The sequence below is a fragment of the Akkermansia muciniphila genome, from assembly GCF_002884975.1.
Classification (GTDB): domain Bacteria; phylum Verrucomicrobiota; class Verrucomicrobiia; order Verrucomicrobiales; family Akkermansiaceae; genus Akkermansia; species Akkermansia muciniphila_C.
This window is the reverse complement of record NZ_PJKB01000001.1, coordinates 863,357-921,027: the sequence shown is the minus strand read 5'-3', so window position 1 is coordinate 921,027 and position 57,671 is coordinate 863,357. Positions and strand designations below refer to the sequence as shown.

The window sequence follows — 57,671 nt, the reverse complement described above, 5'->3', positions numbered from 1 at the left end:
GAACTCGGAAATAAGGCTGCCTTATTCCTCCCCTGTCTTTACGTCCGGCTCCTTCCTTCTGGAAAGCGACGGCACGGACCGCTCCGTTTCCCTGACGGAAATTTCCCTGTTTGAACAGGGCTTCCTGGGAGTGACCGGGGTCCTGAACAGCAACGGCACCGAACTGGTGGGAGACCTGGTCTTCAAGATTCCTTCCTACATGGTGAACGGGGTCCGCATCCCGTCCGGCGCCACGCAGGAAGGGCGTGACATCGTTCTTTCCGTAAAAATTTCCGGTTCCCCGTCATCCCCCCAGGACAGTTCCGGCCCCATGCTCCAGGAAGTGGAACCGCGTGCGGAACGTCCGGGAATGCAGGCCGCCCCCTCCCGCGGGATGGCCCACCCCGCTCCCTCAACTCCCTCTCCGTCCCGGATTACGGTGGACGGCTTCATGTGATATTGCCGAGGATTCATGTTCATACTTAAACCTATTGTCCGCAAAACGTCCGAGAAGCGTTCCCGCTGGTGGACCAAGCTGGCTGGCTTTGGCCTGTGGTCCGTGCTTCAGCCTCTTTGCATGAGCCTTAATATCCGTTCCATCAAGGAGGAGCACGACGATGTTTACACGACGCCCTTTCTTGTGGCCCTCTGGCATAACCGCACGACCGTGCCGGGCTATGCCTGGTCCCTGGCACAGAAGCCGCTCAAGATGTGCGTGCTGACCAGCGCCAGCAAGGACGGCGCCCTGGTGGAGTCCATCTGCAGGCACTTCGGACTGGATTCCGTGCGCGGTTCTTCCGGACGGCGCGGCGCCTTGGCCTATATAGAGATGATGCGGAAGCTTCAGAAAGGCGACGTCTGTTTCTGCCTTACTCCGGACGGCCCCCAGGGCCCCATTTATGAGGTGCACCACGGCATTATTAAAATGGCCTCCCAGTCCGGCCTGCCCATCGTCCCCGTGTGCATCGAATATGAAAGCTGCTGGAGGCTGAACAAGGCCTGGGACCGTTACGCCATTCCCAAGCCGTGTTCCAACGTGAACATTTTATGGAAAAAGCGCCTGTTCATTCCTCCGGACGTAACGGAGGAGCAGGTCGCGGAATATGCGCGCCTGCTGGGAGGGCTCATGCATCAGGGACTTCCGGATTTTCCACCACTTAAAGAATCATTATTATGCAAATCATCGACGGAAAACAAGTAGCCTCCCAGGTGCTGGAAGAGGTCGGAAGGGATATTGAGCGGCTCAGGGAACAGGGAATTACTCCCGGTCTGGCCGTGGTGCTGGTGGGGGAAGACCCCGCCTCCCAGGTGTACGTTAATTCCAAGGTGAAGAAATGCGCGGAACTGGGCATGAATTCCCGCAAGATCGTTCTGCCTTCCGACGCCTCCCAGGAAGAATTGCTGCAGGTGGTCCGTGACTTGAATGCGGACCCATCCATCCATGGCATTCTGGTGCAGAGCCCGCCTCCCCCCCATATTGACGAGGCGGCCGTGGTGCTGGAAATTGACCCCGCGAAGGACGTGGACGGCTTCCATCCGGAAAACGTCGCCAAGCTGGTGCTGGAGGATGAAACCGGTTTTGTGCCCTGTACCCCTCTGGGCTGCATCCGGCTGCTGCAAGCCGCGGGCATTGAAACGGCCGGAGCGAATGCCGTGGTCATTGGCCGCAGCATGATTGTAGGCAAGCCGATGGCCCATCTGCTGATGTCCAAGCAGGCGAACGCCACTGTGACCGTAGCCCATTCCCGCACCAAGAACCTGCCGGAGCTCTGCCGCTCTGCGGACATCATTGTGGCTGCCATAGGCAGGCCCGCTTTTGTGACGGCGGATTTTGTGAAGGACGGCGCCGTGGTGGTGGACGTGGGCATCAACCGCGTGGAAGACGCCGCTGCCAAGCGCGGCTACCGGATTGTGGGGGACGTGGCCTATGATGAAGTGGCACCCAAATGCCGGGCCATCACTCCCGTGCCCGGCGGCGTGGGACCGATGACCATCGCCATGCTGATGGCTAACACGGTCAAGGCCTGCCGCCAGCAGACGGGCGCCTGAGGAAGAACGGGTGACGTCCGTTTTTCTTGTCAAAAGCAGGAAAATAGGCCAGTATTCACTTACCATTATGTCAAGTAAATTACTCGAAGGCAAAGTTGGTGTCGTAGTCGGCGTGGCGAACAAGCGCAGTATCGCGTTCGCAATTGCCAAGGCATGGCATGAAGCGGGCGCAAAGCTCATCTTCAACTACCAGGGTGAACGCCTCAAGGACGGCGTGCTCAAACTGGTCCATGAAAACTTCGGCGAGGATGCCCCCGTCTACGATCTGGATGTCAGCGATGATGAGTCCATCAATGCATTCTTTGAAAATGTCCGGAAGCATACGGACAAGGTAGACTGCATGCTGCATTCCGTGGCTTTTGCCCCGAAGGAAGCCCTGGGCGGCAGTTTCCTGGAAACGGGACGCGACGCGTTCAAGATTTCCCTGGATATTTCCGCTTACTCCCTGGTGGCCCTTTCCCGCGCTGTGGAGCCCATGATGTCTGACAACGGCAGCATTCTGGCGATGTCCTACCTGGGTTCCGAAAAGGTGGTGCCGAACTACAACCTGATGGGCGTGTCCAAGGCCGCCCTGGAAGCCTGCACCCGTTATCTGGCGTATGACCTGGGCCGCGCCCGCGGCATCCGCGTCAACTGCATCAGCGCCGGCCCCATGCAGACGCTTGCGGCGCGCGGCGTTTCCGGTTTCAGCACCATGTTCAAGGTGTATGAGGAACACGCCCCCCTGGGCCGTTCCTGCACGGGCGAGGAACTGGGCGCCACCGGCGTATTCCTGGCCAGTGATGGCTCCGCCGCGATCACCGGACAGGTGATTTACGTGGACGGCGGCTATCAGATCATGGGCATGTAACGTTTTCCTTCCGGAAGATTTTCCGCTCCTTTCAGGCCGTACCGCTTGCGGTACGGCCTTTTTGCCCTGTATCCGTGGGTATGACAGGGATGCCCTGTTTCTTCTGTCAAAAAATCTTGCGTTGCGGGGTCTCATTTTTATAAATAAAAAAATGACAGCCTCCCATCGTTATCTGTTTAACGGAGAAACGTGCGGCAGCTTGGATGAAATGTTCCTCCGCTACGGGGACGCTTCTCATAACGCACATATTTCCCTTGATGGCAGGAATGGAATGCACATACAATCCGTTCCCGTGGGCAACGGATTGTATTATTGCGAAGTGGGGGATGCCACCCATGGATTTGTGTGCCCCCATGAAATGATGGTTGAGGAATTGAAGGCGCTGTTCCGCCGTTTTGATTCCGGGGAGGATTTTTCCTTTGTGGCGGAAGAGTGGAATGTATATGAACCCTCCCTGTCGCCCTTGCCGGCCATCATCAAATGGATTGCCGTGGCGGGGCTGATGGATATTGCCATTATCCTGGCCTTTACCGGATTTCCGGCGAGCCAGATTGACCGCCTTTCCTGCATTCTGAATACGTTTGCCAACTTTTTGCTAAGTTGAAGCGAAACAGGAAACAGCCGCCCGAATGAGGCCGTTTCAGGGTACGAGTACTTTCAGGGTGCCGTGGCGCGTGATCCGTACCGGCGCGTTTCCCGCGTAATCCCCGTCCAGTTCACAGGCGGCCTGCCCGGCAGAGGTAACGGTTCCCCCGGTCATCTGGATGTATTCAAAGTGGCCGTGCCTCCGGGAGTGGAAGCCGCCATGGACAGTGGCTACCAGGCATTCCCCGATGATGGAGGGAATGGAGCGCTGGAATACCACTGCGTCCAGGAGTCCGTCATCATTTCCCGCCTCCGCAAAGAAATTCAGCGGTCCGCCATACCTGCGCCCGTTGCCGAAGAGGATGGCGCCGCCTTCCAGCACCCGCCCGTCATCCGTGGACAGCGTCAGGCGCGGCTGCCGTTCCGTACAGGCCCTGGCTCCGGCAATCACGTAGGCGAAGGCTTTCCATTTCTTCTTCATCTCCCAGGTGGTCAGTTCCACGGCGCGTGCGTCCGCGCCGATGCCTGCCATTTGGAGAAAAGGGCGTCCGTTGAAGGCGAACAGGTCCACCTCCCTGGAACGCCCCGCGTTCAGAACGTGCAGGGCGTGGTCAAAGTCCTGCCGTATTCCTATTTCCCGGGAAAAGACGTTCATGGTTCCCGCAGGGAAGGGGGCCAGCGCCGTTCCTGTATTGCAAAGGGCTTCCGCGGCCACTCCCAGCGTGCCGTCTCCTCCCGCCACGGCAACGACGGCGGCTCCGGAAGCCGCCCGGGCAGTCAAATGGTGCAGCATGTCCGCCCGGCTTTCCGGTTCAATGAGGTCAAAAAGGTCCCGGCGCCTGTCCAGCCAGCGGCGGAAGCGTTCTGCCCTGGCGCTGCGCGCCGTGTTATTGAAAAAGAGGGGGATCCTCATCGGGCGTTTACGGAGAAATTCAAAATCTGCACCGGAGCTTCCGTATGGGCCACGGGTTCATTGCGTACCGTTCCGTCCGGCATCATGAATTCCAGAAAACCGCGGGAAACGGTTTCCGGCAGGCGTATCTCCAGGAATTTCCTCATATCGTCAGACGGTCCGGGGGTGGTTCCCTCCGCCAGGATTTTTCCTTCTTCCGACTTGAGGACCACGCGCAGGGGCAGACGGCGGGTTTTGGCGCCGCTTTTTTCCCTGATGTCCAGCATCAGTTTGCTGCCCGGCACATATTCCGGCTGGGCGGCCACCCAGTTGGACGCCAATTTCATGTAGCGGTCCGTGATCCTGACGGCGGGAACGGTCCGGCTTTCCGGAGGGAAGGTCAGGGCGCGCCGTTTTTCGTCGTAACGGGCTTCCCAGACCAGGGGGAAAAACTCTCCGGAGGGCTCTTTTTTCCAGGATGTGGCGTAAATGGCGTTTTCCGGCTTGCGGGGGTCCAGCATGCTGATGGCGGACATCACCCACGGGGTGTTGAAATCCTTCTCATTGTATTCCAGCATCTGCCATTCCCCGTCACACCAGGCTTCCACCCAGTTATGGTTGCCGCGCACGTGGTTCCAGGTGAGGACCCCGGCCATGCGGGCCGGAATGCCTACGGAACGTAGCGCGCAGACGAGCAGGATGCTCTGGCCCGTGCAGGAGACTTTGCCGGATTCCAGGGATTCCTTCACGCCCTGGTGGGGGATTCTCCTTTCCGTGGAGTAGCGGACATTCAGGGTATTCTGGATGCTGGAGGCGATGGTGAGGGCTGCCTCCCGGCCCGTTTTGCACGCGGAAACCAGCGGGGCGAACAGGTTGTGGAACTGCTCCCTCCATTCGTCCCGCGGTTCGTTGACCACGGCATACGGGAGCACGTCGTTCTCATAAAGCTCCCATGGCACCTTGCCGGCCCAGGGAAACTGGGCGCGGACCGCCAGCGCCAGCCGTACTTCCCGATCCAGCCGCTCTTCCGTGACCGTGTCCCTGTCCTGCGCGGGCATGTAGGCGCGCAGAAAATCCACCCCGTCCGGGATGGCGTCATGGGCGGCGCAGAGGGCGGCGGTCAGTCCCAGGAGAAGGGCGGAAGGCAGCAGGTTCATGAACGCTGGCATTCATACCTGAATTCCGGGCGGGAGACAAGCTTCCTCTTGCGTAAGCAGGGTATGGAAATGGGCAAACAGGTGCGTGTCTTCCGGCGGTGTGGGGGCGAAGGGCGTGTCGTTGTCCAGAATATCCTCGCAAAGGCGCATGAAATCATGGGAATTTTTGGCCCTCTTCATGTGGTGGTCAAAGGAATCCGGAAGGCCCCGGGCCGTGTAAACCAGGTATTTTTTCATGCGGTGGATGTGTTTTTCCTCCACGTAATGCTCCTGCATTTCCAGCGTGCGTTCGTAAAGGCGCCGGATGTAGTGCAGCAGGTCCCGGAAGGTAAGGGATACACCGGGTGCGCCCCGGAAGCGGGCGTGAAGCTGGGAGAATATCCAGGGATTGCGCAGGGCCGCGCGGCCTATCATCAGTCCTGCCGGGTGCGCCAGCCGCACCCAGGCGTCCGCCGTGGCGGCATCCACAATATTGCCGTTGGCGATTACGGGGCAGTCCAGGACTTCCACGGCCCATTTCACCCATTCCGGATGGACGGGGGAGCGGTAGCCTTCCCGCACGGTGCGGGCGTGGATGCACACCCTGTCCGGAGAGTGCGCGGCAATCACGGGGAGGATGCGTTCAAACTCATCCGGAGTCTCATACCCCAGGCGGCATTTGACCGTGAAAGCCCCGGCGGGCAGGGCGTCCCGGAGCGTCCCCAGGGCCGCGTCCATATCCTTCAGGGAGCGCAGCATGCCGCCCCCGGCGTTCCTTCTGCACACCAGGGGGGCGGGGCAGCCCATGTTCAGGTCCACCCCGGCGCAGGCGTGCTTCATCAGGTCCAGCGCGTCCCTTGCCAGGTACTCCGGTTCATGGCCCACGAGCTGTCCGTAAATGGGGCGCCCCGTGGGATTTTCATCAATGGAGCGCAGGATGTATGGCGACATCTTTTTATGGTGGGCCACCGTTCTGAAATATTCCGTGATGAAGTAATCAGGCAGGGAATTCAAGTCCTTCAACGTCTTGAGGAAAGCCAGATCCGTCACATCTTTCATGGGGGCCAGCGCCAGCAGCATGGGCCTGTGCATACCGTGAAAAGCCCCGGATGGCAAGCTGTGATTGTCTTGACGAAAGAAGGAAAGTGTGGAAGCTGTGAGCATGAATCAGGACTCAACCCGCAAAGCCAGAGTGAATGTGAGACGAGCCGAGGTAATGGAACAGGTGGAGAAGGAAATCCAGGAGCATTACCAGAGTGAATTGATTTCCCACATCCGGTCTGCGGGCAACGTGTACAACCTGGGCCATACGGAATTCTTCCTGGCCCGGGAGTTCGGGTTCTGCAACGGCGTGCGCCGCGCCATTGACATTGCGTATGCGGCGCGCAGGGTGTTCCCTGACCGGAATATCTACCTGATCGGGGATATTATCCACAATCCGGAAGTGAACCGCCAGCTGGAGGAGATGGGTATTCAAAAACTCCCCTGGAAGCAGCTTGATGCCTCCTATGACCGGATTGCCGCGGATGACGTGGTGATTATTCCGGCTTTCGGCGTTCCCACCTCCTTCATGGAGGCGCTGGAGGAGAAGGGCGTGCAGATTGTGGACACCACCTGCGGGGACGTGATGAAGGTCTGGAAAAGGGTGAAGAATTACGCCGCCATGGGGATTACCTCCATCATTCACGGCAAGGCCACCCATGAGGAAACCAGCGCCACGGCCTCCCGCGCCCTGGGAGAAAAGGGAAGAGGAAAGTATCTGGTGGTTTATGATCTGGAGGACGCCCGCATCCTGTGCGACTATATTCTGGGCCATGGAGACCGCGAGGCGTTCCTGAAGCGGTTTGAAGGCAGCTATTCCCCCGGCTTTGACCCGGACCGGGACCTGGAAGAAGTGGGCATCGCCAACCAGACCACCATGCTGAAGACGGAGACGCAGACGCTCCAGAGGATGGTGAAGGACGCCGTCGTCCAACGGGACGGGGACGATGACAATTTTTATGTGTTTGATACCATTTGCGGCGCCACCCAGGACCGCCAGGACGCCCTGTACGAGCTTCTGAAAAATCCGCTGGACGTGATGTTCGTGGTGGGCGGCTACAATAGTTCCAACACCACGCACCTGGTGGATATTGCCAGGGAGCATATACCCACATATTTCATTGAGTCTGCGGAATGCATCAAGTCCATCCAGTACGTGGATGCTTTTGACACGAAGACGCGGGAAGTGCGCCGCATGACCACGGAACCGGTGGTGCAGAATCTGGGTAAATCCCTGAAGGTGGGGATTACGGCGGGCGCTTCATGCCCGGCCAATCTGATTGAGGCCACCATCCTGCGCATTGCGGACCTGCGCAAATAACGGGGAACCATGCCGGGCGGCGGGGGCCGGAAAAGGGAACGCGCATGGCCTCCGTAAAAGCGGAGGCCGCTTTTAGCATCAAAACGGTTCGGCAGGTAAAACTGTGGAAAAAGGAGGGGGCGCCGGAAAGCGGCGGGAGCAGGGCTCTTCCTACTTTTCCAGGTCTTCCGGAGTGACGGAACGCTGTTCCCGGGAAGCGAGAAGCACGGCTTGCTCCACCACGTATTCCGCGTTGGCGTCAAAACGGTAGGCGTTGCAGTTGGGGCACACGGCAGTAGTCAGGGACACGATGGAGCCGCAGGCTTCGCAAACCTTGAAATCCCCGGGGCGGTCAATGATCAGTTTGGCTTTATCCAGGCGTGATTGCTGCATGGGAGGGGAAAATAAAACAAGCCGCTCAGCAGAACAGAGCGGCTTGCCATAAAGATCGTCAGAAAACCGAAGTAAAAACTTAGGCGATTTTTGCGATGGCCTTGGCGGCCTTGCTCTTGTAGTTGGAGGCGCGGTTGGCGGGAATGGTGCCCACCTTGGCAGCCTTGTCAACGGCGGAGGAGAACGTGTTGTAGGCAGCGGTGGCGGCTTCCTTGTCAGACGTTTCAACCGCAGTGGCAATCTTCTTGCGGAGGGTCTTCAGCTTGGAGGAGACGGCGCGGTTGCGGGCGGTGCGGGTTGCGGTCTGGCGGATGCGCTTGAGTGCGGATTTGGTATTGGCCATGTTCTAAAGAAGGTTCGGTTTCCGTTTCGAGGTGGCAAAAACATTAGAATAACAGGACAAAATGTCAAGCTCAGGATATAATTTTTAAGGCATTCCTCCTAAGTGCGGGCAGACTGCGGACTTTACCGCAAAAGGGGGATGTGGCATAAATGCCTCCGACATGAAGAAACGCGTGGATTTGCCTGAAAAAAAATATGAAGGGTATATCTTTGATCTGGACGGCACCCTGGTGGACAGCATGCCGCTCCATTACAAGGCCTGGCGGAAGGCCCTGGCCCGCGCGGGCGCTCCGGATTCCGTGTTCCGGGAAGATGAATTCTATTCCTGCGGCGGCAAGTCCGCCAATGATGTGGTAAGTTTTTTAAATGGCCGTTACGGCCTGGTGATGGATGCCGCGTCCACAGCCGCGGACAAGCGCCGCATTTATCTGGAAATGCTGGAGGAGGAAGGGATGGAACCTATCCGTGAAGTGGTGGAATTTGTCCGTTCCCTGGGGGATGCCCCCAAGGCGATCGCCACAGGCAGCGCCATTCCGGGCGCTTCCCGCACGCTGGCCGCAGCGGGGCTGTCCGGCCTTTTTGACGTGATTCTGACGCCGGAGGACGTGGAGAACGGCAAACCCGCGCCGGACATGTTCCTGAAGGCAGCGGAATTGCTGGGAGCCGCTCCCGGACGCTGTGTGGTTTTTGAAGACGCCGTGCCGGGCATCAAGGCCGCCGCCGCCGCCGGAATGGACTGCGTCCAGGTCCGGCGTGCCTCCCTGGCCTGACCTCCGTACGGAATTTCTGGACGGGGGCCGTTTTCGGGGCTTCCGGCCTTGGCGGGACATGCTCCCGTATTTCAATGAAAAGGCTTCACATTGCGCGCGGAATGCGCTAGAACCTGTTTTCCTATTGAACAAATAAAATATTATTTGCACATGAGTACAAACGACAAAACATCATCCGCCCCGACGAAAACCCGCATGACAGGAGCCGAAGTGCTCGTGGAATGCCTCGTGCGTGAAGGTGTAGACGTCGTCTTTGCCTATCCCGGCGGCGCCAGCATGCCGATTCACCAGGCCCTGAGCCACCAGCCCAAAATCCGGACCATCCTGCCCCGCCATGAACAGGGCGGCGCGTTCGGCGCGGAAGGCTACGGCCGCGTCACGGGCAAGGTGGGCGTCTGCATCTCCACATCCGGTCCCGGCGCCACCAACATGATCACTTCCATTGCGGATGCCTATCTGGATTCCACACCGCTGGTGGCGATCACGGCGCAGGTCATGCGCTCCCTGATCGGCCGCGGCGCCTTCCAGGAAACGGACGTGTTCGGCATGACCGCCCCCATCGTGAAGCACAGCTATCTGGTGACGGACCCGGAAGAACTGCCCCGCATTATCAAGGAAGCCTTTTACATCGCCTCCACAGGCCGTCCCGGCCCGGTGGTGATTGACATGCCCAAGGATGTGCAGGAAGCCGTGTTCTCCCCGGACTTTGACATGGAAATGGACCTGCCCGGCTATAATCCGGTGCTGCCCGTTCCCACGGAAAAGCTGGAAGAACTCCTTCCGCTGATTGAAAGCGCCAGCCGTCCCGTCATTTACGCCGGCGGCGGCATCATCTCTGCGGAAGCTTCCGCGGACCTGCTGGAATTTGCGGAACGCACCCAGATTCCCGTGGCAACCACCCTGATGGGCATCGGGGCCATGCCGGAAACCCATCCCCTCTCCCTGCGCTGGCTGGGCATGCACGGAGCCGTGTTTGCGAACAACGCCGTGAATGAAGCTGACCTGGTCATTGCCCTGGCCGCCCGGTTTGACGACCGCGTGACCGGAGCCGTGAACATGTTCTGTCCGGACTCCACCATCGTCCACATTGACATTGACGCCAGTGAAATCAACAAGAACAAGAAGGTGGCGCACCCCATCCGCGCGAATGTGAAGGACGCCCTCCAGGTTCTCAACGCCGCTCTGGCCGCGAAGGGCTGGGACCGCAAGTCCGCCGGATTCACCCGCACGCCGGAATGGTTCCGTACCATTGAAGACTGGAAGGCGCAGTACCCCTTCACTTATGAAGACCGCAAGGGATACATTTCCCCGCAGGCCGTCATTGAAGAACTCTACCGCCAGACCGCGGACAAGGACCCCGTCATCTGCACGGGCGTGGGCCAGCACCAGATGTTCGCCGCTCAATTCTTCAAATTTGACAAACCCCGGCGCCTGGCTACCTCCGGCGGCCTGGGAACCATGGGCTACGGCCTTCCCGCCGCCATGGGCGTGTGCCTGGCCTGTCCGGACAAGCTGGTGGTGAACATTGACGGGGACGGCTCCATGCTCATGAACATTCAGGAGCTGGCTACCATCCACGTGGAGCGCCTGCCCGTTAAATGCATTATTCTGAACAACCAGCATTTGGGCATGGTGGTGCAGTGGGAAGACCTGAAGTATGACTCCAACCGGGCCCAGACCTTCCTGGCGGACCCGCACGACAGCTATGATCCCACCCACAAGACGGAAGACGTCATCTATCCGAACTATCCGCTCATCTGCGCCGGATTCGGCGTCAAGTGCGAGCGCGTGCTCCGCATAGAAGAACTTCCGGCTGCCATCACCCGCATGATTGAATCTCCGGAAGCCTACGTGCTGGACGTGATGGTTCCCCATGACGTGCACGTGCTTCCGATCATTCTGGGCGGCATGAGCTACAAGGATGTGATTCTGGAACGCATTGCCGGTGACGGTTCCGCCAAAAAGGCGTCCGAACTGGGCAAGGAAATCCCGACTGCCCTGTAAGGGGGAAAGAGGGATTTCCGGTTATTCATCCATTGAGGGGAGCCGTCCGTAAGGGCGGCTCCTTTTTGATGTTGCAGGAAATGGCGCAGCGGGTGCTTTTCCTTATACGGGAAAAGGACGCCGGGACCTTCCGAGAGAAATGGTTTATGGGCGTGATTGTTGCCGGATTCACGATGCACGGCATCGTTTGAAGCTCCGGGGAAGATGTTGCTGGACGCGGCAGGGAGGAACGGCTAGCATGAATGAATCAAATTGGAAGCAAGCGGTACCGGACACGGAAAGACGGAATATCCGCCATCGGACCCTGTCTGATGCCGCCTTGCGCCAACCCAAAGCTCACAGGAAATTCCCGGGAGACCGGCGCTTGCTGTAAGTGCTTGGGAAATGCATATTGACAAAAGAACCACCCATTATTGAACCTGGCAGCATCCGGCATCCGAATTAGGTTGGCGCAAATCCCCTTTTGCACGCTTGATACTCAACCCGTATGCTTCCAGGCCGTCGCACCCTCACGGGTGCGTGGATTGAAACTTAAGGTAAAAGCCGTTGCTATATTTTCATATTTGTCGCACCCTCACGGGTGCGTGGATTGAAACCGTCCCCTCAATGTCACTTACAATGTTCCATTCAGTCGCACCCTCACGGGTGCGTGGATTGAAACCCATTGCTCCTTGGTTTCCCCGTGGGCGGCAAGCGTCGCACCCTCACGGGTGCGTGGATTGAAACATGCCGCCGTCCGTCGTCAAGGTCTGTATAATAGTCGCACCCTCACGGGTGCGTGGATTGAAACAGCCACTACGGTACGAAAGGGATGTTTTCCCCGTGTCGCACCCTCACGGGTGCGTGGATTGAAACAACTTGCGGGAAAACACCACGTCGGCATTGTCAAAGTCGCACCCTCACGGGTGCGTGGATTGAAACCGATGGTCTTGTCCACCTGCTTAATGGACCCGGTGTCGCACCCTCACGGGTGCGTGGATTGAAACCGGTAGCTTGACAGGGTGAAGAATGACGTTGTTGTCGCACCCTCACGGGTGCGTGGATTGAAACGGAAGAAGGAGACGGTCACTGCGAATATGCCGGAGTCGCACCCTCACGGGTGCGTGGATTGAAACATCCCCTGCCCCTGTGCAAATAAAGGATGAAGAACGTCGCACCCTCACGGGTGCGTGGATTGAAACAACTGTTTGATGTCATTCATTATGGATTCTTCAGGTCGCACCCTCACGGGTGCGTGGATTGAAACATGGTTATAAGGCCAACACTGACAAGCACGAAAGTCGCACCCTCACGGGTGCGTGGATTGAAACCTGGCTGCCATCAAGCGCGACGACTACCAGGCGGTCGCACCCTCACGGGTGCGTGGATTGAAACTGGACAATTTGAACCGGCAGTGGGAGTACTGGGGACCATGGATTTCTCCGGAAGTTTTTCCAGGTCGCACCCTCATGGGTGCGCAGGATGAAATTGAAGGTGTATACTTGACGATACTGAATAGAGAATCCTCTCTGTTCCAAAAAATGGATTTAACTGGTTATTTGTTGATTGTTTCTATTTAAGGAGAAGATTCTGTGGACCATATGGAGGTGTTTCCGTTAGCTTCATGATGAGGCGCGAACAGCCTGTTTTTAGAAAAGGAGAAGTTATTCGGAGAGTTTCCTGCGGCATGGGGCATTTTTCCGCGTTCACAGTTTGTGATGGATAAGGCGGGAGGAATCCAATATAGAGATAAAATGCACACAGACTGGTTGAATGATTTTCTGGAATGGGCGCCTATTCTGCTGATGATACTGGTAGCGGTTGTTTTTCTGGCTGCGCTGAAATGGAGAAGCGGGAGGCTGAAGAAGTCCATGGAGGAATGGAAGCGGAAGATGGTCCGGGAGGCGGAGGCAGGCCACCCCTCCGCCCAGTTCCAGCTGGGGCGCATTTACCAGAAGGGGGATGGCGTGGAGAAGGACCCGGACCGGGCGGAGGAGTGGTTTCACAAGGCGTTGCCCGGATTGAAACAGGAGGCGGAGGCGGGAGACAGGGACGCGGCTTTTTACCTTTACGATTGCTTTCATCAAGGACTGGGGGTGGAGAAGGATGATGCCGAGGCCCTGCACTGGCTGCAGCGCGCGGCGGCCGAGGGGAAACCGGATGCCATGTTTGCCCTGGCGCTGGAGTACCGGGAGGGAGGACTGGTGGAGAAGAATGAGGATTTGTTCATGCATTGGCTGAGGAAGGCGGCGCAGGGGGATGACAAGGATGCCCAGTACCTGCTGGGCGCCTGCTATGAACACGGCAACGGAGTTTCCCGGAATTTGGATCTTGCCCAGGAGTGGTATGACCGGGCGGCGGAGAAGAAGGATTCCGCGGAGGGGGACGGCCTGGAACGTGCACCGGGGAAATAGGAAGCCGGGGGGAGCGTCTTTCGGCTGGACAAAACGGGAGGCGGACGACACTCTAGGCGCTTTATGGAGGGCATACGCTATTACAACCGCTACACGGGCACGGAAGAACGGGAACAGGTGCTGGGAGAGAGGTACCTGCAATGGATTTACGGCACTTCCACGGGCAGGGCGGCCCTGCATGTCCTGATCAAGCGCGGCGTGTTTTCCTCCCTGCTGGGGTGGATGAAGAACCGGCCTTCTAGCGCGCGTTCCATTCCCGCTTTTGTGAAGGAGTACGGCATCAATATGGAGGAGTCCCTCAAGGGTATTCCGGAGTTCAGGCATTTCAACGATTTTTTCTACAGGCGCCTGAAGCCGGGCGCGCGTCCCCTGGCCGGAGGGGAGGAAACGGCTGTTTTTCCGGCTGACGCCCGGCACATGGGCTGGGAGCGCGCCGACCGGATCAGAGGCGTTTTTGTGAAGGGGCAGAGTTTTGACCTGCCGGGCCTGCTGGGGAGCGGGGCCCTGGCTGAACGGTATGCGGAAGGCGCCATTGTCCTGTCCCGCCTGTGCCCTACGGATTATCACCGCTTTCATTTTCCGGTGTCCGGGGTGCCCGGCCCGTGGGAGAGGCTGGGCGGTCCGCTGGCCAGCGTGTCTCCGTATTGCCTGCGCCATCGTTTGGCGTGGCTGTGGACTAACAAGAGGAATCTGACTTTGATCCAGTCAGAGTTATGGGGGCAGGTGGCCATGCTGGAGGTGGGGGCCACCGGCGTGGGGCGGATTGAGGAGACGTATTTTCCGGAAGTTCCTGCTCTCCGGGGAGCGGAGAAGGGGTATTTTGCCTTTGGCGGCTCCACCGTGATGTGCTTTTTTGAGCCGGGCAGAATTAGCCTGGCTGCCGACCTGCTGGAAAAGACGGCGGAGGGGATGGAGTTGTTTGCCCGTCAGGGAGATGCGATGGGGACGGCTGTGCGGTAATTGCGGATCAGGGAAGGGTATGAGTCGTTCTTCCCGGATTTGTAATCCGCTGCTTTTTGTATAAAAATACAGATTTTACCCGTACGGAAAATTCCGTATGGAGTCCGGCGTGGAGGGCGGAGGTAACGCCGTCCGCGCTGTTTCCGGAACCGGCTGCCGCCTCCCTGGGCCTGCCGGACTGGCTGCATTGATGCTACGCCGCCGCAGAGCCTGATTAAAGAGTCATGAGTGAAAAAATCCGGCATCCCCCGTGGGAGTGCCGGATTTTTTGATGTTTCGGAATGACAGGCAGTCCCGCCGCAGGTTATTTCATTTCCGCAATGGCGCGGGCCATGTCCGGAGCCTTGAAGGTGGAGGAACCCGCTACGAGCACGTCCGCTCCCGCCAGGGCGCACTGCGCGGCATTGTTTTTGCCGATTCCTCCGTCCATCTGGATTAGGAATTCCGCCTGATGCTCCGTTCGCCATTCGGCGGCTTTTTCCACCTTGTCCAGCACGGAGGGCATGAAGGATTGTCCGCCAAAGCCCGGAACCACGGACATGACCAGCAGCAGGTCTATTTCCCCCAGGAAGGGGGCGACCGCCTCAAAGGGCGTTGCCGGGTTGATGGCCAGCCCGTTTTTTACGCCAGCCTTGCGGATGCGGCGCAGGGTGTCGCGGATGTAGTATTCGTCCCCCAGCTCCACATGGAAGCAGATGAGGTTCACCCCCGCTTTGACAAATCGGTCAAAGTAGTGGTCCGGCCGTTCGATCATCAGGTGCGCGTCCAGAAAGTGATCCGGCCCCACCGCTTTTCTGACGGCGGCGCAGATTTCCGGGCCAAAGGAGATGTTGTCCACAAAGTGGCCGTCCATGATGTCCAGGTGCAGCCAGTCTGCTCCGGAGTGAAAGGCGCGGCGCGCTTCCTCCCCGATGCGGGAGAAGTCTGCCGCCAGCAGGGACGGGGCGATCATGGTCATGGTCGTGTGTTCTTTCCGGAGGTTTTAGTTGGCGACGATGTTGACGAGGCGCCCGGGCACGACAATTACTTTACGCACGGTGACGCCGTCCAGGAAGACTTTTACCTTGGAGGAGTCCAGAGCCAGTTTTTCCAGTTCTTCACGGGAGATGTCCCTGGGCACTTCCAGCTTGTCCCTGAGCTTGCCGTTTACCTGGATGACCATGGGGATGGTGTTTTCCACCAGCAGGGCTTCATCACAGGCGGGCCAGTTTTTCTGGCAGAGCTGCGTTTCCCCCAGGGCGGGGAAGCGTTTTTGAAGGAGGCTGTGGATTTCTTCCGTGATGTGCGGGGCAAACGGGTTCAGGAGCGTCAGGAAGGTGTCGTAGTCCTGCACGTCCACCACGTCCGCGGAGGTCATGGCGTTGGTGCATTCCATCATTTTGGCGATGGCGGTGTTGAAGGACATTTCGTTGATGTCGTCCGTCACTTTCCGGATGGTTTTGTGCAGTTCCTTGCGCACAGGCAGCACGTCCGCTTCCGCGGCGCCGTCCGTGAGCTTGGGGTTGATTTCCCATTCGCCTTCCTGGTTTTCACGGAAGGCCACGCGCCAGACGCGGGCCAGGAAGCGGGAGATGCCCTCCACTCCCTTGGTGGCCCAGGGTTTCACGTCCTTGAGCGGTCCCATGAACATTTCATACATGCGCAGGGAGTCTGCTCCGTATTCACGGACGATGTCGTCCGGGTTGACGACGTTGCCGCGGGATTTGGACATTTTCTGTCCGTCTTCTCCCAGGATCAATCCCTGGTTGACGAGTTTCTGGAACGGTTCATTGGTGCTGAGGTGGCCCAGGTCAAAGAGGACCTTGTGCCAGAAGCGGGCGTAGAGCAGGTGGAGCACGGCGTGTTCCGTGCCGCCCACGTACAGGTCAATGCCGCCGGGGGTTCCGGTGGAGCCCATCCAGTATTGTTCCGCCTCCCGGCTGACGAAGCGTGCCGTGTTTTCCGGGTCCAGATAGCGCAGGTAGTACCAGCAGGAGCCGGCCCATTGGGGCATGGTGTTCGTTTCACGGTGGGCCGTGGGGGTGTAGGCAATCCATTCCGTAGCCTTGACCAGCGGTCCGCGCGGGTCGCCCGTGGGGGCAAAGTCGTCCAGATCAGGCTGGAGCAGGGGGAGTTCGTTCTCCGGCAGGGCGCGGTGGTGGCCGTTTTCCCAGACAATGGGGAAGGGTTCGCCCCAGTAGCGCTGGCGGGAGAAGAGCCAGTCGCGCAGCTTGTAGTTGACCTTGCGGCGGCCCTTGCCGTTTTCTTCCAGCCAAAGTGTCATTTTTTCCTTGGCTTCCGGGGTAGGCAGTCCGGTCAGGAAACCGGAGTTGACGCTGGTGCCTTCATAGCCGCAGAAGCCGCGCCAGTCAATGTCTTCACTGGGGGGCTGGACCACCTGGAGCACCGGGAGGCCGAAGACCTGGGCGAAGGCGAAGTCACGCTCATCGTGGGCCGGGACGGCCATGATGGCTCCGGTGCCGTAGCCCATCAGCACGTAGTCCGCAATCCAGACGGGAACCTGTTCCCCATTGACGGGGTTGACGGCGTATGCGCCAGTGAAGACGCCCGTCTTTTCCTTGGACAGGTCCGTGCGTTCCAGGTCGCTCTTGGTGGCGCACTGGCTGCGGTACTGTTCCACGGCTTCCTTTTGTTCCGGCGTGGTGACGGAATCCACCAGCGGGTGTTCCGGGGAGAGGACCATATAAGTGGCGCCAAAGAGGGTATCCGGCCGGGTGGTGTAAACGGTGATGGTTTCCCCGCCCAGGGTGAAGTCCACTTCCGCCCCTTCAGATTTGCCGATCCAGTTGCGCTGAAGCAGTTTGATGGATTCCGGCCAGTCCAGGGGCTCCAGTTCGTCAATCAGGCGTTCCGCATAGTCCGTAATGCGCAGCATCCACTGGCGCAGGGGGCGGCGTTCCACATGGTGGCCTTTGGATTTCCATTCCTCCACTTCCTCATTGGCCAGCACGGTGCCCAGGTCCGGGGACCAGTTCACGGCGGCTTCCGCCACGTAGGCCAGGCGCCGCTGGTCGATTTCCTCGCGGCTCAGCCCCTGTTCCTCCAGTTCGGAGACGGGGCGCGCCTTTTTCAGTTCCCTGTTGTAGTAGGAGTTGTAGAGCTGGAGGAATATCCACTGGGTCCAGCGCACGTATTCATGGTCCGTCGTGGCTATTTCCCGGTCCCAGTCATAGGAGAAGCCCAGCATCTTGAGCTGGCGGCGGAAGTTGTCAATGTTTTGGAAGGTGGTGACGGAGGGGTGCTGCCCGGTCTTGATGGCGTATTGCTCCGCCGGAAGGCCGAAGGAGTCCCACCCCATGGGATGCAGCACGTTGAAGCCGTTCATGCGCTTGAAGCGCGCCACGATGTCCGTGGCCGTGTACCCTTCCGGATGCCCCACATGCAGGCCCGCGCCGCTGGGGTAGGGGAACATGTCCAGCACGTAGTACTTGGGTCTGGACGCGTCAAAGCCCTCTTCTCCGGGATTGTTTACCTTAAAGGTTTTTCTTTCGTCCCAGATCTGCTGCCATTTGGGTTCAAAAACGTCAAAGGGATATGGTTTCTTGCGCTCGGACATGATGGGGAGGAATGTATACTCCGCCTGCGGGCCAATCAAGCCTAAACCCGGCGGTGCGCAAGCGCTTTCAGTGCTTGCGGGGGCATGGGAGCGTTTTCCGGAAAAAAGTGGAAAGACCAGAAGTTGACTGTGCGTACTTTTAGGTTGAAAGGATTTTGCCGATCGTATTAAATAATTGCAACCATGAAGTTCACTGCCTGTCTCCTGTCCGCCGCCTGCGGCGTGTTTTCCCTGTTTGCCGGGGCATCCGCCCAGGGCAATGTTTCCCACCCCGTTTCCTCCGGAAAGAAGCCCAATATCATCGTTTTCCTGGTGGATGACATGGGCTGGCAGGATACGTCCCATCCGTTCTGGTCCGACAGCCGCGGCAATCCGAAGAAGACGTTCCTGAACAAGCGCTACCGCACGCCGAACATGGAGAAGCTGGCCGCCCAGGGCATGACGTTTACGGACGCGTACGCCCACCCCCTCTGCACGCCTTCCCGCGTGAGCCTGATGTCCGGCATGAATCCGGCGCGGCACCGCGTGACCTGCTGGGTGCGGGAGCAGAACGGGACGACGGACCGCAACAATAAGAGCCTCCAGCCGCCGGACTGGGCCCTCAACGGTCTCCAGCCGGTCGGGATTCCTGCCAGTGGAACGACGAAACGCCCCATTTCCGGGGAGGATATACGTTATAACATGACGCGCCCCTTCGCCACGGCGGTCACGCTGCCGGCGATGCTGAAGAAGTGCGGCTATGTCACCGTGCACTGCGGGAAGGCCCATTTCGGCACCCAGGGAACGCCGGGGTCCAATCCGCTGAACATGGGGTTTGATTATAATATCGCAGGTACGGAGATCGGCCACCCGGCGGATTACCGCGGTTCCAAGCATTACGGAAAGGGGTTCAACCATGTGCGCGGGCTGGATGAGAATAATTATTACCAGGACGATGTGTTCCTGACGGAGGCCCTGACCCAGGAGGCCATCAAGCGTCTGGAAGCCATCAGGACCAATCCGAAGGAGGCCGACAAGCCCTTTTACCTGTACATGGCCCAGTACGCCCTGCACGCTCCGCTGGATGAACGCGCCTATGACAAGAGGTTTGCGGATTCCTACAAGAATCCGGAGGACGGGCACAAGTGGTCCCCGGTGGAGAAGCATTATTCCGGGTTGATTGAGGGCATGGACAAGAGCCTGGGGGATATCATGAAGTACCTCAAGGAGCACAATCTGGACAAGAATACGGTGCTGGTGTTCATGTCGGACAACGGCGGCCTGGCCATTTCCGGCAGGCTGGGCAATGAGGATGCCAATTACCCCCTTTCCTTCGGCAAGGGGTCGTGCATGGAGGGCGGTATCCGGGAACCCATGATTGTTTCCTGGCCGGGCGTGACAAAGGGCGGTTCCCGGTGTGCCGTTCCGGTGGTTATTGACGACTTTTTCCCGACTCTGCTGGATATAGCCGGATGCCGGAACGCAAAGACTCCGCAGAAGCTGGACGGCCTCAGCTTGGTTCCGCTGCTCAAGGGCGCCCGGTTCCCCGCGGACCGTCCCCTGCTGTTCCACCAGCCCAACAACTGGGGGGAAAACAATCGCCAGGCTCCTCAGTACGGCGCTTCCACCGCCCTGCGCCAGGGGGACTGGAAGCTGATTTACCGTCACGGGGACCAGAGCTTCGAGTTGTACAATTTGAAGAAGGATATCGGCGAAAAGGAAAACCTGGTTTCCAAAGAGCCGCGGAAGTTGAAGGAAATGGCCGCCGCCATGGGCAAGCTGCTCCGGGAGCGGAAGGCGCAGATGCCTACCTACAAGAAGGGCAACGAGCTGGGCGCGCCGGAAGGGAGCTCCGTTCCGTGGCCCGACCAGGTGAAGAAGAGCGGGAATTGAGATTCCGCCACAGTCTGCGGTTTCCTTTTCACCAGGTCCGGCGAATGGCCTCCGGTGAAGAGGGCGCGAATTGGGATGCCCTGCTTTTGGCAGGGCATCCGGCTTTTTGACGTTTCCGCCGGGCGGAGCGTCCGGTAAAGGGTTTTTAGGGGTGATGCGCGTTCCTGCGGGTTAAACATGTGAGTGCGTTCCTTGCGTCTTTCCCTGCGGGCGGTTTTCCTCCGCTGGCGGAGCAGATTGAGACCTGAAGAATATCCTCCTTTCCCGTGGTTTTTTCCGTAACCCGGAATGAACGGGGGCCGGAGGCTTTTCATTCAAGCTTACGTAAGCGCAGGCCACTTCCGAACCGGGCTATTTACAAGCTTCACAGGCGCTTTCCCACGACAGGGATGGTTTAAAATAAGAGCAAACTTGCCGTTGTTCCGGAAGAATGGGGATAAAAAACGCCCCGCCGTGCGTGCCGGCGGAGCGTGATGGAAATGGAGGTATGTAGTCCCCGGAGGGGGGAGGCATCTTAAAAGTCGTCGGTAGCGGCGTCATCCGTCGCCGTGGCATCGCTGTCTTCAGCAGTGTTATCCGCGGCGGGCGTTTCTTCCGTGCCGGTGGAGTCTGCATCATCGGCGGGCGTTTCTTCCGTAGCGGCGGGTTCCGTGGAAGGTGCGGCCGCAGGCTTGGCGGCTCCGGCTGCCGGAGCGGCTTCCTTGGGCGGAACAACCACCTTCACGGCGGGCGGCGCCGGAACAGGCGTGTTCAGGCCGTCAGCCTTGCGGGTGCTGACGCGCAGTCCATCCGCATAAGCCAGGTTTTTCAGGATGGCATAGCCCAGGGCCGGGGCCTGGTCCGTGGTGTTGACCAGCATTTTGAAGTGGTTGTTGACGGACATCTTGCGGGCGTCCCTGCCGTTGCGGAAGGGAACGATGCCGATGAGGTTGCCGTCATTGTCAATGCAGAGAGCCCAGTAGGAGCGGTCCACCTGGATGAAGTATTGCGGGCGGATGTAGTCCATCGTCTTCCATTCAGCGCCCTTGATGTATTCCTCCATGGCGCGGCGCGCGTTGGCCGGCATGCCGCCCCAGTCGGCATAAACCCTGCTGGTCAGCGTTTCACGGCCGTTATACCCGTGTACGGAGACGTTCTGGGCGGTAGCGAATTGACGGGCGTAGCTCTGCGGAGAGGTAGGCTGGCAGGAGCTGGTGAAGAGCGCTGCTCCGACGGTCAGGAGGCAGGCTGCTGCGGTGGTGAAGGGATGAATGTTAGTCATGGCAATCGCAATGGTTACGTTATAAAAGAGGAAAACACATCCCATTTCAAGGAAAAGAATGCAGGAAGAGGCGATTTGTGGCGTTTTTTAACATTTCCGTTTGATAGGGGGAGCGGGCTTTGCCGGACCGGGAGGCTCCGGGGCGCCTCCCGGAAGGTATGATGGGGGATTACTCAAATTTTTCTCGCAAATCGTTGGGAATCGCTTAGGTTGTCGTTGCTTCATGTCCGCCTTTATCATCAGCCAGTCTGCCCTGGAACGCAACGCCCTTATCCTGAGGGACGTGGCGGAGGCAGCCGGGTGCCGCATCGTGCTGGCCCTGAAAGGTTTTTCCTGCTGGCCCTGTTTTGATATCCTGGAGCCCTTGCTGGACGGCTGCTGCGCGTCCGGCCTGTGGGAGGCGCGGCTGGCCCGGAGCAGGTTCGGAAAACACGTGCTGACGTATTCTCCGGCGTATGCTCCGGAGGAGGTGGCGGAGCTGGCGGAAATTTCCAGCCACCTTGATTTCAACAGCCTGACGCAGTGGGCCCGTTTCCGGGAGGAGGTGATGCGGCATCCCCGCTTTCTTTCCGGAGAGCTGAAGTGCGGCTTACGCGTCAATCCCCGTTTTTCCACCGGGCATAAGCCCCTGTATGATCCCTGCGCGCCCGGCTCCCGCCTGGGCGTTACGCCGGATGTGATGCAGGAGGCTGATTTGACCGGCATTTCCGGCCTTCATTTCCATACCCTGTGCGAGCAGGGGGCGGATGACCTGGCGGCTACGCTCGGCGCGGTGGAGCGGCACTTCGGCCACATCCTGTCCCGCCCGGAGATTACCTGGCTGAATATGGGCGGCGGCCACTGGATCACCAAGCCCGGTTATGACCGGAAGCTGTTAGTGGAGCTTATCCGCGGCATACGCGGGCGCTACGGCGTGGACGTATGGCTGGAACCGGGGGAAGCCGCCGCCATTCATACGGGGGTGCTCCGGTGCAGGGTGCTGGATATTTTTTCCTCGGAAGGGGTGGAGCATGCCATTCTGGACGTTTCCGCGTCCGCCCATATGCCTGATACGCTGGAGATGCCCTACCGTCCGGACGTGTTCCAGATTTTAAAGAACGCCTCCCTGCGTTCCGGGCAGCAGCCCGCCGTGCGGATGGAGGGGGAAAACTACGCCCTGGCGGGGAACGCCGGGGAAGGCGCGCATACGTACCGCCTGGGGGCGCCCACCTGTTTGGCGGGAGACCGGATAGGGGATTATTCCTTTGCGGAACCCCTTGCCGCGGGCGACGAGCTTGTTTTTGACGACATGGCGCATTATACGATGGTGAAAACGACGTTTTTCAACGGCGTGCGCCATCCGGATATTGCAATCCAGAAGAAGGACGGCTCCGTGGAGACGGTACGCCGTTTTTCCTATGAAGATTTTGAGGCCCGCCTGGGCTAGAACATTTGACCAGACAGATTGACATGGCAGCATCCAAAGAAGGCATCAAGCAGAAAGTCCGGGGCTGGAGTCATCATGATTCCGCAGATTTGTACGGCATTGACGACTGGGGCAACGGATATTTCCGGATTAACAAGAAAGGGGAGGTCACCGTACGCCTGAATGACGAGGACGGCGGGAAGAAGGACATCAGCCTGTGCGACCTGCTGGAGGGCCTGAATGAGCGCGGCACCACCGTTCCGGTGCTGTTCCGTTTCCGCGACCTGCTGCGCAGCCGCATTGCGGAGCTGAACGAGAGCTTCCGGAAGGCGATTAAGGAGGCGGATTACCAGGGCAAGTACCAGGGCGTGTATCCCATCAAGGTGAACCAGCAGCGGCAGGTGGTGGAGGAGATCGCGGAGTTCGGCACCAAGTATGATTACGGGCTGGAAGCCGGTTCCAAGCCGGAGCTGATTGCCGCCATGGCGCACATGCATAATCCCAACGCCTACCTGATCTGCAACGGCTACAAGGATGACGAGTTTATTGACCTGGCGCTGACGGCCCAGAAAATGGGGCTGAATATTTTCATCGTGCTGGAGATGCCTTCCGAGCTGGACGCCATTCTGGCACGAGCCCGGAAGATGGACATCCGGCCCAATCTGGGCGTGCGCATCAAGCTGGCGGCCAAGGGTTCCGGCCTGTGGCAGGAGTCCGCGGGGGACAAGTCCGTCTTTGGCCTGAACGCCGCGCAGGTGGTGGATGTGGTGGACAAGCTGAAGCAGATGGATTCCCTGGACTGCCTGAAACTGCTCCATTACCACCAGGGGTCCCAGATTCCGAATATTTCCGTGGTCCGCGAGGGGCTGACGGAGGCCGCCCGCATTTACGTGGACCTGGTGAAGGAAGGCGCGCCGCTGGGAACGCTGGACATGGGCGGTGGCCTGGCCGTGGATTACGACGGGTCCAAGACGAATTTCCATTCCTCCTGCAACTATTCCATTGCGGAGTTCGCCCGTGACGTGGTGGAGGTGGTGGGGGACATGTGCACCAAGTACGAGGTGCCCCATCCCACGCTGGTGACGGAGTCCGGCCGCGCCGTGGTGGCGTATTATTCCGTGCTGGTGTTTAACGTGCTGGACGTGACCAGCGCGCCGGGCGAGGAACCTCCCCCGGATTTGCCGGAGGATGCTCCGGAGTTGCTGAAGGCTTTTGCGGATACGGACCGGACCCTGGCCAGGAAGAATATGCAGGAGTGCTACAATGACGCCTGCTATTACCGGGACCAGCTGCGCGCCCAGTTCTTTTACGGGAATGCCACCCTGCGTCAGCGCGGGCTGGGAGAGGCCTATTACTGGCACATCCTGAGCCGCATTTCCCGCATGCTGGCGGAGATGGAAACCATTCCGGAAGACCTCCGGGAGCTTTCCTGCTCCATGGTGGACTTTTATTACGGCAATTTTTCCCTGTTCCAGTCCCTGCCGGATTCCTGGGCCATACGCCAGCTTTTCCCCGTGATGCCTCTGCACCGCCTGAATGAACGGCCCACGAACAAGGCCGTGCTGGCGGACATCACCTGTGACTGCGACGGGAAGATAGACCATTTCATCGACCGGGAGGACGTGGCTACCGCGCTTCCGCTGCATGCCATCAAGCCCGGCGAGGATGATTACTACATCGGCGTGTTCCTGGTGGGCGCCTATCAGGAGACCCTGGGGGACCTGCACAACCTGCTGGGGGATACGAATGTGGTGGGCGTGCACCTGGAAGGGGGACGCCCTGTTTATACGCATGAGGTGGAGGGGGATACCGTGGCGGACGTCCTCTCCTACGTGGAGTATGACCCCAAGGAGCTGATCAACAAGTTCCGCACGTTTGCGGAACAGGCGGTGGCGGATGGGAAAATATCTCCGTCCGAACGCCGGAGGGCCCTGGAAGTGTTCCGTTCCGGCCTGAACGGCTACACCTACTATGAATTATAGGGTTCGTCCTGCCTGAGAAGGGAGGAGGCGCCTCAGCCGGGGCCCCCGTCCCATCTCCGTTATTGCGTCTGTTCCTCCGGAGGTTCCGTTTCCGAAATCACCTTGGCCGGAGTGAGTCCCCAGAAGCGCGTGGCCGTTTGCGGGGAAATGCCCTTCATGTTCAGGTACCGGGTGCGGAGCAGTGAGGAGGAGCGGTGCCCCATTTCCATCTGCAGCAGGTTGTAGTCCTTGAAGTGCTTGGCGTGGTAGCTGGCATAGGTGTGCCGCAGGCAGTCCGGCACCCATGATCTTTTTCTGCCGCCCCAGCCCGCGTTCCTGCGGATCTTGCGCCACTTGATCGTCCAGCCCTTGGGGCAGATGGGCGTATTCGGCCCCGGCTTGGTTCTGTCACGGCAGAATTTGAGCCATTTGGCTAGAACGGGCAGGATGGTGACATGCCGGGCGCCCCCGGTTTTGGTGTGCTTGGAGTTCAGAATCACGCAGCCGTCCCGGATGGCGATGTTCTCCCAGAGCAGCCGCTCCACTTCCTGCGGGCGGATGCCTGCAAAAATCATCAGGGCGGCTCCGGCTACGCAGCTCCCGTCGAATTCATTCATGCATGTTTTGAGGAGCAGGGTGACGTCCTTCAGTCCCAGGGCCGGGATTTCCTGTTCCCGCAGGAAGGGGGTGTCTACGCGGAGGATGGGATTTTCATCACACCAGCCGCGCTTGACAGAGAAGGAGAAGATTCCGCTCAGGATCAGCCGCGCCTTGTGCCGCTGGCGTGACGTGGTGAACGTATTCATCAGAATGCTCTGGCATTCTTCCACGGTGAGGTTCCTGAGGGGAGTTTCCTCCAGTTCCGGATTGCTCTTCTTGAGTTTATGAATGATGCTCTTGATGTCCGTCAGCGTCCGGGGGCGGCGGTGGCTTTTGGAACGCAGGCATTCCGTGGCCGCCGTCCCGAAGCTGACGGTATGGTGTTTGTTCTTGATGGCGTTCAGCCCCAGGGTGACAACTTCCCTGCACCGGTTGATGGTGCAGATTTCATCCCCCAGGGCTTCCTTGATTTCCAATACCAGCCGTGCCGCCTGGGTCAGGGTGACTGATTCCCCTTCCAGAAGAGCGGTTCCAACATATTTTAGTTTATTCGTTTTCGGTACTTTTCTCATATAGGTTCATCGTGTTTGTACAAACACGGTTTTAATGAAAAAGGCCATCCTTATAGTAAAGAAAACTTATGCTTTCCATCGGAAAACGCGTATCCGTCAAGGATATGTTGTAACTTATGTTTTCTTTGATCCGATCGGAAAATCAAAGTTTCTGATGGTGCAGGAACCGAAAATGTTAGAAAGCATGATCACATGCGTTGAATATCAAAACGAATGCTATTCGTTAGGTGTTGGTAAATTTTTGTTAGACCGAGAAGAAAGATACGGCAGGATGAAAATATTTTACATGCCTGAACGTATGAGATATACTGTTTTACTGTATCATGAACATCAGAATCCTCTCTTTCAACGTATCATGTGCCGGGCTGTGTTGTGCCCTGGGTTCCATTCTGGCGGCTGATGCCCGTGAAGTCCATTCCCTGAACGGTTCCTGGGATTACAGCTTCAACGGAGGCTCTTCCGGGAAAGTAACGGTGCCCCACACCTGGAATGCGGAGGATGCCGCGAACGGCGTGAAGGGGAAGCGCGGAGACGCCAAGTCCGTCAACAGCGACGCCTACCGGCGCGGTCCCGCCGTTTATTCCCGCACTCTTCCGGTGGCTCCCAGGCCGGGCAAGAGGTATTTCATCCGCGGCGGAGGCGCCAGCATCGTTTCCGAGGTTTCCGTCAACGGGAAGCCTGCCGGCAGGCATGAGGGGGCGTTTACCGCTTTTTGTTATGAAATCACTCCCCTCCTGAAACAAGGCACCAACACGGTTTCCGTTCTGGTGGACAATACGCAGCGGGAACATATCGCGCCCCAGCGCGGGGATTTTTCCATGTTCGGCGGCTTGTACCGGCCCATTGAGCTGATTGAAACGGACGGCGTGTGCATTGACCCCCTCTTTTACGCCTCCCCCGGCGTCTTCATTACGACGAAGTCCCTGGATAAGTCCAAAGCGGAGGTGGAAGTGAAGACCCTGCTGAACTCGGACGGGAAGGCGGGGGACGTGGATGTAGCCGTGGAAATCCTGGACATGAAGGGCAGGAAGGTGGCCGGAAAGACGGTGAAGGCCGCCGCCGGGGAAAAGAAGAACCTGGAGGTTCCCGTAACGCTGGCGATCGGCAAGCCCGTGCTCTGGAACGGAGTCAGGAATCCCTACCTCTACCAGGTGAAGACTTCCATCAGGACGGCGGACGGCCAGACGGACGAAATAGTGCAGCCTCTGGGCCTCCGGACCGTTTCTGTCGATCCCGGGAAGGGCTTTGTCCTGAACGGGAAGCCCATGCAGGTCAAGGGCGTCAGCCGCCACCAGGACATGAAGGGAAAGGGCTGGGCGCTTTCTCCGGAGGATGAGGCGCGGGACATCCGGCTGATTGCGGACATGGGAGCGGACGGCCTGAGAACGGGCCACTATCCCGCTTCTTCCAACGTTTACGACCTGTGCGACAAGACTGGACTGGTCGTCTGGTCTGAAGTGCCCAACGTCAACCTGGTGCGGGATACGCCGGAATTCCGGGAGAACAACCGCCTCCAGGCCCGGGAAATGATTTACCAGCACTGGAACCACCCCTCCATCTGCATGTGGGGCATTTTCAATGAAATCGGCCACCAGCCGGAGGCTTCCAACAAAGTAGACATGGATGCCGAATTGACGGAATTGAACAAGTTCGTGAAGGAGGCGGACCCCTCCCGCATGACGGTGGGGGCCAGCAACCAGCCGGGCCGCAAGAAGCTGAACAATATTCCGGACCACATCGCGTTCAATACGTATCCCGGCTGGTACGGGGGCGGCCCGGAAACCATGAAGGGGAACCTGAACGGCTACATCCGCGATTACGGCGGCAAAATGGGCATCGCCGTCAGCGAATACGGCCATGGCGCCAGCACGGGCATGCATGAGAATCCGGCCAAGAGGCCGTCCCCCACCGGGTTCTGGCATCCGGAGGAATGGCAGTCCCAGGCGCATGAGATCAATTACAAGTGCATCAGGGAGAGGCCGGAGGTGTGGGGCTCCTTCGTCTGGAACATGTTTGACTTCGGTTCCGCCTCCCGCTTTGAGGGGGAAAGCCCCGGCATCAATGACAAGGGGCTGGTGACCTATGACCGCAAGACGCCCAAGGACGCCTATTTCTTCTACAAGGCCAACTGGAGCCCCCAGCCGACCGTGTACATCACGTCCCGCAGGTTTGCGGAACGCACGGAGAAGAAGGTGCCCGTGAAGGTTTACAGCAATGCCCCCGCGGTGAAGCTGGCCGTCAACGGGAAGGCCGTGGGAAGCGTCAAGCCGGATGAATTGAAGCGCGCCGTCTGGCCTGAAGTGACTCTCAAGCCCGGCGTCAACACCATCACGGCCACGGCCTCCATGGGCGGGAAAACGTACACGGATTCCTGCAAATGGACCTTGAAGCCTTCAGGCGGGGATGGAAAGAAGGATTCCGAGCGCTATCAGGATCCGTCCATCAACAAGTACAAGTAAGCAATCCAGCACCTGACCCGAGATGAAGACGGTACGAGCATTTTTGTTTTCCATGATGTGCCTGGCTCCGGCGCTGCCCCTGCTGGGGGAAGCCCCGGACTGGGAGAATGAAGAAGTGACGGGAATCAACAAGGAGGCTCCCCGCGCCTCCGTTCTCCCGGCGGGAGACAAGACGCTGAGCCTGAACGGTGACTGGAAGTTCAAGTTTTCCATGACGCCGGACGGGAGGCCTGCCGATTTCTTCAAGCCTTCCTATTCCGTTTCCGGATGGGATACGGTCAAGGTGCCTTCCAACTGGCAGCTTTACGGCTATGGTACGGCCATTTACACGAACGTTCCGTATCCCTTCAAGCCGAATCCCCCCAAGGTGATGGGGGAACCGCCCAGGAACTGGCCGGCATACAAGGAGCGCAATTCCGTGGGCTCCTACCGACGGGATTTCAATCTCCCCGCCTCCTGGAAAGGGGAGCAGGTGATGATCCGGTTTGACGGGGTGGAGTCCGCCTTTTACGTATGGGTGAACGGCCGCAAAGTCGGCTATTCCGAGGATTCCTACACGGGCGGCGAGTTCGACCTTACTCCCTACGTGAAGCCGGGCAGGAACACGATTGCCGTGGAAGTGTACCGCTGGAGCGACGGCTCCTATCTGGAGGACCAGGATTTCCTGCGCCTTTCCGGCATTTTCCGGGACGTGACCCTGTTCGCCCAGCCGCAGGTGCACGTGCGCGACCTGTTCCTGAAGGCGGGGCTGGACAGGAAGGATTACACGACCGGGGTGCTGGACGGAACGTTCACCATCCGCAATTCCGGCAAGAAGGATATTCCCGCCGGAATGAAGCTGGATTATTCCATTGAAGGGATTTCCACCAATTTAAATTGGGAGGGCGCGAGCGGCTCCGGCCGCGTGCAGACGGACAACAGGGGCAGGCTGGATTCCGGCACGCTGGAAATTCCCGCCATTCCCGCCGGAGGCGAGGTTCAGGTGGCTCTGGACAGGAAGTTTCCCGGCGTGAAGCCGTGGACGGCGGAAACGCCCAACCTGTACAAGGTGACCTATTCCCTGAACGGGAAGGACCCCCGGTCCGTCAATATCGGCTTCCGTTCCGTGGAAATCGCCGATAACGGCGCGGTGCTGGTCAACGGAAAGGCCGTCAAGTTCAAAGGCGTCAACCGCCATGAAGCGCATCCGGACTACGGGCGCGCCATTCCGCGGGAGGTGATGGAAAAGGACGTGCAGATCATCAAGGCGCACAACATCAACACCGTCCGCTGCTCCCACTATCCCAACCATCCCTATTTCTACGAACTGTGCGACCGCTACGGCCTGTACGTGATGGATGAAGCCAACTGCGAGGCCCACGGCATCCGCAACAGCGGCATGGACATTTCCCGGAAGCCTTCCTGGAAGAAGGCGCATGTGGAACGCAACATGAGCATGGTGCACCGTTCCAAGAACCATCCCTCCATTGTGTTCTGGTCCCTGGGCAACGAGTCCGGCAACGGGCCGAATTTTGAAGCGGCCTCGGAAGCCATCAGGGCCTATGACGATACGCGCCCCCTCCATTACTGCGAATTCCCGCACGGCCACAAGGCCGTGGACATGGATTCCGCCATGTATCCGCCCGTGGACCGGGTGGAAAACTGGGGGAAGCAGAAGACTTCCCGTCCCTTCTTCGTGTGCGAATACGCCCATTCCATGGGGAATGCCCTGGGCAATTTCAAGGAGTACATGGAAGCCTTTGAGTCCTCCCCGCGCATGGTGGGCGGGGCCATCTGGGATTTTGTGGACCAGTCCCTCCGCGCCAATCCTGCCGGGAACGGCATTTACAAGCCCGCTCCCTTCAAGGGCGTGACGCAGGCTTACGGCGGCATGTTCGGGGACAGGCCCAACCAGGCCAATTTCTGCGACAACGGCATCATTCTGGGCAACCGGAACACCACGGCCAAGACGAAGGAGGTGAAGAAGGTGTACCAGTACATGGCCTTTGACCGCAAGGACGGTTCCCTGACCGTTCGCAACAAGTATTTCCACAAGCCGTTGAAGGGCTATACGCTTTACCTGGTGTCCCTCGCGCCCGGCGGCAAGCATGCCGTGGAGCGCATGGCTCTGCCGGAGGCGGCTCCCGGCAAGTCCGTGACGGTGAAACTGCCTTCCGCCGCCATGCAGACGGGCTCCCTGATGGTTCTGGCGGATGCCCGGTTCAAGCTCCCGGAAGACGTGAAGGAGCTTTCCGCCAAACAACTGGAGCATGTGGCGGACGAGTGCGAAGCTTACGAGTGGTTCCCGGCGGCCGTGGAGAAGGAGGCTTCCGTGAAGGCTCCGGCGGCGCTGCCCACTGTCTCCGTGCGCCAGGGCGATCCCGTGGTGGTGCAGGGGAAGGGCTTTTCCGCCTCCTTCAAGGACGGCATGCTTTCCGCCCTCCGGTACGGCAGCCAGGACCTGATTCTGCCCGGCTATCCGGTGGCGCTCCAGGCGTACCGTTCCCCGGTGGACAATGACTCCTGGATCAGAAGCAAGGTAGAGGGGAAGATGAAGATGCAGAACATGAAGGCGGAGTATTCCGATGTGAAGGCCGCCGTCATTTCCCCCGGCGTGGCCCGCATTACCGCGCAATTCCGGACGAAAGGCTCCGACCTTTCCTTCTCCGGGGAGGTTGCCTGGACGGTGTTCGGCAACGGCGTCATCAATGCCTCCGTCAGAATGTATCCCTCCGCCAAGGGGGAAGAGCTCCTGCGGCTGGGCGTCACCTTCGGGATGCCTGCCGCCTATGACCAGGTGGAATACCTGGGGCTGGGGCCGTGGGACAATTACCGGGACCGCCGCACGTGCTGCTGGAAGGACGTGTTCCGCACTTCCGTGGACGACATGTTTTTCGCCTATTCCCGCCCCCAGGACATGGGCAACCGCATGGAGACGGACTGGGTGGCCCTGTCCAGACCCAAGGCGGCTCCGGCGCTGTGGGTAGGCTCCGCTTCTCCCAGGGCCCCGCTGGAAGTGTCCATCCTGCGTTATACGCCGAAGGAGCTCAACAACGCCAAAAGCCTGGACAGGCTGCCGGAGAAGGACAAGGTGATCGTGAATCTGGACGCCTTCCAGATGGGGCTGGGCGGTTCCTCCTGCGGGCCGCGCCCCCTGGCGAAGTACCAGACGCTGAGCGAAGCCACCCCCCTGGGCTTTGTGCTGGCCCCCACGTCCGCCCTGCTGAACCTGGCGCGCGCGGGACTGGGCGTGCCCCATTCCCCCGTGATTGAACGGGACGGGGACGGCATGGTCAGCCTGGTTTCCTCCACGCCCGGAACGGAGATGAAGTATTCCGTCAACAAGGGGCCGGAAAAAACGTACCGGAAACCCTTCAAGCTTCCCGAAGGGGAAGTAAGGGCCTGGGCTGCCGCCGGGAAATCCGGCAAAGTGCCTCCCACGTCTCCCGGCGAGCGGAAATTCCCCCTTATCAAGGGGCAGGGCGAATGGAAGATCCTGAGCGCTTCCTCGGAAGAGCCGGATACCGGCTTCGCCCACTTTGCCATTGACGGGAACCCGGATACCTACTGGCATACGTCCTATACGAACGGCCTGCCGGGCTTCCCCCACTCCATTGCCGTGGACATGGGAACCAGAATGAAGTTCACCGGATTCATCTACACGCCCAGAATGGACAAGGACAAGGGCCTCATCAGCCAGTACACGTTTTCCGTTTCCGATGACGGGCAGAACTGGAAGGAAGTGAAAAAAGGCCAGTTCACCTACCATTACATCCGGAAGGATCCGGCTGTTCAGCGCATCGACTTCGGCAAGCCTGTGGAGGCCCGCTATTTCAAGCTGGACGCCCGCTCCCCGGTGAAGGGCGGCGAGCAAAGCGCCACCGTTGCTGAACTGAATATTATTACCCAGTAACGGATCGGCAGGCGTTTTGCGCTGCTTTCCGAATGAAGGCTTTTTTCCAGCCGTGCAGCCCGGAAGGGGTGCGCGGCTTGTTGCTGCGGGAGCTCCAGGGAGCGGAAATGTTTTTTGGTTGAAAGAAAGAGCACCGTGGAATGGTAGCATACGCATGCGCAAGATGATTGCCTGTATGCTGGGCGCCGCCGCCCTGTGTTTTTCCATGGCCGGAGCGGAAACGCCCGTTTCCGCCGCGGAGAAAGCTTCGTCTCCCTGCAGGAGGATGGCCTGGAACCGCGGCTGGGAGTTCCGGCTGGAAGACGAGCCCGGTAAAAGCGGCTGGCAGACGGCGCATTTGCCACATACGTTCAGCCTGCCCTATTTCATGTCCGATTCCTTTTACACGGGGCGCGGCTCCTACCGCAAGAAGCTTGTGATGCCGGAGGAATGGCTGGGGCAGAAGGTTTTTCTGGATTGCGGCGCAGCCTTCCAGGTGGCGGAGGTGACGGTGAACGGAAAGGCCGCAGGATGGCATGAAGGGGGGTATACGGCGTTCCGGACGGATTTGACGCCTTTCCTGAAACGCGGGGAGAATTGGGTGGAGGTGCGTGTGGACAACCGCTGGAACCCCAGCATCGCCCCGCGGGCGGGAGAGCATACCTTTTCCGGCGGCCTGTACCGGAACGTGCATCTGCACGTGTGTTCTCCCGTGCATCTTCCCGCGCACGGCATCTGGGTGCAGACGCCGGAAGTGACTCCTTCCCGCGGGAAGGTCCGCATTCTGGCGGCAGTGAAGAATGATAGCGAGAGGATAAAGAGGGTGACGGTGCGCCATACCGTGAGGGAGGACAAGGGCGGCCGCGTGGTTCTCCGCGGGGAAGAGCCCGTGGAGCTGGGCGCGGGAAAGGAAGCGTGCGTTCAGACGGACCTGCCTCCGCTGGCCGCTCCCAGGCTGTGGAGTCCGGCCGTTCCCAACATGTACCGCGTGACGACGGAGCTGGTGGGCGAAGGGGGAAAAGTGCTGGACCGGGCGGAGAATCCCCTGGGCTTCCGCACCCTGGAGCTGACGGCGGACCGGGGCATGCTGATTAACGGGAAGCCCGTTTACCTGCAAGGAGCCAACGTTCATCAGGACCACGCGGGATGGGGGGATGCCGTGACGGACGCCGGAGCGCGCCGGGACGTGCTGCTGATGAAGGACGCCGGGTTCAATTTCATCCGCGGCTCCCATTACCCCCATTCCCCGGCTTTTCTGGACGCCTGCGACCGGGAGGGGATGTGCATGCTGAATGAAGGCATTTTCTGGGGCATGGGCGGCTTCAAGGAGCACGACAGGTACTGGAATTGCGACGCCTATCCCACGGACGAGAAGGACCGCGCCGCGTTTGAGGAGAGCTGCATGCGCCAGGTGAGGGAGATGGTGCTGCAATTCCGCAACCACCCTTCCATCGTCATCTGGAGCATCAGCAACGAACCGTTTTTCACCCGGCATGCGCCGGAGGCCAGGGCCCTGTGCGGCAAGCTGATTGCCCTGGTGAAGGAGCTGGACCCGACGCGCCCCGTGTGCGCCGGGGGAGGCCAGCGCGGCGATTTCGACAAGCTGGGGGACATGGCCGCCTTCAACGGGGACGGCTCCTATGTGAAGACGCCCGGCAGGCCCAGCATGGTGACGGAATACGGTTCCGTGAGCTGCAGGAGGCCGGGGGCTTATGCGCCGGGCTGGGGGGACATGGCCGGGGACAAGCAGGCGGGGGCGCGCTATGCCTGGCGCGCGGGGGAGGCGGTCTGGTGCGGTTTTGACCACGGCAGCATCTGGCCCTCCGGCGGACGCATGGGCATTGTGGATTACTTCCGCATTCCCAAGAGGGCCTGGTACTGGTACAGGAATGAGTTTAAAAACATTCCCCCGCCGGAATGGCCCGTGGAGGGAACGCCTGCGCAGGTGAAGCTGACCGCGGACAAGAAGGCCATCAGCCCGGCTGACGGCACGGACGATGTGCACGTGACCGTGAAGGTGGCGGATGCCTCCGGCAGGCAGATAGCCAATGCCGTTCCGGTAACGCTCACGGTGGAATCAGGCCCCGGAGAGTTCCCCACCGGCAAGAGCATCACGTTCACGCCCGGGACGGACATTGACCTCATTGACGGCTGCGCGGCTATTGAGTTCCGGTCTTATTACGCCGGGAAAACGGTCATCAAGGCATCTTCCCCGGGATTGAAGGGGGACAGCATCCAGATTGTTTCCCGGAACGCCCCGGCGTACGTGGCGGGCAGGAGCGCGGAAACGAAGGAGAGGCCCTACAGGCGTTTTTCCGCGCAGGAGAGGGATACCCAGGTGGCGCGGTACGGGCAGTCCGGAACCGGAGCCGGAGAGAAGGCGAACCTGACGGCTTTGAGGCCTTGTTCCGCTTCCTCCAATCTTCAGGACGCGATGAAGGCGTCCGATGGCGACGGCGTTTCCGCATGGGTGCCGTCCGCAGAAGACAGGGAGCCATGGTGGCGGCTGGACATGGAGTTTGAATTCCGCCTGGACCGGGTGGAGGCGAAAGCCTCCGGGAACTGGAAGGGGCAGCCTCCCGTGGTGCAGGTCAGCAAAGACGGCAAGACCTGGAAGGATGTGAAAACCGTTCTTCTGAAGGACGGGGCCGGATTGACCGCCGCGTGCTCCGGGGAGGCGAAGGCCAGGTATGTCCGCATCCGGCTGTCGCCGGGGCAGGGGATTGCGGAAGTGGCCGTGTGGCCGGCGGATGCCTCATGAGGGGGCCTGTTCCTCCGGAGCGGGGGGCTTTTTCCGGCCCCTCCGCGTGCCGGAGCTGCCGGAATCCTCTTCCGCCCGCTGGCGGCGCAGTTTGTCCCAGTATGCCAGCCGCTTGTTGATTTCCCGCTCAAAGCCCCGTTCCGGCGGCTTGTAGAACTGGCGGCGGGGCATCTTGTCCGGAAAGTAGTTCTGCCCGGAGAAGGCGTCCGGAGCGTCGTGGTCGTACGCGTAATCCTTCCCGTAGCCCAGTTCCTTCATCAGTTTGGTGGGCGCGTTCAGGATGTGCGCCGGAGGCATCAGGGAGCCGTATTCCCTGGCCGCCTTCCGGGCCGCTCCCCAGGCGGTGTAGGCGCTGTTGGATTTGGGGGCGCAGCCCAGATAGATGACCAGTTCCGCGATCGCCAGCTCTCCTTCCGGAGAGCCCAGGCGTTCATAGGTGTCCCACGCGGCAATGGCCATTTGCAGCGCGGCGGGGTCCGCCAGGCTGATGTCCTCCATGGCGAAGCGGGTCAGGCGGCGCAGCAGGTAGAGCGGGTCTTCCCCGCCCTGGAGCATGCGCGCGGCCCAGTACAGGGCGGCGTCCGTATCTGAGCCGCGCAGGGACTTGTGCAGGGCGCTGATGAGGTTGTAGTGGCCCTCCCGGTCCTTGTCGTAAACCGGGGCGCGCTGCTGGACGATTTTCAGCAGGGCGGCCGTGTCCAGCGTTTCGTCAGGCTTGCAGAGGTCAAAGACGCTTTCCATCAGGTTGATCAGGTAGCGGCCGTCTCCGTCCGCCAGTTCAATGAGGGTGGCGCGCGCTTCCGGGGCGAGCGGCAGCTTGCGCTGGAGAAGGGATTCCGCCCGCTCAATGATGCTTTCCAGCGCCGGAGCGTCCAGGGAATGCATGACGAAGACCTTGCAGCGGGAGAGAAGGGCGCTGTTCAGTTCAAAGGAGGGGTTTTCCGTGGTGGCGCCCACGAGCGTGACGGTTCCGTTTTCCACGTATGGCAGGAAGCCGTCCTGCTGGGCGCGGTTGAACCGGTGGATTTCATCCACGAAGAGGAGGGTTCCCTGGCCGTATTCCCGTCGTTTGGCGGCCTCGTCAAAGGCTTTCCTCAGATCCGCCATGCCGGAGAAGACGGCGGAGAGCGCGACGAAGTGCATGGACGTGCGCGTGGCCAGGATGCGCGCCAGCGTGGTTTTTCCGCAGCCGGGCGGCCCCCACAGGACGAAGCTGGTCAGCTTGCCGGAATCCGCCATGAGCCGGATGGGCCCTCCCTCCCCCAGCAGGTGGTCCTGGCCCACGATTTCCTCCAGGGCGGCCGGTCTCAGGCGGTCCGCCAGGGGCCGGTCCGCGAAGGCGGCAAACAGGCCCGGCGTATCGTCTTTTTTCATGGTGTTCATCATACGCCGCGGGAAAAAGGAAGGCAAGGGGCGCATCATGGCATTTCAGGCGGAGCGGACGGGCTGGCGTGTCATGGAGCGGGAGGTTTCCGGACCGCTTTTAACGGGATTAAGGAAAAAACGGGAAGAAAAGGAAAGACTCCCGGCAGAAGCGGTGTATACTGGACGTGATGTTCCGCTATGTTTCCCCTGTATTCCTTTTCCTGCTCTCCGGAGCATGCTGCCTGACCGTGAATGCGCAGGACCAGATCATTCCCCGGCCCGTTTCCGTCAGGATTGCGGATAAAAGCGAGGCGAAGCCCGTGAAGCTGGATGGAGGCACGCGCATCGTGTGCCGGGAGAAGGACGCCGGGTTCCAGCGGCAGGCCCGTCTGCTGCGGCAGTTTTTATCAGGCGGAACAGGACTGCCCCTGGCGGGGATGGGGGGAACGGGGGCCATCCGAATAGAGAAGGATGCTTCCCTGAAACAGTACGGACCGGAGGCGTACCGCTTGGAAGCGGCGCCCGGAAATATCGTGATCAAGGCTGCCGCACCAAAAGGGGTGTATTACGCCGGACAGAGCCTGGCGCAAATGCTGCCTGCCGCGTTTTTTGACGATGGCGCGGACAAGGGGGCGGTAAGCTGGACCGTGGCGGAGAAGCCTTTTTCCATGCTGGATTATCCCCGCTTTGCGTGGCGCGCCTTCATGCTGGATGAAGCGAGGCATTTTTTTGGAGAGGAGGAGGTGAAGAGACTGATTGACCAGATGGGGCTTTTGAAAATGAATATCCTGCACTGGCATTTGTCCGACGATGCCGGATGGCGCATCCAGATTAAAAAGTATCCCAAGCTGACCTCCATCGGCAGCAAGCGGAGAGACACGGAGATAGAGACGTGGGGGAGCGGCAAGTATGAGGGCAGGCCCCATGAAGGTTTTTATACGCAGGAGCAGATCAGGCGCATCGTCTGCTATGCGGCCGACCGGAACATAACGATTGTGCCGGAAATAGACATTCCCGGGCATTCCGCCGCCGCCACGTTCTCCTATCCGGAATTGAAGTTGTCCGCCAAGCCCGTGACGGAGATTCCCGTGAGCTTCAATGACGGAACCGCGTTTGACCCCACCAACGAGCGGACCTACCAGTTTCTGGGAGACGTCATGACGGAGCTGGCGGCCCTGTTTCCCGGCGGCATCATCCACATCGGCGGCGACGAGGTGCGGTATAAGAAGTACTGGGCGGGCGTGCCCCACATTGAGGAGTTCATGAAGAAGAAGGGCATCAGGAATTTCCCGGACCTTCAGATCATGTTTACGAACCGGATTTCCGGCATGCTGGCTAAGAAGGGAATACGGATGATCGGATGGAATGAGATTCTGGGTTCGGACGTGCACAATGATGGCGGCCAGGGGGCCGCTCTGGGCAAGCTGGACGGGAAGGCCATTATCCATTTCTGGTACGGGTCCGACAAGATTGCCACCAAGGCGGTTGAAGACGGTCACCAGGTGGTGAATTCCACCTCCCATATGACTTATATGAACAAGGGTTACGACAAGCTCCCCCTGTCCAAATCCTATTCCTTTGAACCCGTTTTCGCGGGATTGAAGCCGGAGCAGCAGCAGAACGTCATCGGCCTGGGCTGCCAGGTCTGGACGGAATGGATTGCAGATGTGGACAAACTGCACCGCCATGTGTTCCCCCGCATTGCCGCTTATGCGGAAACGGGCTGGAGCCGGAAGGAGGACAAGGATTTTCAGGATTTCCAGAGGCGGCTGCCTGGCTATGAGAAGATTCTGGATGCCTTGAAGATCAAGCACGGGGAAGAGAAGTAACGGATCGCGCCGCCTCCGCAGCTGGAGGACGTTTTCAGGAAAGACAGGCTGGTTTCCCGTTCCGGAGGGAACGAGATGTGGGGGAACCTGTGCCGTTCCTCCTTTCCGCGAAGGGGAGGCGTGATTTCCGGGAATGCGCTCGTTTTTGGTGCGGAGATGACTGCCTTTTCCAGGGAAGCCTCCGGTCCGGCGGAGAACTGGCTGTCTTTTCAGGAGAGCCTGCCGTCTTAAAACGGTTTGTCACACTCTGGCATGGTGTCAACAAAAACAGGGAAACTGGTCTCCAACCATCATGGACCAGCGGTTTTCTGACCGCCTGCGGTCCCGATTTCATTAATTAAACATAGATTATAAGGAGAATAAGACGATGTCCCTGATATCCTCGCATTATCATCAGCTGTACACGCCGGAAGACGCTGCCGTAGTTTTCATTGACCACCAGCCCCAAATGACCTTTGGCGTAGCCAACATCAACCGTGCCGACCTGATCAATAACGTCACCCTGCTGGCAAAGGCCGCCAAGCTGTTCCAGGTGCCCACCGTGATTACGGCCGTGGAAACGGAGGGTTTTTCCGGCTATGTCTGGCCCCAGCTCCTGGATATTTTTCCGGGCCAGCACGTCATTGAACGCACGTCCATGAATTCCTGGGATTCCGACGAGTTCCGGAAGGCCATCAAGGCGACGGGCCGCAAGAATATCCTTCTTACCGGGCTCTGGACGGAAGTGTGCGTCACGTGGCCCGCCATTGAGATGATCGGCGACGGTTATAACATTTACGTGGTGGAGGACTGCTGCGGCGCCACCTCCAAGGACGCCCAGAAGGCGGCCCTTTCCCGCATCGTCCAGGCGGGCGGCACGCGGCTGACGACCATCGGAGCCCTTCTGGAGTTCCAGCGCGACTGGAAGAACAAGGAACATTACGACGCCCTGATGAATCTGCTCAAGCAGCAGGGCGGCGCTTACGGCGTGGGCGTGGAGTACGCCTACACGATGGTTCACCATGCTCCCCAGTCCGCCCTGTCCCCGCAGGTGGTGAAGCATGACGCCTGATTGCCCGCAGAGTTTTTCCGGCGCTCCCTCCGTTAACACGGGGGTGCGCGCCGGAAGAAAAATCCTGAACATTCGTCAGGCATGAACGCCATCAATCCTTCAGAGGAAGTGACCGTTGTGGTGCGCCGGCATATTCTGCCGGGACATGAAGGCCAGTTTGAGCACGCCATGCGGGATTTCGTCAATTTTGTGCTGAGCTGCCCCGGGCATGTGGGCATCAGCGTCCTGCGGCCCTCCGACGGAAACGGGGAGTATGTGGTGGTGGACCGTTTTGCGAGCGCCGCCGCCAGAAAGGCCCTGGTTTCCTCCCCGGAGTACGAACGCTGGATGAAGCTGCTGGGAGCCCATACGGAAGGGGAGGCCCATATCCAGGAGATGAACGGCCTGGACGCCTGGCTGAACCAGCCGGGCACCCCGATGATGACGCCGCCGCGCTACAAGACGGCGGCGGCCACCTATCTGGGCGTGTGCCTGGTTATCTTTCTTCTGAACATTACCGTGGGTGGGCCCATCCGCAGCGTGCTGCCCGGGTGGCTTTCCTTTTTCCTGTTCAACGCCTGTGTGGTGGCGCTGCTGACCTGGGTGTTCATGCCGCTGATCAGCAGCATTCTGTCTCCCTGGCTTTTCAAGGCGCAGGCCGGAACCATTCCGGGAACAACCCCGAACCATGATGAAAACAATGAAAAACAATGATAAGATTTACGCCGATTTGATGATCTCAAACGGCAACATAGCAACGCTGGATGAACGTGGAACGATGGCCCGCGCCGTCGCCGTCAAGGATGGGAAAATACTGGCCGTGGGGTCCGACGAGGACGTTGCCCAGTACAAGGGGCCGGATACCCAGGTGATTGACGCCGGGAAAAGGACCGTCATTCCCGGCTTGAACGATTCCCACCTTCACGTGATCCGCGGCGGCCTGAATTACAATATGGAACTGCGCTGGGACGGCGTGCCCTCCCTGGCGGACGCCATGCGCATGCTCAAGGAGCAGGCCCGCAGAACGCCGCCGGGACAGTGGGTGCGCGTGGTGGGCGGCTGGAGCGAGTTCCAGTTTGCCGAACGCCGGATGCCTACGCTGGAGGAGATTAATGAGGCGGCGCCGGATACGCCCGTTTTTGTGCTTCACCTGTACTGCCGCGCCATGCTCAACAAGGCCGCCCTGCGCGCCTGCGGGTATACGAAGGATACGCCCAACCCTCCGGGCGGGGAAATCCAGCACGATAGCGAGGGCAATCCCACCGGCCTGCTGATTGCGCGGCCGAACGCCACCATTCTTTACGCCACGCTGGCCAAGGGACCCAAACTGCCCCTGGAACACCAGATCAATTCCACCCGGCATTTCATGAAAGAACTTAACCGCCTGGGCCTGACCAGCATCATTGACGCGGGAGGCGGCTATCAGAATTACCCGGAGGACTACCAGGTGATTGAAGAGCTGCACAAGCGCGGGGAAATGACCGTGCGGATTGCCTACAATCTGTTTACCCAGAGGCCCAAGGAAGAGAAGGAGGACTTTGCCAAATGGATCAGGATGACCAAGCCGGGAGAGGGGGACGATTATTACCGCTGCAACGGAGCGGGTGAAATGCTCGTCTTTTCCGCCGCGGACTTTGAGGACTTTCTGGAGCCGCGTCCGGACCTTCCCGGAGACATGGAATCCGAACTCAAGGGGGTGGTCAGCCTGCTGGCCGCCAACAAATGGCCTTTCCGGCTGCACGCCACGTACAATGAGAGCATCTCCCGCTTTCTGGACGTGTATGAAGAAGTGAACCGGGAGATTCCCTTTGACGGCCTGCACTGGTTCTTCGACCACTGCGAGACCATTGACGAGAAGAATCTGGAACGAGTCAAGGCGCTGGGCGGGGGCATTGCCGTGCAGTGCCGCATGGCCTACCAGGGGGAATATTTCATGGACCGCTACGGCAAGGAGGCGGCGGAACATACGCCGCCCGTGCGCAGAATGCTGGAAATGGGCATTCCCGTAGGGGCCGGAACGGATGCCACGCGCGTGGCGAGCTACAATCCATGGGTTTCCCTGTACTGGCTGACCACCGGGAAGACCGTGGGCGGAGAACCGATGTACCGGGAGGAAGACTGCCTTTCCCGTGAGGAAGCCCTCCGGCTTTATACGCAGGGGAGCACCTGGTTTTCCTCCGAGACGGGCAAAAAAGGAGCGATTGTTCCCGGTCAACTGGCGGACATGGTCGTGCTGAGCGAAGATTATTTCTCCGTTCCGGAAGAGGAGATCAAGGGAATAGAATCCGTGCTGACCGTCATGGACGGCAAAATCGTTTATGCCGCGGGACCGTTCAAGGATTTGGACCCGGCGCCCATTCCGGTGCTGCCCGAGTGGTCCCCCATTGCCGTGTTCGGCGGATACGGCGCTCCCCTGGACCCGAAGAAGGCGGCCAGGGCCGGCGTGCCTTTCCAGCAGGAGCACCGGCATTCCTCACACTGCCATGAACACGGCTGCATGCATTCCGCGTTCATGCTGATGGAGGGCGCGGCGAATGCGTCGCGGCCCAGGTATTCCGATTTCTGGGGCTCCGGGTGTGGTTGCTTCGCATTCTGACGGTAAATGATGCGAAGCTTCCTGCGCCCCGTCTCCCTGGTGGGACGGGGCGCTTTTTGCCTTTCCCGGAAGGGGTAGGGAATAAGGCTGCGGTTTTTCCTGCTGGAGTTACAGAACTTCCCGGTACAGGGAAATTTCAATGGCTTCCTCCGTCATGCCGCTCAGGAGCGGAATGATGCGCTGGAAATGCTCGGAATCCGCATGAACGTCCACGGCTGCCTGGTCCTTCCATTCTTCAATAAAAGTCAGAATGTCTGGATCATCCATGTCTTCATACAGGTGGTAGGAAATATTGCCGGCTTCCGCACGGCTTTTTTCCACCAGTTCCCGGGCAGTGGTGATGAATTCTTCCCTGGCCCCGGGTTTAACAATGCTTTTGGCGGTAATTTTAATCATAACTGTGGTGGTTTACCGACTCCACAGTAAAGGAGCGGAAGAGCCCGTGTCAACGCCCCTTTCAGGACTTTCCGGTCACGGTTGTATTTCCTTCAGGTTTTTCAGCACATTGGCGCGGGTCGTTTCCGTATGCTCCGCACCGCGTATGCAGGAAAGCCCCCGGTAAAGGCCCACGGTTTCCAGGCGAAGTTCCATGTCCGGACCATGCAGGTCTTCCCGGGTGGGGAGGGGATAGTTGGAGGCGGGGCCGCTCAGGGATTTCATCTGCATGGTATCCAGGTTAAGCAGGCAGCTTTCCATTTCATTGGTAAATACCAGGCTGCCATGGTGGCGGTTATCCTGTGCCCTCAGCCTGTATATGGTGATGGCGCTTCCACCACCGGGATTGATCAGGACAGCCGGAAAGATATGCTTGCGCCCGTTTTTTTCCCGGACAGTCACGTCAAAATCACATTCCCCGAAAAACCTGTTGGTGACACGGGAGGAAATGCGGACGTCCAGAGGAACCTCCGGAGGCAGGGGAATGCGGGTGGAGGCTGAGAGGGCCGATCCCGGGGGAAGTTCCGGGACGGGGAAGGGAACCGTGATGATATCAATGGCGCAGCTGATGGCGCCGATCAGGACGAAGAGAAGGATGCCCTTGTTCCGGAGCTGGCCAGGCAGCAATTTCCGGGATTCTCCCGGGTAAAGCTTGTTGGCGGCCTTATCCTGCCGCAGGTAGTAGGCAGTGAGACGGGAAATAACAGCCAGGGCTGCGGCCACGGCCAGCAGCCATCCCAGGGTGAAGGCGATGTCCTCCAGTGTGGAGCCTGCGGTGAAAAAGCCGAATATCCAGGTGATGAATGCCGTCAGCAGAAGGAAGATGGCCAGGAAGGCTACGCATCCGAAAGGGGCCGTGGAGACGGGAATCCAGCTTCTGCCGCGCTTGCCGCAGGCACGCAGAATGACGATGGCAAGGAGAAAGGCAAGGATTGCCAGCGTGGAATAGAAGTGTTGAAATAAATAATCAAGCATGGGATGCGGGAAAAATTTGGATATCGGCCAACCAGACCGTCTCTATTACTGTTGCTGGAAAAAGAGTATGGGACAAGCTGTTTTGCGCGTTATGGAAGAAGTGTGCCGAATTTTGGACCTCTTTATCATTTTAGACTTTTTTCATCCTTGTTTGCAAGATTTTTCATTTACTTGTTTCATGTTATCTGATTTTGTACCATGAATAAGACATTATTCAACAAGGGTATACGGATGGAGATCATGCCGGAGCATATACATGGGGCAGGAGCCGGGAGTCTCTGTGTACGCCGGAAGGCAGGGTGAAGTGCCTGCCGGAAGGAAAATGGATAGCAAACGCATAACTTTTTTCCGGAGGCGGTTTCTTTTATTCTAAAATAAGGGATGTGCAGAGAGTTGTTTTTGTGACTAATTAAAATGGCAACTTATTTACTTTGCTTCCAGTTATGGTCTATATCATATGAAGTTGATAGGGAATTTCTTAAAAAGAAAAATTGATGCAGCTTTTGTGCTTTCCCATCCTTATGGAATTGTACTTGGTACGGAGGAAAGCTGCCTGAAACAGAGGACCGGAATGCCAATTGAATAGAAATGAGAATATCAGGAAAAAACGTTCTTTCTCAAAATTAATGTAAAAACGGGAAATGAATTTAAATGGGATATAAATTTGCATCCAAAAATTTATATGCAGAAATCAAATAAATTTGTGGATGATTGGGGTGAGACATTTGAAAATAATTGATAATCAATATAATTCAAGGAGTGCTCCCGTTTGAAAATATATACGGTCACCTTGTTTCCCTGCAATGATTCCCGAAGATGGGGCGCTTGCGTGGAAAACCGGGTATTTTACACGTTTACCCGGGTTGCAATTCAGAAAGATAAAGATAGGGAGCAGAGGCTGTCTTTTGAAGGGAAAAAAGGCGTGACAGAATACCCCGCTTCCTTCTTCAAGATGGATTCCTGAATCCTTATCCTCCAGGGAAAGAATGGTTACAGGCAGGCGGAATAAAGCTTGCCGCGGCCCATGGTTCAAGCGCCGGGATATTCGGAAAGCTGTCCGCCTTTTTTCCCTAGGGAAAAGGTCAGGCCTGTTCCGGCTCCGCCAGCACTTTTTTGAGCTTGGCAAAGCGGGGGAGGGAGCATTCCTTCTGCATGGCTGTTTCTCCCTGGATCAGCGGCAGCACGTAGTCAATGAACGGCTGCTCCACGCCATTGCCGCGGGCATTGATCCATTCACGTGGAACGAGTTTTTCCACGTTGGCAACGTCCGTCAGGCTGGTCAATTTAGTCTTGCAGGAATACAGGCCGTTTTCCATTTTCCGTTCAAAGGCCACCATCTTGTCCGTCTCTCCGGAGATGGCGGCTTCCACGGCGGCTTTACCGGCCATGTATGCTTCATCAATGTCTGTTCGGGAGGCGACGTGGGAGGCGCAGCGCTGCAGCAGGGAGAGTTCAATGCTCCTGACCTTGGCCCCGGTCTGGCGTTTGACGGATTCCGCCAGCATGGCCCCCAGGCCGCCCAGCTGTGTGTGGCCGAAGACGTCCCGGTCTCCGGATTCTGCCACAAAGCGGCCGTCCGCATACTGGACCCCTTCCGAGACGGCAACCATGCAACTACCTTTTTTCTTGTAAATCCGGTCCACGTCTTCCCAGAATTCTTCCATGCGGAAGGGTACTTCCGGCAGGTAAACGAGGTCCGGTCCGGCGCCTGCGTAAGTGGCGAGCGCGGCGGAGCCAGCCAGCCAGCCGGCATGGCGCCCCATGATTTCCACGATAGTGACCCGACCCTTGTCATACACGCGGAGGTCCTGGTGCACTTCCATGCAGGAGGTAGCGATGAATTTGGCGGCGGAACCGAAGCCGGGGCAGTGGTCCGTGCCATAAAGATCGTTGTCAATGGTTTTGGGGATTCCAATCACGCGGCATTCATAACCGGACTGCTGCATGAATTTGGATATCTTGTTGCAGGTATCCATGGAATCGTTGCCGCCGTTGTAAAAAAAGTAACGTACACCGTATTTCCGGAACACTTCCAGCAGGCGGCGGTAGTCCGTATCATCCACGGCCGGGTCAGCCATCCTGTAGCGGCATGAGCCCAGGGCGGAGGCCGGCGTGTACTTAAGCAGTTCAAGTTCCTCCGGGTCTTCCAGGGCCATGTCGAACAGGCGTTCCTGAAGCACTCCTTCAATTCCGTTGGCAGCTCCCAGCACGCGGGTGACCGGTTCACATTGCAGGGCCGTTTGGATGGCTCCCAGCGCACTGGCGTTGATGACGGCAGTGGGGCCGCCGGACTGCCCGATGATGCATGCTCCTTTCAATGGGTTCATGGGGAATGATGGATGAGAGAGTATTCTGCCGTGCCTCGTTCCGCAGCGTGGCCGGACCGGGGACGAAATCAGAGTTGACCCTATCCGCAGCCCGGAGGGATGTCAAACATTATTGGCCCTCCGGGCGCCGTCCTCAGCCTGGAAGGCCAAAACGCCGTACATCAGTTTTTTGTGTCTCCATGCCTTTTCCCTGGCAAGAGGCAGGGCGTTCTTCCATGGTCAGGATTCCGTACGTGCCGGGATGAAAGGTATCCGTAGGGTGAAACGCAGGGAAATGCATGCTGCGCAGCAGGAGGGTATCCTTTTCCCTTCTGGAAACGCATTATGCGGAAGGGGAAGGATGCCGCAGGGAGACGGATTGCCCCGGGTAAATTTCCGGAATGACGGAAATGCTCTTGATGCTTTTGCCGGAGGTCAGTGCGCGGAGCATCCGGATGAGCTTGTGAACCGTTTTTGTCTGGTTTTCCTCATAATAGGTGATGGGCGGGAGCAGCCGCTCCATGAAAGGCTCATACGTCAGGCTCACGAGGCTGAGCTGGTTCGGGATGCTCAGGGAGCGGGCTTCAACCCAGGAAAGGAGGGGGACAATCTGGTTGCCCCGCGTGGCTACCAGGGCGGACATGTCCGGGTGCTCCCTGAATGCCTTGGCGAGGTATTCAAAGAAGAGAGGCGTTTCAAACGGGGTGGGGATCAGCACGGGATTCCAGCCCTGCGCCGTAAAGCTGAAAAAGCCTTTCTGCATCAGTTGGTGGCCTTTCAGAGGATCCGGAGGCAGGCACAGGCCGACCGTCCGGTGGCCTTTGTTCCAGAGATGCTGCGCCGCATGATGCGTGGTGGCTGCCCAGTGGCGGTCCAGATACGGCAGGTTGCTGCTCTGGTAGGAAGTGCCGCGGACGATGCAGGGGATGCCGTGCGTCTTGAACCAGAGCTGGGTTTGTTCCGAGGAGCGGTGGAGTATCCAGCAGACGCATTCGGATTTGGTCACCAGCTTGGCGAGCCGTTTGTCCGGGTTGTTGCCTAAAATCCAGGGAGCTTCAAAGATGCGGACGCTGATGCCGTCTTCCTCCAGAATTTTGGAGATGGTATAGATTTCCGCCAGTACGCTTTGCGCCAGCCTTTTGAGGGGCTGGGGCGTCAGGAATCCGATGATGCCCCTTTTCTCCTGAACGGGATGGGAGGGAACATTCCAGTCCGACCCTTCCTCCGTGGTTTTCAGGATGCGCCGTGGCACCTTGATGCGCGCCGGGGCGATCCATGCATCCCTTTCCAGAAGGGCCAGGGCCTTTCGGACGGTTTCTCTCCCCACGGACAGCCTGTTCCCAAGTTCCCGTTCTCCGGGGAGAATGTTGACCAGGCTGCCGCTGAGGATCATCTGTTTGATTTTATTGGCTACGGTTTCAACCAATGAAGATGCAGGCAACGAGGTCATAGTCTTGTATATACGTATTGGCCCGCGGAAATTCGAGCCAATTGTAGGGGGCTGGACTGCGGCTGGTTTCCGCATAAATGTTGTTGAAGAAGTAAGTAATTAATAATCTGTTATATATGGTGAATTTCATACTCCTGGTCTTTTTCGGCGCCGGAGTTGGGGGTGTTGATGTGTTTATTCTGTTTCATAATCAATTGATTATGTTTATTTTTCAATAGGTGGCGAGTGGTTGTGATTATTTTGTAAAATATTTAAAATGAGCAGGTTTGTGCGTTATTCTTATCAGTGGTGTCATTTTTTGATGCCGGTTCTCCGGGGCGGGGTTTGTGCCTCCCCCCGCTTTTTCCGGCAGGGAGCTTGCACGTATCAACATGGATGACTTGTGTTTTTTTCCGGTACTAAATCTGCGTGATGAAAGTGAATACCATACCGGGAGCATCCTATGCGTTGACATGTACGGCAGCATGCACTGTCCAGGCAGTCCTTAGTGACGCCTCCTCCCTGACTCTTCTGGAGGCCGGAGACCCCGGCCAATATATTTTTGTGGCGCCTACGGATGCCGTGGAAGTTTCCGATGAAGATGCGCTGGTAACGCAGACTTTTAAAGCGGCCGCCCCGGGATTGTCTGCCCAGGGCGGCCGCCATGGAGCCAATCCGGACGCAAGCCTTAATATGGAGATATTTCAATGAATAAGGAGCTTCAATTCTATTTCCCAAAACCCGGACAATGGGGAGAGTTCATGTTGACCGCCATTTTTCCGGATGAGTCCGGATTTATTCAGAACCAGCGTTACAGGGCACGTGATTTGCCTGCGGAGCAGTTGGAGGCTTTCTCCGGGGTGGTAGAGACCATTACCGTCCTGTCTGATGAATGGAAAGCCATCCAGGCCTGGGCGCGGCTGGTTCCTGTTGCGGCCCTCTCCTCCATGGAGCACGGGACAGAAGCCGTTGAAACGATTGAGGAGGTTGTTCTGACTGTGGAGGCTGTCAATCCCCACGGGGCCCGCAAATTGTTCACCAGGGCGGACTATCCGGAGTTTACCATTTCTGGAGCGGCGGCAGTGGCGTTTTTCAAGCAATTCACGGACAGTCCATTCATTTCCGCATGAGGCAATCCCGGATGGGGGATGTTTTCCGGTTCCACGTCAGCGAGCATGGATGTGCAGACCGGGTTTCCATCATCCGGTTTGCCAGGCTCCCTCACCTGTTCCGCGGGGCGGATGCAGGAAGTTAAATACAGCATCCCCGGTTATCCCTTTTCCTCACCAACCGAAACCAATACAACAATCATGACCACTCAAATCAAGCGTTTATTTGTCAACGGGTTCCCCAGCCTTTACGGAGGCGCGGGGACTGAACTCCACCACCAGATCATCGTCTGGCGCAAACTGAAGATGGAAGTCCACCTTGTCCCTTCATGGGAATACCACCAGGAACCTCTCTACAATGAGATGGCCGCCCTGGGCGTCATCATGCACGCTCCCGGTGACTGGTCAGCCGTTCAGCCCGGCGATCCCGTGCTCGGCTTCTGCAATGCCGAGTTCCTCCAGTCCCTCCCGGATATCCGTAAACGCACGAAACGGACCGTCTTTGTCAATTGCATGACCTGGCTCTTCGACAAGGAAAAGGAAGCCATGCAGAAGGGGGAGATTGCCATGTTCCTCTACCAGAACGAAGCCGTCCGCCGGAATGTCATGCCCGTACTGCGCCAACTGAACGGTGATCCGCAAGTGCAGTTCCTGACCTTCAGCCCCTACTTTCATGCGGAGGCTTTCCCCTTTGTCCGGGAGCGTGATACGGACTTCTTCGGCTGTGGCCGCATCTCACGCCAGGATGCGGACAAATTCGCGGCCAGCACGTTGCATATCTACGATACTTTCGTGTCTCCCGTGTTGAAACACGGCCTTTTTCTGGGCTTCGACCAGCGCAGCGAAAAGAAGATCGGCCGCCCCTTTGACTGGATCCAGATAGCTCATAACCAGAGGGAAGTTTCCCAGCAGGCTTTCTACCGGCACTGCCGAATTGTGCTGCAACCCACGGACACAACGGAAAACTGGCCGCGAGTGGGGTTTGAGGCGATGGCGAGCGGAAGCGTGCTTATTGTGGACAACCGTGGAGGGTGGCGTGAAATGGTGGAGCATGGGAAGACGGGATGGCTGTGCGACAACGAGAGGGACTTCATCTACTACGCGTCTAAAATGGCGTATGAACCGCATTTGCGTGACGACATGGCGGAGGAGGCACGGTTAAGGGGCCTGCAATTGGGAGGTTTGGAGGTTTCCATGGAGAGCTGGAAGGAAGTTTTTGAGGCGATGTGCAGGCTTCCGGAATAATGCTTAACGGGAAATTCAAGGTATGGACAGACTTCATGTTTCTCCCTGTTTTCTCCCGGGTACGCGTCTGGGCAACGTCATGTTTACCCTGGCGGCGGCCTGTGCCCATGCCTTGCGCGTAGGGGTGCCGTGCCACGTGCCGTGGAATTATAATGATGCCACGCTTCTGCTGCGCTCCCGCCTGGGGGACTGGGTTCTACCCTCCACGCCATGCGGAGTGAACGAGCCCGCGGCATGGCAGGAGCCTTCCTTTGCCTACCACCCCATACCCCTTCACATTACCAGAGGTGGTGTGTGCGGCTATTTTCAGAGCGCGCGGTATTTTGAAGGCCAGGAGCCTTTTATACGGTCGCTTTTTGCTCCCTTCATCGCGGAAAAGGAACCGCGTACGGCGGGTATTCACATCCGGCTGGGGGACTACAAGCAGCTGCGCCATAAGCACCGTGTCCACGGCATTGATTTTCTCCAACGGGCATTCACCCATATTTCCCCGGATGTAAACCGTCTTATTTTATTCAGCGATGAACCGGAGGCAGCGGCGGATATGCTTGTGCACTTGCCGGAGTTCAGACGTCTCCCGCTGGAGATTGATTGCAATAACACCTGTGAAGCCCTGCGCCGCATGACGGCCATGGAGGAACTTATCATCTCCTGCTCCTCCTTTTCCTGGTGGGGAGCCTGGCTGGGGCAGACACGCAAGGTGATTGTTCCGCGCCATTGGTTCTCCGGTGTGATTGAAGACTACCAGGACGTCTACCTTCCGCACTGGGTAAAACTATGACTCTCATACACAACACACTAAAAAATAAAATGAAGATACAAACAATCACCGGGCTATGGGTGGGGAGTACTCTCCCCCTGATGGCTCAGCTTTGCATTAAGTCCTTCCTGGACCACGGCCATTCCTTCCAGCTTTTTACCTACACGCATTACGACAATGTTCCCAAAGGAACACTTGTCCGGGATGCCCGTGAGATTCTTCCTGAAGAAGCTGTGTTCCATCATGAGAATGGGAGCCTCGCGCCTTTTGCCGACTGGTTCCGCAATGTATTCCTGGTGCAGGAGGGCGGTTTCTGGACGGATTTGGACGTGGCGTGCCTGAGTGACGAGTTTCCGGACACCATGCCGTGGTTCTGCATGCAGGAGCCGGGCCTGGTGGCGGTGGGAGTCATTGCCTTCCCTCCCCGGCATCCCATGATGGAGGCATTGCAGAGGCTTGCAGAAGATCCGGCGTCTCCCGCTCCCTGGGATTCCCCTGAGGAAATTCATGCCAGGGAAGTTTTTGGCAAATCCGTTCCCGATGTGGCGGAGCGCCGGCGCAAGGCTCCATGGGGGCATTGCGGACCGGAAGGTTTTACCCGCGCGCTCAAGCATTTTGGGCTGCTGGAACAAGCAGCCAAACCCTCGCGGCTTTATCCTCTGCATTATACCGTCTGGCGCAAATGCTACAACGGAGACTGCAATCTGCGCAGCCCGGAGCTTTCCAATGCCTGGGCCATCCATCTCTGGGGAGAGATGCTGCGCCGGGAGCCGGATGCGTGGGAAAATGTGTCCCGCAACAGCGTTGTGGGAGAATTGCTGGACAGGCATCTGCCGGAACATCCGGCAGGGCCGGTTCCTGCAACAAGGAAGAAAGTCAAGGTGCTGGTGGGTATTTGCAGCTGCAATAACGCCGCCAACCGGCGCAAGGCGTGCCGGGAGACGTGGCTCTCCCATCCCGCTCCGGGCATTGAGTGCAAGTTTTTCCTTGGACGCCGGGAACCCATTGATGGGGAAGATGACGTGGTTACCTTGTGGGTGAATGATGATTACGCCCATCTTCCGTCCAAGGGATTGGCGTTCTATAAGTATGCGCTGGAGCACTACGACTTCGACTGGCTTTTCAAGTGTGATGACGACACTTATCTGGTGCTCGACCGTCTGGAAAGCTTGTGCGATGACCGTTATGATCTTATTGGGGACATGTGCGTGGAGTCACGCAAGTCGCCCAGCGGAGGAGCAGGGTACCTGATGAGCCGCCATCTGGTGGAGCTTTTCGTCTCTCATGCTTCCCAGGTGCCGGATACTGGTTGTGAAGACCTTATTTTTGGGGCTCTGGCAGTGGAACTTGGCGTCCCGATGCTGGCCTCACGGCGGCTGGTCATGAGTTCCTCCCCTGCGCCGCACAAGGAGAACGATCTGGTTACGGCCCACTGGTGTTCCCCGGTGCGTTTGCACGACATAGAGATGCTGTTCCATGGTACCCCCATCGGCGTTTTTAAAGGTTGCCACCCTGATTGGGAAGATGATGTTCTTTTCTTCCGCAACGGGCGCTTTATGCGCAGGGCGAGCGGCTGCATGGGCCGTTATTTCCTTAACGGTGAGTCCTGTGTGATCCTTAAATGGGATGAATGGCCGGAGGAAACTCTTTTCCGGGACGGTGGTGTTTTCCGCCAGGGAGGTTTCAGCCTTTCTCCCACTCCAGGACAGCCTTCTCTCCTGGCTTTATTAACCTCCACACATGCCTGACCGTCATGAAATGCGTTTTTCTCCAGACTCCGGGGGAGACCATGGAAGGTCTCGCGGAAATGAACAGTCTCGGGTTCGAGTGCGTGGCCTATCCCTCTACACAGGACACCAGTTCCCTGCGCGATACACGCTACGAAGAATTTGCCTCTTTCCTGGGCCGCGTTCCGGATTGGACGGATACGTCCAAGGTCCGTTCCCTGCGCGCTTCCTTTGCCCGGATGCTGCTTGATCCTGCTTTTGAAGATGATGATTTCATCATCTTCGGTGAGAGTGACTCCACCCCTACCGTTGATGCTTCCGTACTCTGGAAAGCCGTGGAAGAAGAGTTCCTGCTCCATCCGGAAGTGGATATACTGCGTCCGTTTCTGGAACTGGCTATCGGCCCGTCACTGCCCCCTACTTGTCCGGCGCATCTGCGTTTTGAGCCGCTCCATACTTCTCCGCGCACGCTGGATTCTCCTTATGTTTGGGGAACGCATGCGGTCATTATTCCGGTGCGGAGCCGTCGGAAGGTTGCTGACCTCTTCCTGGACTGGCGCCTGCCTATAGATACCACGATAGAGGCGGCCTGTGCGGAAGGAAAGCTCAGCATGCGCATTACCCCACATAACCTTTTTTACCAGAAGCCCCGTACATCTTCCATCAATCTGTCTCAGGAACCCGGCCGGAATCGCCGTATGGCCCTTTGCCTGTCTTCCTACAAGAGGCCGGAGGATCTTCAGCGCCAGATTTTTTCCATGATGAACCAGAGTTACGGCAACTTCCACCTGTTTGTAGCCGTCAAAGGGATTCCCGAGTTCTTTGTCAACACCTTCATCATTCCACAATTCCAGCATTTCATTGATGCGGGAAAGCTCACTCTCCGCTGTTTTTCCAACGGCAACCAGCTCTCCAATCTGCTGGATACGGTAAGAGGGATTGATACCTCCGGGTTTGAGCTTTTCCTCAAGATTGACGATGACGATTTTTACTGCCGGGATTACCTGAAAACCATCAACGAATTTTGTGAAACCGTGCCTGACGGGTATTCCTGCTATTGCAGTGATTGGAGCTGGGTGCTTTACAAGCACGGCGGGGTAGTTTCTCCCCAGAAGGAACCTTTTTATGTGTTCGGCTCCTCCCTGGTGATGTCGCGCGAAGTGATGGAGCAGGTCTGGAAGAGCGAGACGGAGCCGGAGATCATCCGCCGGATTATGGCGAAATACTACGGCGGGGAAGGGCACAGCCGCATCGCGTGGTCTGAAGACAATTTCCTGCACAAGCTGATGATGGAATTCGGGTGCAGCAATATAGCCCCCTTTGTCTCCCGGAAAGGAATGAAGCATTTCCTGATGGTTCAACGTTCCAATGCCTCCGTCACGCGTGGAGGGCTGGTACCGGGTGATGCCGTACAGCATGTGGATGTGGCAAACGCTTCCTCTCCGCGGGAAACGGTGCTCACGCTGGTCCATCCGGAATGGATGGATACGGTGCGCATTTACGGGCAATCAAGCTACCGTGTCTCCAATGGAGACCGGGCCCGCGTTGTGAGGCAGACGGATTCCTCCATCACCCTGGGCTGGGAGAAATGGGGAGAAGAGGTTTTCGTCCGGAATCCGGATGGTTCTTATCATCTCAAATAATTCATTCCTATTACCTCCATGACCGGTTCCTGTTCCATTCTGCCTGCTCTCATAGAACTGGGTGAGTTTCAATACTGCGCCAACGAGGGCAATATGGGAGATTTGCTCATTGACATGGCCACACGGCAGTTTTTCCGCCGCCATCACCTGCCGGTGAGGCATGGGTCCCATCACCATGTGGTGTATGGCGGGGGAGGACGGTTTGTGCCTTTTTATGGATCCCTTGAAGTTCAAGCGGCCAAGTTAACCTCCGCCCGGGTGGAACGCTGCATCATTCTCCCTCACAGCTTTTACCAGGTGGATTCCTTCATCCACGTTCTGGATGAACGTCATCTGGTTTTCTGCCGGGAACAACGCTCACTGGAGTATTGCCGCTCCCTGAATGAAAGGGCGCAGTTTCTTCCGGCAGACGACATGGCGCTTCACTTCTGCCCGGATTATTCTCCACCTCCTGATCCGGAAGAGAGGGGAGCTCCTCATTGCCTGAAACCGTGGGCTGTTTCTCTCATGGGAAAAATCCGGAAGGCTGTGCGGGAATCCTCTTTCCCTGCATTCCGGGAAAATTACTGGCAGCGGGGGGCTTTTCTGCCGCGCCGGGGCAAGGAGAGCGCTCTGCCTGCAGAATTGGTCCTGGGGCAGGATATTTCCGATCTCTGGAGTGGCACGGGTGACGGCTCCCCGGAGCAGGTTTTCCTGATACGGGGTCTGCTCACTGTGTTGTCCGGATTGGACATCGTCATTTCAGACCGCCTGCACATCTGCATTGCAGGCCTGTTTGCCGGATGCCGGGTATACTTTCTGGACAACAATTACGGAAAACTCTCCGGCGTTTATCGGCAATCCCTGTTGGAGCATCCCCGCGCGCATCTGCTTCATCATTCGGAATTCTCCGGACTTTTTCCCGAGATATTTTCTCTTGTCCGCAAATAGTCCGTTTCCGTCCATAAGCCCCCCCTCCAGGGAAAAGGCATGGACAGGAGATGTGATTCCGGAGGCCCTGCATCGTGCGCAGCCCATTCAACAATGAATTTCTTCTGAAAAAACGAGCGGCAAACTCATTCAGAAGCTGATTTCTCCTACCGTTAACTCAATAACAAACAAATAAAAAACTAAACACATGTTTACATCAAACAAGAATGTCGGACGCGTTATTTACGAGAAGTCCGACAGTTACAGCAAATCCGAAAACGCCACCTCAGGAGATGTTTTGTCTCCCGTCAGTGATTCTTTCATCGTTCCGGAAGGAGGGGCTACCGCCAAGGCAAGCCTCACCGTGGACGACTGGGGCAAGCTCTCCATTTACGGTCCCGGAGGAACATTTGAGCTTGATCTGACGTCTGCTGCCGCTGATCCCGGAGAGATGGGCGGCCATCAGGAGTGGTCCAAGACCGACTCCTTTAAGCTCATTCCCGGGGAATACACGCTCACGGTAACGCATGAAAATGCCGACTTGCCTTCTGGCGAACCCAACAAATCCGTATGTATTTACTCTGTAATAGTGACGGCCTATGAAGAAGATTCCGGTTTAGCACCATCGTCATCAAGTAGTTCTTCAAATGACGGATATGATTGGAGCACTTCCTCCGGTGGTGGGGAGATTTCTTCCTCTAGCTCGGGAGAAGATATATCATCATCTTCTTCGTCTGAGTCGTTCTCGTCTTCGAACAACAGCAGTTCATCGTCCAGCTCAAGCAGGAGTTCGTCGTCCAGTTCGAGCAGCAGTTCATCGTCCAGTTCGAGCAGCAGTTCATCGTCCAGTTCGAGCAGCAGTTCATCGTCCAGTTCGAGCAGCAGTTCATCGTCCAGCTCGAGCAGCAGTTCATCGTCCAGCTCAAGCAGGAGTTCGTCGTCCAGTTCGAGCAGCAGTTCATCGTCCAGCATCAGCAACTCTTCCTCATCCAGCGACACACCGCCGGAAGATAAGGAAATCTGCTGCAAATGCGGTTCCTGTACTGATTCGGAAGGCAATGAATATACCATTGCTACGGAAAAATTACCAGATGATCCCAGTAAGAAAATTTGCATGCCTCTGTCCGAATTCCAGAAGATGGGGGGCTCCCCCTCCCCCACTCCTGCTGCCTTTGGCTTTCGTTCCGCAAAAGCCGCCAGTGAGACAGTGGAAGCCTGCGGGGGATTGAAATATGTAAGTCCCTGGGCATGGCGTGCAAGTCTGGAAGGAACATCCGGTCTCATCACCATCGTGCCTCCCACGGGTGCTGCCCTTTACTTCAACATTCACCCAGGTTCTGATGTGGCAAAGCCTGTGGGTATCTCCCGCAAGCGTGATTTCCGTGTGCAGTTGTTGAATGAAGAGCTTAATCCCTGCACGACAAGCAATCCTGCTTTCCTGACCTTGGTGGATGCCGATGGACAGAAAGTGCGTTTCTCCGCTGAAACCGGCGCTGTCGTCAGTATGGCCTCCGCTTCCGGCAACGTGGTCCATGCTGACGATTACTTCCAGAGTGTGAAAAATACCTATGATGGTGCGGGCAACCTGGTGAGCAGTTATACCGCCGTGGAAGGCTTGATGCGCACCCGCACCGGGGAGGCCGGCGCCCTCGTCATGGAATGGTATGCTCCCTCTGCCGTTACGGTGCTTGAAGACGGCGGTTATGAAGTTTCGGGCTCTCCCTACAAAACTTCTTCCTATAAATCCTATGAATCGGAAGGTGTGCATACGACCGTGATCACGCGTCAGCAGCGTGGGCTCCCGGCACATACCATTACCCGCAGGGAAGAACCCGGTAAAGTCACTATCACCAAGGGAACGGGAGACGACACCATCATCCGTACCATTGAAACCAATCGGCTCTACGGAGGGATGGTGGAACGCATTGAATTCGTTAAGGGCATCAACGATGTAGAACCTGTCTCCTGCAACCGTTCCGTGAAGCAATACACGGATGGCGGCTGGTTGACGGTGAGTGAAACGGAGGCCTTCAGGACACCTCTTGCACGTATTACCACCTATGAATACAACAGTGAATACCATGTCTCCCGCGTCAACCGCCCGGATGGCGGCTACACGCGCTACGAATATGACGACGAAGGCCGTGTAATTCTGAAAGCGGAACCTTGGGCTGGCGGGAAGGAAAAGATTATTCGTACCACTTATGCCGACAAGCGTTTTTATGACAATCGCCCTGTTCGGGTGACAAAGTCCTACCTCCAGGCCAACAGTGTGGAAGTCACGTTGAGTACTGAAGTGTATGAATATGAAGACTCACCTCTCGTGGAAAAGGTTACTAAAACTGTTACTGCTGTCGGTTCAAGCCAGAAGCAGATAAGTATGGAAGAAACCTACGGAGAAGCTGCTGCCTATCCCTATGCCGCCGGGAGAATGAAGTTCACGCAGAACATGGCCGGGATACAGGCCTGGTATGAATATGAAGCGGCAGAGGAATATGGCGCCGCTCACAAATGTACCATTATCACGAAGGTTAATGCTGAACTTGTTCCCGGGCAGAGTACGAAGGAAGAAAGTTTCATAGCATCCGACGATACCGTCATTTCTGAACGGAAATTCATCTGGGATGGCCATGTATGGCTCCTTCTTTCAAGAACCTCCTTTGAATACGATGAAGAGCGCCGCTGTATCAAAACCACACACGGCAATGGCCGCATCAGTACGGCTACGTGGATGTGCTGCGGCAAGCTCTCGGAAACCGATGAAGATGGGGTCATTACTAACTATGGTTACAATTCAGCCCATCAGCTTGTGGAAACCATTCGTTCGGAAGTACATGATGGAGATACGGTAGTCACTCCGGAAACTATCCTCACCTATATTCGTGATGCGGCCGACCGCATTCTGCAGACGCGTCGGGATGTTGGCCCCATGACCACTATGGAAAGCAACGAATACGACGCCCTTGGACGAACCATTTCCCAAACGGATACCCTGGGGCGAATGACCACGACGGTATATAGCGACAATGGATTGACGAAAACCGTCACCACTCCTGCTGGGGCTGTCTTTGTCACGGAAAGACACCTCGATGGCTCCGTACTCCATGACTACGGTACGGGACAGCGAGAACTCTACCGTGCATATGACATTTATAATAATTGTCTTAGGGAAACCGTTGCGTTGGCGGACAAGTCCAGCATTGTTTCCCAGACCCTTGTCAACGGTTTTGGCCAAAGCGTCGTACAAATGACGCCTACTCCTGTAGGTTTCCTGTATGATCGTTCTGAATACAATGAAAAG

General features: G+C 58.0%; 43 protein-coding genes and 1 CRISPR repeat array (2 of these 44 running past the window's edge). Of the genes, 28 read left to right on the top strand and 15 right to left on the bottom strand.

All coding sequences use genetic code 11. The features are described from left to right. The 5 genes from CXU21_RS03755 to CXU21_RS03735 all read left to right on the top strand — a co-directional run. Positions 1–436, top strand: the end of a protein-coding gene (locus tag CXU21_RS03755; protein WP_102725102.1) for a hypothetical protein. 1,208 nt of this gene lie to the left of the window's left edge; the window shows 436 of its 1,644 coding nt (coding positions 1,209–1,644); its start codon lies beyond the left edge, outside the window; it ends in the stop codon at positions 434–436. Positions 437–451: 15 nt separating this feature from the next. After that, positions 452–1,180, top strand: a complete 729-nt coding sequence (locus CXU21_RS03750; protein ID WP_102714146.1) for a lysophospholipid acyltransferase family protein — start codon at positions 452–454, stop codon at positions 1,178–1,180. Next, positions 1,153–2,028 carry a bifunctional methylenetetrahydrofolate dehydrogenase/methenyltetrahydrofolate cyclohydrolase FolD gene (folD, locus tag CXU21_RS03745; RefSeq protein WP_102725101.1) on the top strand — a complete coding sequence of 292 codons (876 nt, stop codon included), beginning with the start codon at positions 1,153–1,155 and terminating at the stop codon, positions 2,026–2,028. The genes CXU21_RS03750 and folD overlap by 28 nt, the downstream gene beginning before the upstream one ends. Positions 2,029–2,095: 67 nt before the next feature. Then, the gene (locus CXU21_RS03740) at positions 2,096–2,878 is read left to right on the top strand and encodes an enoyl-ACP reductase FabI (protein WP_102714142.1); all 783 of its coding nucleotides are present in this window, start codon (positions 2,096–2,098) and stop codon (positions 2,876–2,878) included. 271 nt (positions 2,879–3,149) lie between these two features. After that, the gene (locus tag CXU21_RS03735) at positions 3,150–3,482 is read left to right on the top strand and encodes a hypothetical protein (protein ID WP_146016699.1); all 333 of its coding nucleotides are present in this window, start codon (positions 3,150–3,152) and stop codon (positions 3,480–3,482) included. A gap of 36 nt (positions 3,483–3,518) precedes the next feature. Here the strand turns inward: CXU21_RS03735 and CXU21_RS03730 are convergent, their stop codons facing one another. The 3 genes from CXU21_RS03730 to CXU21_RS03720 are packed head-to-tail and all read right to left on the bottom strand — an operon-like array spanning position 3,519 to position 6,583. Continuing rightward, positions 3,519–4,376 (bottom strand): diacylglycerol/lipid kinase family protein, encoded by an 858-nt coding sequence (locus tag CXU21_RS03730; RefSeq protein WP_102725100.1) that lies wholly within the window; start codon positions 4,374–4,376, stop codon positions 3,519–3,521. After that, entirely contained in the window at positions 4,373–5,512 is a 1,140-nt protein-coding gene (locus CXU21_RS03725) for a transglutaminase-like domain-containing protein (protein WP_180972617.1), read from the bottom strand. Before CXU21_RS03725 ends, CXU21_RS03730 begins: the two co-directional genes overlap by 4 nt. Before the next feature lie 12 nt (positions 5,513–5,524). Next, positions 5,525–6,583 (bottom strand): tRNA dihydrouridine synthase, encoded by a 1,059-nt coding sequence (locus CXU21_RS03720; RefSeq protein ID WP_180972616.1) that lies wholly within the window; start codon positions 6,581–6,583, stop codon positions 5,525–5,527. 70 nt (positions 6,584–6,653) lie between these two features. On the opposite strand from CXU21_RS03720, the gene CXU21_RS03715 reads away from it, so the two are divergent. Then, positions 6,654–7,853 (top strand): 4-hydroxy-3-methylbut-2-enyl diphosphate reductase, encoded by a 1,200-nt coding sequence (locus CXU21_RS03715; RefSeq protein ID WP_102714132.1) that lies wholly within the window; start codon positions 6,654–6,656, stop codon positions 7,851–7,853. A gap of 150 nt (positions 7,854–8,003) precedes the next feature. Here CXU21_RS03715 and CXU21_RS03710 read toward each other — a convergent pair whose 3' ends face one another. After that, positions 8,004–8,225 carry a hypothetical protein gene (locus tag CXU21_RS03710; RefSeq protein ID WP_102714130.1) on the bottom strand — a complete coding sequence of 74 codons (222 nt, stop codon included), beginning with the start codon at positions 8,223–8,225 and terminating at the stop codon, positions 8,004–8,006. 79 nt (positions 8,226–8,304) lie between these two features. After that, positions 8,305–8,568 carry a 30S ribosomal protein S20 gene (rpsT, locus tag CXU21_RS03705; protein ID WP_102714128.1) on the bottom strand — a complete coding sequence of 88 codons (264 nt, stop codon included), beginning with the start codon at positions 8,566–8,568 and terminating at the stop codon, positions 8,305–8,307. 160 nt (positions 8,569–8,728) lie between these two features. Between rpsT and CXU21_RS03700 the strand changes: the two genes are divergently transcribed. The 4 genes from CXU21_RS03700 (at position 8,729) to CXU21_RS03685 (ending at position 14,694) form a co-directional block, all read left to right on the top strand. Beyond that, positions 8,729–9,337 carry an HAD family hydrolase gene (locus tag CXU21_RS03700; RefSeq protein WP_102725097.1) on the top strand — a complete coding sequence of 203 codons (609 nt, stop codon included), beginning with the start codon at positions 8,729–8,731 and terminating at the stop codon, positions 9,335–9,337. 150 nt (positions 9,338–9,487) lie between these two features. Continuing rightward, positions 9,488–11,341 (top strand): biosynthetic-type acetolactate synthase large subunit, encoded by a 1,854-nt coding sequence (ilvB, locus tag CXU21_RS03695; RefSeq protein ID WP_102714124.1) that lies wholly within the window; start codon positions 9,488–9,490, stop codon positions 11,339–11,341. A 500-nt stretch (positions 11,342–11,841) separates the two neighbouring features. Next, a CRISPR array of direct repeats spans positions 11,842–12,809; the repeat unit is 31 nt; unit sequence GTCGCACCCTCACGGGTGCGTGGATTGAAAC. Positions 12,810–13,074: 265 nt separating this feature from the next. Continuing rightward, the gene (locus tag CXU21_RS03690) at positions 13,075–13,734 is read left to right on the top strand and encodes a tetratricopeptide repeat protein (protein WP_180972615.1); all 660 of its coding nucleotides are present in this window, start codon (positions 13,075–13,077) and stop codon (positions 13,732–13,734) included. A gap of 63 nt (positions 13,735–13,797) precedes the next feature. Next, a complete protein-coding gene (locus CXU21_RS03685) occupies positions 13,798–14,694 on the top strand; it encodes a phosphatidylserine decarboxylase (protein ID WP_102725095.1) in 897 nt (298 codons plus the stop codon). A gap of 304 nt (positions 14,695–14,998) precedes the next feature. On the opposite strand, the gene rpe is transcribed toward CXU21_RS03685, so the two are convergent. Together rpe and leuS are read right to left on the bottom strand one after the other, a co-directional pair. After that, a complete protein-coding gene (gene rpe / locus CXU21_RS03680) occupies positions 14,999–15,652 on the bottom strand; it encodes a ribulose-phosphate 3-epimerase (protein WP_102714118.1) in 654 nt (217 codons plus the stop codon). 24 nt (positions 15,653–15,676) lie between these two features. After that, complete coding sequence (leuS, locus tag CXU21_RS03675; protein ID WP_102725430.1) at positions 15,677–18,250, bottom strand: leucine--tRNA ligase; 2,574 nt, start codon at positions 18,248–18,250, stop codon at positions 15,677–15,679. A 183-nt stretch (positions 18,251–18,433) separates the two neighbouring features. On the opposite strand from leuS, the gene CXU21_RS03670 reads away from it, so the two are divergent. Further along, positions 18,434–20,122, top strand: coding sequence for a sulfatase (locus CXU21_RS03670; RefSeq protein ID WP_257997349.1), 1,689 nt, complete (start codon positions 18,434–18,436; stop codon positions 20,120–20,122). A 514-nt stretch (positions 20,123–20,636) separates the two neighbouring features. Here the strand turns inward: CXU21_RS03670 and CXU21_RS03665 are convergent. Then, positions 20,637–21,383: a hypothetical protein gene (locus CXU21_RS03665; RefSeq protein ID WP_146016698.1), complete on the bottom strand. Its 747-nt coding sequence runs from the start codon at positions 21,381–21,383 to the stop codon at positions 20,637–20,639. A 223-nt stretch (positions 21,384–21,606) separates the two neighbouring features. On the opposite strand from CXU21_RS03665, the gene nspC reads away from it, so the two are divergent. Continuing rightward, positions 21,607–22,809 (top strand): carboxynorspermidine decarboxylase, encoded by a 1,203-nt coding sequence (gene nspC / locus CXU21_RS03660; RefSeq protein ID WP_102725094.1) that lies wholly within the window; start codon positions 21,607–21,609, stop codon positions 22,807–22,809. A gap of 23 nt (positions 22,810–22,832) precedes the next feature. Continuing rightward, on the top strand, positions 22,833–24,770 hold the full coding sequence (gene speA, locus CXU21_RS03655) for a biosynthetic arginine decarboxylase (protein WP_102714748.1): 1,938 nt from the start codon (positions 22,833–22,835) through the stop codon (positions 24,768–24,770). Positions 24,771–24,829: 59 nt separating this feature from the next. Here speA and CXU21_RS03650 read toward each other — a convergent pair whose 3' ends face one another. Beyond that, positions 24,830–25,921 (bottom strand): tyrosine-type recombinase/integrase, encoded by a 1,092-nt coding sequence (locus tag CXU21_RS03650; RefSeq protein ID WP_102714112.1) that lies wholly within the window; start codon positions 25,919–25,921, stop codon positions 24,830–24,832. Positions 25,922–26,244: 323 nt separating this feature from the next. Between CXU21_RS03650 and CXU21_RS03645 the strand changes: the two genes are divergently transcribed. The 3 genes from CXU21_RS03645 (at position 26,245) to CXU21_RS03635 (ending at position 35,012) form a co-directional block, all read left to right on the top strand. Then, positions 26,245–28,380 (top strand): glycoside hydrolase family 2 protein, encoded by a 2,136-nt coding sequence (locus tag CXU21_RS03645; RefSeq protein ID WP_102725093.1) that lies wholly within the window; start codon positions 26,245–26,247, stop codon positions 28,378–28,380. Positions 28,381–28,402: 22 nt separating this feature from the next. Then, a complete protein-coding gene (locus CXU21_RS03640) occupies positions 28,403–32,272 on the top strand; it encodes a glycoside hydrolase family 2 TIM barrel-domain containing protein (RefSeq protein ID WP_102725092.1) in 3,870 nt (1,289 codons plus the stop codon). A 154-nt stretch (positions 32,273–32,426) separates the two neighbouring features. Beyond that, positions 32,427–35,012 (top strand): glycoside hydrolase family 2 protein, encoded by a 2,586-nt coding sequence (locus CXU21_RS03635; RefSeq protein ID WP_102725091.1) that lies wholly within the window; start codon positions 32,427–32,429, stop codon positions 35,010–35,012. Here the strand turns inward: CXU21_RS03635 and CXU21_RS03630 are convergent. Further along, the gene (locus CXU21_RS03630) at positions 35,007–36,398 is read right to left on the bottom strand and encodes a replication-associated recombination protein A (protein ID WP_102725428.1); all 1,392 of its coding nucleotides are present in this window, start codon (positions 36,396–36,398) and stop codon (positions 35,007–35,009) included. The two genes, CXU21_RS03635 and CXU21_RS03630, sit on opposite strands and share 6 nt — an antisense overlap. Before the next feature lie 167 nt (positions 36,399–36,565). On the opposite strand from CXU21_RS03630, the gene CXU21_RS03625 reads away from it, so the two are divergent. From CXU21_RS03625 to CXU21_RS03610, 4 genes are all read left to right on the top strand, one after another. Next, positions 36,566–38,206, top strand: a complete 1,641-nt coding sequence (locus CXU21_RS03625) for a beta-N-acetylhexosaminidase (RefSeq protein ID WP_257997348.1) — start codon at positions 36,566–36,568, stop codon at positions 38,204–38,206. Between the two features lie 367 nt (positions 38,207–38,573). After that, positions 38,574–39,257, top strand: coding sequence for a hydrolase (locus tag CXU21_RS03620; protein WP_102714102.1), 684 nt, complete (start codon positions 38,574–38,576; stop codon positions 39,255–39,257). Between the two features lie 81 nt (positions 39,258–39,338). Next, a complete protein-coding gene (locus CXU21_RS03615; protein ID WP_102725089.1) occupies positions 39,339–39,950 on the top strand; it encodes an antibiotic biosynthesis monooxygenase in 612 nt (203 codons plus the stop codon). 19 nt (positions 39,951–39,969) lie between these two features. Then, positions 39,970–41,832, top strand: a complete 1,863-nt coding sequence (locus CXU21_RS03610; protein WP_417006053.1) for an amidohydrolase — start codon at positions 39,970–39,972, stop codon at positions 41,830–41,832. A 108-nt stretch (positions 41,833–41,940) separates the two neighbouring features. Here the strand turns inward: CXU21_RS03610 and CXU21_RS03605 are convergent, their stop codons facing one another. From CXU21_RS03605 to CXU21_RS03585, 4 genes are all read right to left on the bottom strand, one after another. Next, a complete protein-coding gene (locus CXU21_RS03605; RefSeq protein ID WP_102714096.1) occupies positions 41,941–42,228 on the bottom strand; it encodes a putative quinol monooxygenase in 288 nt (95 codons plus the stop codon). 75 nt (positions 42,229–42,303) lie between these two features. Next, positions 42,304–43,242, bottom strand: coding sequence for a hypothetical protein (locus CXU21_RS03600; RefSeq protein ID WP_102725087.1), 939 nt, complete (start codon positions 43,240–43,242; stop codon positions 42,304–42,306). Positions 43,243–44,324: 1,082 nt separating this feature from the next. Then, positions 44,325–45,569 (bottom strand): 6-phosphofructokinase, encoded by a 1,245-nt coding sequence (locus CXU21_RS03590; protein ID WP_102725085.1) that lies wholly within the window; start codon positions 45,567–45,569, stop codon positions 44,325–44,327. A gap of 322 nt (positions 45,570–45,891) precedes the next feature. Beyond that, positions 45,892–46,998, bottom strand: a complete 1,107-nt coding sequence (locus CXU21_RS03585) for a substrate-binding domain-containing protein (RefSeq protein WP_180972614.1) — start codon at positions 46,996–46,998, stop codon at positions 45,892–45,894. A gap of 411 nt (positions 46,999–47,409) precedes the next feature. On the opposite strand from CXU21_RS03585, the gene CXU21_RS03580 reads away from it, so the two are divergent. The 7 genes from CXU21_RS03580 to CXU21_RS03550 all read left to right on the top strand — a co-directional run bounded on the left by CXU21_RS03580 (position 47,410) and on the right by CXU21_RS03550 (position 54,391). Continuing rightward, on the top strand, positions 47,410–47,688 hold the full coding sequence (locus CXU21_RS03580) for a hypothetical protein (protein ID WP_146016939.1): 279 nt from the start codon (positions 47,410–47,412) through the stop codon (positions 47,686–47,688). 50 nt (positions 47,689–47,738) lie between these two features. Next, the gene (locus CXU21_RS03575) at positions 47,739–48,107 is read left to right on the top strand and encodes a hypothetical protein (protein ID WP_146016938.1); all 369 of its coding nucleotides are present in this window, start codon (positions 47,739–47,741) and stop codon (positions 48,105–48,107) included. A 180-nt stretch (positions 48,108–48,287) separates the two neighbouring features. Then, on the top strand, positions 48,288–49,331 hold the full coding sequence (locus CXU21_RS03570; protein WP_102725081.1) for a glycosyltransferase: 1,044 nt from the start codon (positions 48,288–48,290) through the stop codon (positions 49,329–49,331). A gap of 22 nt (positions 49,332–49,353) precedes the next feature. Continuing rightward, positions 49,354–50,112 (top strand): alpha-1,2-fucosyltransferase, encoded by a 759-nt coding sequence (locus CXU21_RS03565; protein WP_102725080.1) that lies wholly within the window; start codon positions 49,354–49,356, stop codon positions 50,110–50,112. A gap of 29 nt (positions 50,113–50,141) precedes the next feature. Continuing rightward, positions 50,142–51,839, top strand: coding sequence for a hypothetical protein (locus tag CXU21_RS03560; protein WP_180972613.1), 1,698 nt, complete (start codon positions 50,142–50,144; stop codon positions 51,837–51,839). 5 nt (positions 51,840–51,844) lie between these two features. Beyond that, a complete protein-coding gene (locus CXU21_RS03555; protein WP_102725078.1) occupies positions 51,845–53,461 on the top strand; it encodes a hypothetical protein in 1,617 nt (538 codons plus the stop codon). An 18-nt stretch (positions 53,462–53,479) separates the two neighbouring features. Then, positions 53,480–54,391: a polysaccharide pyruvyl transferase family protein gene (locus CXU21_RS03550; RefSeq protein WP_102725077.1), complete on the top strand. Its 912-nt coding sequence runs from the start codon at positions 53,480–53,482 to the stop codon at positions 54,389–54,391. A 576-nt stretch (positions 54,392–54,967) separates the two neighbouring features. On the opposite strand, the gene CXU21_RS12315 is transcribed toward CXU21_RS03550, so the two are convergent. Next, positions 54,968–55,486, bottom strand: a complete 519-nt coding sequence (locus CXU21_RS12315) for a hypothetical protein (RefSeq protein WP_180972612.1) — start codon at positions 55,484–55,486, stop codon at positions 54,968–54,970. Here CXU21_RS12315 and CXU21_RS03545 point away from each other — a divergent pair. Then, positions 55,485–57,671, top strand: partial view of an RHS repeat domain-containing protein gene (locus CXU21_RS03545; protein ID WP_180972611.1) — the 5' end (the start) only. It continues 3,057 nt past the right edge of the window; only the first 2,187 of its 5,244 coding nucleotides appear in the window; its start codon is at positions 55,485–55,487; its stop codon lies beyond the right edge, outside the window. The two genes, CXU21_RS12315 and CXU21_RS03545, sit on opposite strands and share 2 nt — an antisense overlap.

What these genes read in the sequence shown, in the direction of transcription:
- CXU21_RS03750 (WP_102714146.1), top strand. Translation starts at nt 452, where the DNA reads ATGTTCATACTTAAACCTATTGTCCGCAAAACGTCCGAGAAGCGTTCC.
- folD (WP_102725101.1), top strand. Translation starts at nt 1,153, where the DNA reads ATGCAAATCATCGACGGAAAACAAGTAGCCTCCCAGGTGCTGGAAGAG.
- CXU21_RS03740 (WP_102714142.1), top strand. Translation starts at nt 2,096, where the DNA reads ATGTCAAGTAAATTACTCGAAGGCAAAGTTGGTGTCGTAGTCGGCGTG.
- CXU21_RS03735 (WP_146016699.1), top strand. Translation starts at nt 3,150, where the DNA reads ATGCACATACAATCCGTTCCCGTGGGCAACGGATTGTATTATTGCGAA.
- CXU21_RS03730 (WP_102725100.1), bottom strand. Translation starts at nt 4,376, where the DNA reads ATGAGGATCCCCCTCTTTTTCAATAACACGGCGCGCAGCGCCAGGGCA.
- CXU21_RS03725 (WP_180972617.1), bottom strand. Translation starts at nt 5,512, where the DNA reads ATGAACCTGCTGCCTTCCGCCCTTCTCCTGGGACTGACCGCCGCCCTC.
- CXU21_RS03720 (WP_180972616.1), bottom strand. Translation starts at nt 6,583, where the DNA reads ATGCACAGGCCCATGCTGCTGGCGCTGGCCCCCATGAAAGATGTGACG.
- CXU21_RS03715 (WP_102714132.1), top strand. Translation starts at nt 6,654, where the DNA reads ATGAATCAGGACTCAACCCGCAAAGCCAGAGTGAATGTGAGACGAGCC.
- CXU21_RS03710 (WP_102714130.1), bottom strand. Translation starts at nt 8,225, where the DNA reads ATGCAGCAATCACGCCTGGATAAAGCCAAACTGATCATTGACCGCCCC.
- rpsT (WP_102714128.1), bottom strand. Translation starts at nt 8,568, where the DNA reads ATGGCCAATACCAAATCCGCACTCAAGCGCATCCGCCAGACCGCAACC.
- CXU21_RS03700 (WP_102725097.1), top strand. Translation starts at nt 8,729, where the DNA reads ATGAAGAAACGCGTGGATTTGCCTGAAAAAAAATATGAAGGGTATATC.
- ilvB (WP_102714124.1), top strand. Translation starts at nt 9,488, where the DNA reads ATGAGTACAAACGACAAAACATCATCCGCCCCGACGAAAACCCGCATG.
- CXU21_RS03690 (WP_180972615.1), top strand. Translation starts at nt 13,075, where the DNA reads ATGCACACAGACTGGTTGAATGATTTTCTGGAATGGGCGCCTATTCTG.
- CXU21_RS03685 (WP_102725095.1), top strand. Translation starts at nt 13,798, where the DNA reads ATGGAGGGCATACGCTATTACAACCGCTACACGGGCACGGAAGAACGG.
- rpe (WP_102714118.1), bottom strand. Translation starts at nt 15,652, where the DNA reads ATGACCATGATCGCCCCGTCCCTGCTGGCGGCAGACTTCTCCCGCATC.
- leuS (WP_102725430.1), bottom strand. Translation starts at nt 18,250, where the DNA reads ATGTCCGAGCGCAAGAAACCATATCCCTTTGACGTTTTTGAACCCAAA.
- CXU21_RS03670 (WP_257997349.1), top strand. Translation starts at nt 18,434, where the DNA reads ATGAAGTTCACTGCCTGTCTCCTGTCCGCCGCCTGCGGCGTGTTTTCC.
- CXU21_RS03665 (WP_146016698.1), bottom strand. Translation starts at nt 21,383, where the DNA reads ATGACTAACATTCATCCCTTCACCACCGCAGCAGCCTGCCTCCTGACC.
- nspC (WP_102725094.1), top strand. Translation starts at nt 21,607, where the DNA reads ATGTCCGCCTTTATCATCAGCCAGTCTGCCCTGGAACGCAACGCCCTT.
- speA (WP_102714748.1), top strand. Translation starts at nt 22,833, where the DNA reads ATGGCAGCATCCAAAGAAGGCATCAAGCAGAAAGTCCGGGGCTGGAGT.
- CXU21_RS03650 (WP_102714112.1), bottom strand. Translation starts at nt 25,921, where the DNA reads ATGAGAAAAGTACCGAAAACGAATAAACTAAAATATGTTGGAACCGCT.
- CXU21_RS03645 (WP_102725093.1), top strand. Translation starts at nt 26,245, where the DNA reads ATGAACATCAGAATCCTCTCTTTCAACGTATCATGTGCCGGGCTGTGT.
- CXU21_RS03640 (WP_102725092.1), top strand. Translation starts at nt 28,403, where the DNA reads ATGAAGACGGTACGAGCATTTTTGTTTTCCATGATGTGCCTGGCTCCG.
- CXU21_RS03635 (WP_102725091.1), top strand. Translation starts at nt 32,427, where the DNA reads ATGCGCAAGATGATTGCCTGTATGCTGGGCGCCGCCGCCCTGTGTTTT.
- CXU21_RS03630 (WP_102725428.1), bottom strand. Translation starts at nt 36,398, where the DNA reads ATGATGAACACCATGAAAAAAGACGATACGCCGGGCCTGTTTGCCGCC.
- CXU21_RS03625 (WP_257997348.1), top strand. Translation starts at nt 36,566, where the DNA reads ATGTTCCGCTATGTTTCCCCTGTATTCCTTTTCCTGCTCTCCGGAGCA.
- CXU21_RS03620 (WP_102714102.1), top strand. Translation starts at nt 38,574, where the DNA reads ATGTCCCTGATATCCTCGCATTATCATCAGCTGTACACGCCGGAAGAC.
- CXU21_RS03615 (WP_102725089.1), top strand. Translation starts at nt 39,339, where the DNA reads ATGAACGCCATCAATCCTTCAGAGGAAGTGACCGTTGTGGTGCGCCGG.
- CXU21_RS03610 (WP_417006053.1), top strand. Translation starts at nt 39,970, where the DNA reads ATGATCTCAAACGGCAACATAGCAACGCTGGATGAACGTGGAACGATG.
- CXU21_RS03605 (WP_102714096.1), bottom strand. Translation starts at nt 42,228, where the DNA reads ATGATTAAAATTACCGCCAAAAGCATTGTTAAACCCGGGGCCAGGGAA.
- CXU21_RS03600 (WP_102725087.1), bottom strand. Translation starts at nt 43,242, where the DNA reads ATGCTTGATTATTTATTTCAACACTTCTATTCCACGCTGGCAATCCTT.
- CXU21_RS03590 (WP_102725085.1), bottom strand. Translation starts at nt 45,569, where the DNA reads ATGAACCCATTGAAAGGAGCATGCATCATCGGGCAGTCCGGCGGCCCC.
- CXU21_RS03585 (WP_180972614.1), bottom strand. Translation starts at nt 46,998, where the DNA reads ATGACCTCGTTGCCTGCATCTTCATTGGTTGAAACCGTAGCCAATAAA.
- CXU21_RS03580 (WP_146016939.1), top strand. Translation starts at nt 47,410, where the DNA reads ATGAAAGTGAATACCATACCGGGAGCATCCTATGCGTTGACATGTACG.
- CXU21_RS03575 (WP_146016938.1), top strand. Translation starts at nt 47,739, where the DNA reads ATGTTGACCGCCATTTTTCCGGATGAGTCCGGATTTATTCAGAACCAG.
- CXU21_RS03570 (WP_102725081.1), top strand. Translation starts at nt 48,288, where the DNA reads ATGACCACTCAAATCAAGCGTTTATTTGTCAACGGGTTCCCCAGCCTT.
- CXU21_RS03565 (WP_102725080.1), top strand. Translation starts at nt 49,354, where the DNA reads ATGGACAGACTTCATGTTTCTCCCTGTTTTCTCCCGGGTACGCGTCTG.
- CXU21_RS03560 (WP_180972613.1), top strand. Translation starts at nt 50,142, where the DNA reads ATGAAGATACAAACAATCACCGGGCTATGGGTGGGGAGTACTCTCCCC.
- CXU21_RS03555 (WP_102725078.1), top strand. Translation starts at nt 51,845, where the DNA reads ATGAAATGCGTTTTTCTCCAGACTCCGGGGGAGACCATGGAAGGTCTC.
- CXU21_RS03550 (WP_102725077.1), top strand. Translation starts at nt 53,480, where the DNA reads ATGACCGGTTCCTGTTCCATTCTGCCTGCTCTCATAGAACTGGGTGAG.
- CXU21_RS12315 (WP_180972612.1), bottom strand. Translation starts at nt 55,486, where the DNA reads ATGCAAATTTTCTTACTGGGATCATCTGGTAATTTTTCCGTAGCAATG.